The following is a 56,901-nucleotide window of genomic DNA, read 5'->3' as shown; positions in this document are numbered from 1 at the left end:
ATACAGCACACAGAGTGCTTATTAGGATTGATGCAGTGTAGGTTAAATTATATTTGAAAAACTTTTTATGAATGCTAAATACAGCAAGGCTGACGGCAATGTATACAAGCCCAAAACAAACGGCTTCTATGATAGGTGAAATTAAAAGAATGCCAACTTGCTGTCTCCAGGGCCTTTCAAGATATGTGCGCCAATATCCCCAGGAAAGTCCAGGAAACAGTATGCGAAAGAAGGAGGCCGCTATAATACAGCGCAGAACGATGGATATGTGTTTCAAGAAGTTTATCACAGTATTTTAAAAATACTAAACTGTAAACAAATAGTATTTCTTGTTGATGCGCGAGCAGTAGAGCTGACGGACCATGGCGGGCCGGGCCTTTCTATTACTGCTTGACGAAGCGCTGGGTACTTTGCACATTGCCCTGCCCATCGAGCACCTGGGCCAGGTACAGGTCAGGCGGCCAGGCCGCCACGGTCAGCGTAGTGCCCCCGGTCGGCAGCGGTAGCCGGGCCAGCTCGCGCCCCAGCATATCGAGGCAGCGCACTTGCTGGCCGGCACTATACTCGGTGGGCCGAATAGTGAGCTGCTGGCTGGCCGGGTTGGGGTAGAGCTGCACTGGCGCGGCGGATTGCCTACTGGAAGCAGCTAATGGCGGGCAATACAGCTGCATAATGTAGCGCCACAGCTCAGTATCAAAGGAGGAAACGGCGAGCTTGGGCAAACCGGCCGACTGACCCTGCCGCACCACTACGAGGCCCAAGCTGGGTGCCACGTATATTTTCTGGTCATTTTTGCCCAGCGCCGCAAGCATATCGGGTGGGGCGGTGGGCACCAGTGGGCCAGAGAAGGTGAGCTGCGACTGGGGCAGTTGGTAGGAGCTTTGCCCGTTGAGCCACCACAGGTAGCCATACGAGCGGTTGAAGCTCTGGGAAGGCGTGGTCATGCGTCGGAAATAGGCTGTGTCGCGCAGAATGGCGGTGCCGTTCCACTGGCCTCGGCCGAGCACCAGCAGGCCGAAGCGGGCCATGTCGCGGGCCCGGCTGTAGTACACGTAGTTGCGCCACAGGCCCACCATGCCGATGCGGCTGCCCAGCCGCTGGTTAGTAAACTGCGTGCTGGTGAGGCCGCTGGCAGTGGCAATTTCATCCTGCAGCAGGCGGTAGGCGCCGGTGTGGTAGGCCCAGCGGGTGGCGGCATCGGTGCGGTAGCGCAGGCAGGTGGCCACGGAGCTTTCGTTGTCGCAGGGTGGGGGCGGGGTATCGTCGAGGCCGGTAGTCATGCTTAACTGGTGGCGCAGCCGGATCAGGCGCTCCTTCGCGGCGGGAGCCGTCGTCCAGCCCCGGCCCAGAAAGCGGGAGGTGGTATCATCGATGCTGAGCAAGCCTTCCTGCTGGGCTAGGCCCACGAGCACCGCCGTGAGCGACTTGCCAGCCGAGGCCCAATACCACACCGAATCCTGGGTGTAGGTGCCATAATATTGCTCAATAGCCAGCCGGCCGTCTTTAAGAATCAGAAAAGCCTTGGTATGCTTGCGCTCTAGAAACGCCAGCAGCGAATCTTGGGCGGGCTGGCACCAGCCCAGCGACTGGGGCGTCACGGTGGCCCAGGTGTTGCCGCTCAAAGGTGGGTAGTAGAGCTGCTGGGCCGAGGCCGCCCGGCCGCCCGGCAGCAGCAAGAGCAGCAAAGAAAAGAGGAACAGATGGCGCATGGCAGGGGCTGTGAGCTGCTTAAACAGATGGTCGGGCGCTACGTTTAAGCAGCGGGTAAGCTCAATAGCAGAAAAGATATGCATAATGCTATATTTGGGACTCAATTCTTATGTTTTTATACTTTTCCGTTAGATAGTAAGTAGTATTATCTCATGCCCTATTCTTCCTCCGTTGTATCACGGCTGGCGCCCACGCCCAGCGGCTATCTGCATCTTGGCAATGCCGTCAACTTTATCCTGACCTGGCTGATTGTGCGCCGGGTCCACGGCACGCTGCACCTGCGCATCGACGACCTAGACCGTGCCCGGCTCCGGCCCGCTTATCTGGAGAATATCTTCCGCACCATCGAGTGGTTGGGCATCGACTACGACCACGGCCCCAGCGGCCCGGAGGATTTTGAGCGCAACTTCTCGCAGCTCTACCGCCTCCCCGAGTACCAGCACTTTCTGCGGGAGCTGGGCCAGGTGCCCGACCGGCTGTATGCCTGCACCTGCTCCCGCACCGAAATTCTGGCCCGGTCGCCCAGTGGCAGCTATTCGGGCGCGTGCCGAGGCCGCCACCTGTCGCTCGATACGCCCGAGGCTGCCTGGCGGGCCCACGTACCGGCCGATACGGTAGTGCATTTCACCGACCTCTGGCAGGGGCCACTGGCCATCGAGCTGACCCGGGAGCTAGGAGACTTCGTGGTGCGCCGGAAAGACGGCGTGCCAGCCTACCAGATCGGCTCCATCGTGGACGACGTGCAATTGGGCGTCACACTGCTGGTGCGGGGCGTCGACCTGCTGCCCAGCACGGCGGCGCAACGCTGGCTGGCGGCCCAGGTGCCCGAGGCCGCGCCGTTTCTGGCGGCACGCGTGCTGCACCACCCGCTGCTGCCCGACGCAAGTGGCAACAAGCTCTCCAAGTCGCAGCAGCAGCCCCTAGACCGGGGCATCGTGGCCGAAGCTGCGCTACCCCGCCCGGTGTACGAAGCCGTGGCCCGGCTGCTAAATTTGCCGCCGGAGGCCGGCCGGTCGTTGCAGGCGCTGCAGGCCGCGTTTGAAAATGCAGCTATTGGCTAAGGCGGTTCAGAAACCCTGCACTTGGTCCGGCTACTCGAAAACGATGGACTTGACCTCAGCTTCCGTCGAGTAGATGTAGAATTTGGAGGCCTTTTTACCGTCTACGGCAAGCGTGTAGGTTACTTCCGGAGTGGTGCCGGTATAGGTTGTGGAAGTGGCAATTACCTGGGTTCCGTCGCACAGACTGAGTTGGGTGGCCGCCCGGCCATTGTCCAACATCTTCACTGTGATTTTCTGCATCGCCGGCATTTTGCTTACGTCGGCAATCAGGCAGTTGAAATCGGGGTTGGCCAGCTGCACCTTACCAGTAGCGCCGCGCATAGTGGCGTTGGTAGAAGCGGGGCACTGCAGCACACCGTTGACAAAGTCGCTGCTCACGATAGCCGAGCCAGTAAAGTCCAGCCCGTTGAACGTTAGGTTTTTATTGCCCTGCACACTGGTAGCGGCAAAATCAATGGTGAGAGGCAGCCGCAGCTCAACACGCATGGGCGGCACGATGCCTTTGTCATCATCGGCGCAAGAAGTAACGCCGGCCATTGTGGCGCCGGCAAGTGCGGTTAGGATAAGCAAACGGGACAGCAGCATATAGATGAAATAGAGGAATGGTGAAAGATGAAAGTAGGTCGCAATATAGCTGGGCTTGGTGGGTTGGCCCGTTTGTAGCCACGGAAGGCATTTTTGCAAACACAGAGGCAGTGGTTAGCGCAGCTCTTTCTTGAATTCCTCGGCCCAATGGTCGGCCAGGCGGGTGGGCTCGGGTAGCTTGTAGCCGCGCAGGCAGGCCAGGGTGAGGCGAGTAGCTGTGGCCTGGTCGCAGCGGTGACCGGGGCTTACAAACAGCGGCAGCACCTTGTCTTTGGAGCGGATAACCTCGCCCAGCAGCTCGCCGCTTTTATCGGTGAGCGGGCTGATACTGCCCTTGGTACTGGCCGGCTCCTGAAACGTACCGGTCAGCTTTTGCTTGGCCACCCCGAAAGCGGGCTTATCGAGCATTACACCAATGTGAGCGGCAATGCCCATGCGGCGCGGGTGCGCAATACCGTGGCCATCCACCATGATGATATCGGGTTTCTGCTGCAGCTTTTCGTAGGCGCGCAGCACGTTGGGCGCTTCCCGAAACGACAGAAAGCCCGGAACGTAGGGCACTTCCACCGGCCCCACGTTCCACACCTTTTCCACGACTTCGAGGGACGGAAAGCGCAGCAGTACAAACACCGACAGAATGGTTTCGGGAGTAGGAAACGATGAGTCGCAGCCGGCAATAAACTCGGGCTCGTAGGGAAGCGGCAGTAGCTTTACGTGAGTGCGCAGCTCCTGCTGGGTTTGGGTGAGCTCCCGCACAAGCTGCGGGTCGGCGGGCGGGTGATAGGGATGGTACACGGTGCAGTGGTGAAATAGTGAGTGGTGAGTTTTTTTCGTTCGGGGAACAGAGAAGATTTGGGGCGCAAAAAAGCCCCGCCTGCTATACGGCAGGAGCGGGGCTTTGGCAATGGCAGTCTTTTCGGCAGCGGGTTCAGCTTGGGTTAAACCGTGGCAGTTGCTTCCGTTTCGGCGGCTACGCTTTCCTGCTCGGCAGCTTCGGCGGCGGCTAGCCGGGCCTGCCAGCGCGGGAAAAACAGCAGCTGCCACTGAATGAAAACCCAGGCCAGAATCATGGGCACGGCCTTGATTTTGTAGGTGTCGAACACGCCGCTGCGAATGAAGTGGGGGTAAATATCGGTGGCGGCCAGGGACGTAAACAGGGCCACCAGCACAAACAGCGGCCAGGCCAGCGGCGTGCTACGGCGGTAGTACAGAAACCAGAATACGAAGCCCGAAACTGCAATAATGAAGGTAGGCGACTCAGCCATCTGGTTGAAAATGACCACAAAGATCAGGATGGAGGCCACGTAGAGGCGGCGGTAGTGGGTATCGGTCCAGCGCCGCCAGTAGGCCAGGGGCAGCAGCAGGGCCACCAAGCCCGTGAGCTGCACCGCACCCTTCGACAACTGCAGGCCAAACCAGGTTTCGAGCACGCCCATCAGCGACAATTGCACGCCGGTGGCCGAGGCCCGCACGATGTCGTACCAGCCCTGGTAAATCATCTGAAACTCGGACCAGCTTACTACCAGCAGCGGCGAGAAGCCCAGCAGCACCAGCCACAGCGCGGCCCAGAAGCTGTTGCGAAAAAAGCCCGGATAAAACAGAAACAGCAGCCCGATGCCAACGCCGTAAATCTTGATGAGAAAGGCCAAAGCAATGCACAGGCCGGCCCAGATGGGCTTTTTGTTTTCCAGGTTGAGGTAGGTCCAGAGCATGAGGCCCACCAGCAGGCAGTTTGCCTGGCTGTTGTGCAGCGCCGTCATTACATCCAAAAACACCAGCAGCAGAAACAGCAGCTGCCGGCGCGTTTCCGGGAATAGTCGTCGGGCCGCCGTGTAGAACACCACGTTGTTGAGCACGTTCCAGAGTAGCAAGCCCAGCCAGTTGGGCATCCAGGCAAAGGCGCCCATAAACAGGGCGAAAACCGGGCTGTACTTGTAGGTGTCGTAGTAGTACTCGGGGTATTCGAGGTAGAGGTTTTTACCTTCCAGCAGGTTGAAAAACGGCTTAACAAAGATCAGATAGTTGTTAATCGTATTCTTGAAGTAGTGCTGGAAGCTCACCACCACCGTCACAAAGACGTAGAGGGCCACCACGAAGCGCGGCGTGAGCAAAAACCGAGAAAGCCGGGACGTACGCATAGGGCGAAGCAAAGCGGATGGGATTGGGGGCAAAAGTAGTCGGAATTGCGGCGCGCCCACCGCTGCGGGCCAAAAAGCCAACCCCCGACCGGCCCCGCGCGTTAGGAGGCAAGCCCCCGGCTGGGCCCACTTTGCCCGCCATCGGCTTCATCCATGAAAAAACCTGAGCAGCCCGCCAGCACCGGTTCCGGCCCTTTGTTCGAGCGCCGCTACTGGATTGATATCGAAAAGCCCACGTTGTCGGCCGAAGAGCTGATGGAGGCCATCCAGTGCAACGTAGAGTTCTACTCGCCCGATTTGCTGGCCGAATTCGAGAAGGTGAAGGGCGAAGACCACCGCCTGCGCAAGGGCGACGAGTTTGCCATCAAAATTCTGGGCCCTTGGAACGGCTCGGTGCGCGTGACGGAGGTAACGAAGGATTGCTTTGAGTTTATCACCCTCGAAGACCACCCCGAAGCGGGCCGCATCCGGTTTGCGGTAGAGCCCCTCGGTAAGGCGGGAGCCAGCGGGCTGCGCTTCGAAATTCATTCCTGGGCCCGTTCCCGCGACGGGCTGGTGGCCTTCACCTACGACACGCTGGGTATGGGCAAGCGGGTGCAGCAGCAAACCTGGGAGTCGTTTTGCCAACGGGTAGCCCAGGCCAGTGGTGGCCACCACGGCCCGGTCGAGGTCGAAACGATTGAACACGATAAAGACTCGGCCGAAGCCCAAGCCCATGCCTAATCCTACTACCGCCACCAAGCCGCCGCTCTGGGAAGTGCAGCGCGCCCGTCTCGAATCCTTCGGCAAGGCCCAGGTCAACTTCGACCTGGAGCGCACGGCCGAGTATACCGCCGAAAACGGCTGGCGCATCGACGACTACGAAATAGAGCTACCCAGTGAGCAGCCCGGACCGCCCGCCGAGCACGGCCCCTGGCAGGCCGGCCAGCAGATTCTGCGCAACTACACCTTCCCGCCCTCCGACCTGATTACCGGCATCTTCGTGCCCGACGCGCCCCTGGAAAACCGCACCATGGTGCTACGGGCCCAGTTCCTGTTCTTCACCTTCTGGTTTGGCGTGCGCATCGGCGGCGTCACGGACGAGCGGCGCACCCTGCCCGACGGCACCCAGGAGCAGGTGTGGGGCTACAACTACCGCACCCTGGAAGGCCATTTCGAGCGGGGCCAGATTGAGTTTACGATTCACAAAAACCTGAGCACGGGCCGCGTCGTGTTCCACATTCACGCCTTTTCGCAGGTGGGCCGCATCCGCAACCCGTTCTACTGGCTGGGCTTTCGGCTGTTTGGCCGGCCGCTGCAGCGGCGTTTCGCCCACGAGTCGTTGCGGCGGCTGCGCGAGCAGGTAGACGAGATGCTGCGCACCGGCGCTAGTGCCAACCGCGCATCCGACGCTGCTGTTGCGCTACCTGCTGGCGCACTTCCGCCACAATAGCCGAGTCGGGCTGGTGCAGCACGTACACGGAGGTGCCGTTTTCGCGCGCCAACGGGTTTTGAATACGCCCAATGAGCTTATTGGAAGCAAAATGGATGGCGTCATCGGCCTCCAGGGCATCTTCGGTTACCAGCATCACCACTTGCAGGCTGTCGAGCGGCGGAAACCAGTAGGCGTAGTCGGCATTGTAGGAAAGCGCGGCGGGCATGCGGCCGTGGTTGTAGAAGTTGAGCGCCCCGGCCTCGCCGTAGTTGTCGGTGATGATGAGCAGATGGCGCTGCTGGTCGGGCGTCAGCTGCTGGTAGCCTTGCAGCGCCAGCCCCGCCATGTCGCGCCAACTGATCATGTCGGCAAAATCCTGGGGCAGCGGGTGGTTTTTACCATCTTCCCAGCGCAGCAGCCCCAGCTTTTCGTAAGCGCCGGGGTTTTGCCGGATCTGCTCGGGCGTTTTTAGCGGGAAGGCCACCAGCAGCATCGGCAGAAACAGCACAGCTATTAGTAACAAAGCCGCCGGCCGCAGGTAGCGCCGTTGCCAGCCGCCGGGCCAGGCGGCCTCCAGATACACGCTGCCAAAGGCCAGCAAAATAGGGTAGAGGCCAATGGCGTAGTAAGCTTTAGCCCGCATGGCTGCAAAAAGCACCAGCGTAATGAGCACGGCCAGACCCACAAATCGGTAGGGCCGTAACGGGGCGTAGCGCCCAAAGCCCACGAGGGCGGCTATCAGCACGAAGCTGCTGTTGAGAAAGAACAGCAGCTGCTCCTTAAAAAAATCGGCCCGCTCGACGTGCACCAGCTGGCTTTTCTGCAGCTCCTGCATGTGCCAGACTACCGGCCAATGGTGCTGGTACTGCCAGAGCAGGTTGGGCAGAAACACCAGCAGCGCCACCAGCACGGCCAGATAGGTGCGGGGCCGGGCCAGTAAGCGGCGCTGGGGTGTGAGCAATAGGGCCGGCACCACACCCGCAGCCCAGAACACCAGGTTGTACTTATTGAGCATGCCCAGCCCCACCACTGCGCCCAGCGCCACCAGCCAGCGCCGCCGGCCATCCTGCACCACGCGCAGCAGGCAATAGTAAGCCGCCGTCCAGGCCAGCACGTCGAAGGAGTTGGGCTGAAACAGCAGGTTGAGGCGTAGTAGCACCGAGAACAGCACGGCCACGCCAGCCAGCACCTTGGCATAGAGGCCGCCGCCCAGCGCGTGTACCGCTGCCCACACCACAGCCAGCGTGAGGGCTCCAAACAGCGCCGGAAAAAACCGCACCCAGAACTCCGAATTGCCCAACAGCTGAATCAGGGCGGCTACCCAGGCCGACAGCGGCGGTACCGACACATAGCCCGCCGCCAGGTGGTTGGCCTGGTCGAGGTGCAGAAATTCGTCGCGGTGCAGCTCGTACACGGGGTGTGCCAGCACATACTGCAAGCCGATTTTGACCAGGATAAAAGCCAAGAGCCAACCCAGATACAGTTTGGCGGCGGGTGGGGCGGAAGCAGGCATACAGGGCAGATGGATAGTAAGCGGCCCAAGATAAGCAGGAGCAGGTCCTCCACTTTCCCCGACTTCCGCGGCTACTTTGTTTCCCTGTTTTTCTCTTCCCGGTTATGCTCTCAACCAGGCCGTAAGCAGCCGCCACGGCCACATCTCTGCCGGCGAATAAGCTTGACCTGGCCCTGCTGTAGCCGACTTCCGGCGCTGCCAAAACAGCTAAGGGCCCTACTCACGATTTTGCGTGGTAAAGCCCTTTATCTAGGTAGAAACGTCGTTTTAGCGCTTAAGCGTAGCGGTGCTGCGGCTGTGGCTGTGGCTGTGGCTGTGGCTGCTGTTGCAGCGGCTCGTGCGGACGGCGGCGTACAAACAAGCCGGTGCAAAAACCGCCGAGCAGGAGCATGGCATACGCGAAGAGGTGCATGTTATTGAAGTGCCGCTTGTGGTAGGCAATAAACTCGCTGGCTCGGTCGAAGGCCTGCATTACCATGTTCTGGTCGGCGTCGGAGTGGCCGGGCGGAGATATATAATCGAGCGAGAACTCACCAGCTGTGTTCTGGGGCACCGGCATGCTTTCAAAGGATGGCATCACGCTGGCCTGCAGGCTCACCGGGTCGTAGTAGAGGCGGTAGTAGTTTTTGCCGATAAAGCCCTTGTGCCAGAATTCCCAGGTATTGTCGTAGCCCGCCTCGATGGTGGCGCTGGCCGCCAGGGCAAACAGCGCCGACTCATTGAGCTTTTCCTCGTTCGACAGGTTTTCGGGGTACATCCCGGTGGCATAGCCCTGAAACAGTTTGATGCGCGCTTTCAGGCCCCGGCAAGCATCTACGGCGGCGGTGCCGGCATTGCGGTGGTCGGGGTGGTCGTCGGGGTTATAGCGCACATCAGGGTCCAGGGTGTTGAGGCGGAAGTTGTTGGTGTGGCGGGTTTCAGCCACAATAATGGCTCGCACGGTAGCTACCAGCTCGTTCCAGCTGGTGTAGGTCGAAACTCCATCAATGGTGCGCAACGGTAGCGGACGGTGGTGAAACTGGTCGATCAGCGTGGTGCTTTGCCAGTCGGCCACATCGGGCATCCGAATAAAATAGTGAACCGCGTTTTCGTAGCTGTATTTCGTTATCAGATGCTGATTGATCAGGACTCGCCGGCCTTTGTGCAGGCTGTCGGCACTGGCTACGGCTTGGTTGGAGGCAAAGCTGCTTGAGCGTACCGCCCCACTTTCCCGGGCCCGGAACAGCGGAATAGTGCCCCGCCCACCGATGCGCAGACCCTGGTCGCCGGAAGTTAAGTAGATGAACACTACCCGGTTGTCCGGATTGGTCAGATCCTGGTAGGCATCGGGGTTCATAAACAGCTGCCAATCGTCGGGGTGGCCGTTTACATATACTGTAACATTGCCGGCAACTGCCGGCTGGCTGGCCAGCAGTACTAGCAGCACTAGCAGGTTCCGTAGAAGCTTAGCCATGGGTAAAAAGCGGAAAAATGCGGAAATCCCCCGTCAACTGGTGTCAATGCAGGCAGCAAGTCAGATGAACTAGCTCAGCCTCACCGCCGAGCTTGGCCGGTCAGGCTAGCGTCGGGCAAGCCCCCTCGATTGTTACGCATGATAACAATTAATATGCAAAAAATAAAAAGAATAATACAAATAATTTTAATCTGAGCTTAATCTGCTTAAAAAGTGGCTTAACGCCTTACTGTAGAGCTTGCTAAGAGCTGTGTAGCCAGTTTGCTGGCTAAGCTATGTAATCCGAAACTACTGCAACTAACGGATGGAGTACGTACTCTGGAAAGAGCCTTCTACTGCAAACCGACGGCGCTTGGAGCCGGGGCGGGCTTCGGCCTCGCAGAGCACAGCCCGGTAAGTGCCCCGGATGATGTGGCGCTGCGTATCAATGGCCTGCACCTGCACGAGGCCGTCGTTGAGGCCGCAGGCCGTGGAATAGGCCGTGGTGGTGCCGTAGCGGTAAGAGGCGTCGCGCACGTGGCCGCTCAGTATTTCCTTGAACCGATACTGGCCCACGGCCAACGGAAACTGGTCGATGAGAATGGTGAGACCCTGGTCGTCGGGACTGTCAGCCCGCACCAGATTGATGGATAGCACCTTATTAACTCCGGTGCTGACTTCCAGGCGCGAAAAGGCTGTATCGACGGCTACGGGTTTGCCGTTGAGCGTAAGCGTAAGCGCCGGGCGCACGGGCGCCGAGCTTACCACCGCATTTTGAGCCCCAGCAAAAACGGTGGTTAAGCCCAGCGCCGAAAGAAGAAAAGAAAGCCGCATACGACAAACAACTAGGGGACGATACGGGGAACCACGTGGCACAAACCACGCCACACTACGGCCTACAAACGGCTGAACTGGTACGAATCGTACTCAATAAAGGGGTTAATGCGCATTTCCAGGCCTGCCACCTTACTGCCTTCCAGCTTGAAGACGGCGGGGAAAATGCCGTAAGTGGGATTGGAGTACGTGGCCCGGAATTCCTGGCCGTCCATGTAGTCGAGGGTGGCCGTCAGGTTGGGGTGGTTTGGGTAGCTCACCAGCAGCTGCTTGCCTTTCTTGGCCACACTGATCGGGCCGAACAGCGGGTGCGTAAACTGCCCGGTATAAGCATCCAGGGCCAATGGGAGCTTGTTTTTCTTGCTCACACGGCTTTGCAGCTTGGCTACAGCCGCGTAGGTTTCCTGGTCGCCGGCGTGGGCTCCTTTCAGGAAGGCGGCACTGCGGTTGGTGTAGGGCACGCCCAGGTAGCTGTCGAGAATTTGGTAGCGCAGGGCCTCGAAAAAGCTTTGGTTGTCGTTGTTGGTCAGAATAGCAATGCCGAGCTGCTCCTCGGGTACGAAGCAGACGTTACTGACGTGGCCGGTGGCCCCGCCGGTGTGCCAGAAAATCTGGCTGCCGGCGTAGTCGGCCGAGAAAACACCCAGGCCATAGGTCATGTAGTGCGTGGGCAACATGGTCGATTTACGCGTGTTGAGCAGCGTGTTGGGGTCCCGGGTTTTGCGCAGGGCTGCCCAACTCATCAGCTGCTTGCCCTCGTAGCGGCCACTATCGAGCTGGAAGCGCAGCCACTTGGCCAGGTCCGTTACGTTGGATACCATGCTGCCGCAGGGGCCGATGTTGTCGATGTTGTCGAAGGGCATCTGGGCCAGCGGGCCGAAGGTGTTGGAGTAGGGCAGGGCAATGTTGGGCCGCTGCCCGTAGCCGGCCGTGCCGGTGGAGGTGCTGGTCATGCCCAGGGGCTGCAGAAAATTCTGCTGCACGTAGTCGTCCCAGCTGGTGCCGCCCGTCACGGCCGGGATAATCTGGCCCGCTGCCACGAAGCCGGCGTTGCAGTAGCCGTAGTCTTTGCGAAACTGGCCGCTGGGCTTTAGCAGGCGCATGCGCTGCACTATCTCGTCGCGGCTCAGGCTGGAGTCCCAGAAGGTGAAGTCGCCCTGAAATGTCTTAGTGCCGAAGTGGTGTCCCATCAGGTCGCGCACGGTTACGAGCTGGGAGCTGATGGAGTCGTAGAGGCGGAAGCCGGGCAGGTACTTGTCGGCGCGGTCGTTGAGGGAAAGTTTCTTGTCTTCTTCGAGCTTGGCCAGGGCCGTACCGGTGAAGAGCTTGGTATTCGAGGCAATCATGAACAGCGTGTTGGCGTCCACGGGCTCGGGCCGGCCCACGGCCCGCACCCCGTAGCCCTTGCTGACTACCACTTTACCGTTTTTCACGATGACCACCGCCAACCCCGGAATCTGCCACTGGCGCATGCCGCGCTGAATATAACGGTCGAGGCTGTCGGTGATGAAGCGGCCGGACGTGGCTGCCTGCTGGGCCGCTGCGGGCTGGGGGTTGACAACGAAAAGGCTGCCGGCAAGGGCGGAAATAGCCGACAGACGGCCAAAAAACGTGCGCATAGCGTGTAGAGCGAAAATCTCAGTCGGAACCAGCCGGCGGCCCCACCCGTGGTTGAGCTGTCCCGGCCCTTGAAATTGGGATTATTAAACGAAAAAACCGCCTCCGCCCAAGGCAGAAGCGGCTTTTATTTCGCCGGTAAAAGACGTTTTTAAATAGCGTAAGCTGAATACTTGGACTTATTTGCCGCCGTTAATCATGTCAGAAACAATGCCTTTGCCCTTGGTCAGCTCCGACCATACCACGCCTGCAATATGGGCCACGACAAAGGCAATGACGAGGTACATCGTGAAGTTGTGCACCTCCTTTATAGTATGCTCCAGCTTGTGCAGCAGTTCTACGTCGTCGGCATATATCAGCACCAGGCCTGTGAGTACCATCACCGTGAGCATCAGGTAGAAAGCTGCGTAGGAATACTTGACCACCAGCGAATGGCGGGCGTCCTGCATATCGGCGCCTACCTGGCGAAAATACTGCCGCGCCACGCCCAGCTTGGCCCCAAACCGCTGCCCGGCCGGCTGAAAAAACTCCAGCACGATGCGGAACACCAGCAGAAACGACAGCGCCACGCCCAGGTAAATGTGCCAGTCCCAGATGCGGTGCGACACGATGCGCGTGAGACCCCGCACCTGTTCTTTGCTCATCGTGACGCCTTCCTTTTGCAGCACCTCCTGAAACTGCGGCCCCACGGTTTTCATTTTCAGAATCACGAACAGAAACAGAATGGTGGTGAGCAAACCCGAAATAACGGCCGCGCTGCTCCAGTGCCACAGGCGCAGTGCCAACGAGTTCTTGTTGCTGATGGGCTGGTTGATAACCGGAGCAGGCTGGGTTTGCATGGCAAAATGTGTGGCAGAAAAGCGGGGAGAGAGCAGTACAGAACGGCGCAGCCAGTAGAGTTCGGTGAAGAAAGCTGCTAACGGTCCTGGTCGAAAGCGGCTTCCGGCACCGGCACCTCGCGGCCGGGGTACACCAGCAGCGCCTGTTCGAGGCAGGTGAGGGCCAGGCCCAGAGCTTCGCAGTTGAGCACGTAGGCCATCCGTACTTCCTGCTTGCCCAGGCCCTTGGTGGCGTAAAAACCGCTGGCCGGGGACAGCATCACTGTCTGGCCGTGGTAGCTGAACTCTTCGAGCAGCCACTGGCAGAACGTGTCGCAGTCGTCGACGGGCAGGCGGGCCATCACGTAGAAGGCGCCGCCGGGTACGGGGCACTCTACGCCCGGCATGGCCCGCAGGCGGCTCACCATCAAGTCGCGGCGGGCCTGGTATTCGGCTTTGGTGTGGTCGAAATAGGTATCGGGCAGCTCTGAGGCAGCTTCGGCCAGCACCTGGGCTAGGCCGGGGGGGCTCACCCGCATTTGGGCAAACTTGAAGGCGGTTTGCTGCAGCGCCTTGTTTTTGGTGACGAAAGCCCCGATACGCGCCCCACAGGCGCTGTAGCGCTTCGAAATGGTATCCAGAATCACGATGTGGTCGTCGGCCCCGCTCAGGTGCATCGCACTCACGTAGTCGCCGTCGTAGCAAAACTCCCGGTAGGCCTCGTCGGAAAGCAGATACAGGCTGTGGCGCACGCACAGGTCCTTGAGCTGTTCGAGCTCGGCGCGGCTGTACACATAACCGGTCGGGTTATTGGGCGTGCAGAGCAGCACGGCCTTTGTGCGGGGCGTGATGCGGCGCTCAAACTCCTCGATGAGCGGCGGCGCAAAACCATCGGCCAGGTGGGACGTGACGGGCACGATGCGCACGTCGGTGGCCACGGCAAAGGCGGTATAAGCCCCATAGAACGGCTCGGGTATGATCAGCTCGTCGCCGGGATTGAGGCAGCTCATAAGGGCGAAAAAGATGGCCTCACTGCCCCCGGCCGTCACCAGAATATCGTCGGGCGTGACGGAAATGCCGACCTGCTGGTAGTAGCGGGCCAGTGCGCGCCGGTAACTGGGGTAGCCGGCCGTGGGGCTGTATTCCAGCACCCGGATGTTGGCCTGCTGCACCGCCGCCAGCATTACGGGCGGGGTTTCGATATCGGGCTGGCCGATGTTGAGATGATGCACCTGCACGCCGCGCTGCTTGGCGGCATCGGCGAAGGGCGTGAGCCGGCGGTACGGCGACAATGGCATAGCGTGGCCACGCTGCGAGACTTCCAACATACGGTCAAAGCTTAAAAGAACCACCCTGTTCTGGCGGGGCCGGGCACTGAGGAAAAGCGTTACGAATCAGCAAAAAGCAAACAAATACCGGTTCTAACAACTCCCCGCGTTTTCCGGTTAGCAGCCCATGACTACTTCCAACCTGCCCGAGGTGTGGCTACGGGGCCCATTGCCCGCCGTGCCGCCCCTGCTTCAGCCCGTAGCCCACGCCCTGCTGCAGGCCCGCGAGGAACTGCACGCCCAGCTCTTCGATTTTCCCGCCACTGGCCTCTGGCAGCGTCCCGCCGGGGTGGCGTCGGTGGGCTTTCACTTGCAGCACCTCACCGGGGTGCTCAGCCGCCTGCTCACCTACGCCCGCGGCGAGGCACTCACGCCCGCCCAGCTGCAACAGCTGGCGCAGGAAGGCCAGTGCCCAACCCCGGAATGCACCGTAGCGGAACTGGTGCAAGCCTTCGACGAGCAGGTAGAACAGGCCTTAGCGCAGCTTATTACCACTTATGAGGTCATGCTCACGCAGGTGCGCGGCGTGGGCCGGGCCCAACTGCCCTCCACCGTGCTGGGGCTGCTGGTGCACGCCGCCGAGCACACCATGCGCCACTTGGGCCAACTGCTGGTTACGGCCCGTATCGTGGGCGCACAGCTGGCGTAAGCTCCTCGGTAGAGGCCAGGCAATGTCGGTACAATGCTTGGCAATCAGGGAATTATTCTGTACATTATGTACGCTCTGCCAGTCCTGCCCGGGCAGGTAGTGGTGTCGGTCTTTTACCAAATTCGTATGATTTAACGCCTACTCACCGGCTTTTTCTCACCCTTCTTGCCTGTTCCAATGATGACCTGGATAAGAAGCAGTGTGCGGCCTGCCTTCGTTGGGCTACTTCTTGTCGGCTGCGCGCTTTTTTGCCCCACTACTGCCGGGGCGGAAGGCGGCAAGAAGCCTGGTGCTGCCGCCCCCAGCGGCTCGACGGCCGTGCTATACCTACGCGCCCTACTCGATACCGTGGCCCTGGGCCCGGCTGCTACATATGCCCGCCTCGGGTTGCGGGCCGGCTCGGTGGTGCAGTCGTTTTATGCCGGCCGCCGTTTCTCACCCGCCTGGACGCACACCGAATCGGGGTGGAATGCCCAGGCCGATGAGGCACTGCGGTTACTGGGCCGGGCCCGGCAGTTTGGCCTTTCGCCCGCTACCTATGCCAGCGCCGAGCTGCTGGCCCTGCCCGATTCGCTGCGCACCGCTGCTACCCCCGAGGCCCACAGCCGGCAGCTGGCCAGCTTCGAGCTGCGCCTCACCGATGCGTTGCTGCGCTATGCGGCCCACCTGCGCTTCGGCCAGCTCGATGCCCGTACGCTAAGCGCAGCCCCGCTGGAGGGCCCGACCGGCATGCAGGCCACGGCGGTGCTGGAGCAGGCCCTGGCGGCAGCGGCTTTTGCTCCCGCCTTTCTGCAGTGCCAGCCGGCCAGCCACTCATATCAGCGGCTGCAGCAGGCTTGGAGCCGCACCCTGGCCCCGGGCCCCGACTCGGTGGCCCGCCCGGGCAACGAGGCCGACTTCCGGCGGGTAGCGGTGAACCTGGAGCGGCTGCGCTGGGAAAATGCCGCGGCTGACACGGCCGAATACGCCCTGGTCAATATTCCGGCATTTCGACTGCAGCTCATCAAAAATGGCCGGGTGATGCAGACCCACCGGGTGGTAGTGGGTAAGCCCGACATGCCCACGCCCATACTCAGCAGCCGCATCATCGTATTCGTCACGGCTCCCGACTGGCGCGTGCCCTACAGCATTGCGGTGAACGAGATACTGCCCGAGCTGCAGGACGACCCCAGCTTCCTCTACGACAACCACTACCGCCTCTACGACTACCGCAACCGCCTCGTGAACCCCTGGCACGTGCGCTGGAGCAAGTACACGCCCGAAAACTTCCCCTACACCATTAAGCAGACCCCGGGCCGCCACAACGCGCTGGGCAACGTGGTGTTCTACTTTGGCAATCAGCACGCCGTATTCCTGCACGACACGCCGGCCCGCTCGGTGTTTCAGCGGCCGCAGCGCGCCCTCAGCCACGGCTGTGTGCGGGTGGAAAAGCCCCTGGCGCTGGCAGCCTACTTGCTGAAGCGCGAAAACCAGCAGGCCGCCCTGCCCGTCGTGAACCGCAGTATTGCCCAGCACGACAAGTGCCGCTTCGATCTGGCCCAGGGCCTGCCCATTCACATTCGCTACTACACCTGCGACACCGACAACGGCCGGCTGCGGTTCTATTCGGATGTGTACTGCCAGGACGAGCCGATTTTGGCTGCTTTGCTGGCGCAATAAAGTCCTGGTGGGGAGGCTGAAGTAGTTTGGTACTGCCCAACGTGGTATTGGTGTAATTGACTTTGCCAAAGCAACCTTTCCGGCTAGTTTTCCATCATCAATTCAGTTCTACCGCAAAAGAATGGGGCTGTGGTAGCCAGGGCAAGTCTGCCGCCCGGCACCCGGTGCCCCAGTGCTTATCTGCAGGAGAAAAGATGCATTGGTTTGGAAAGGAATTAAAAAAAGGCGCCTTGTTAGGTGCCTTTTTTTGTGGTTGGCTTGTACGGCACATTGTGAAACAGACAGTCATGCTTCGGCTTTCCTCTCGCTCCGTATGGCGGTAAAATCCGTATGGCGGTAAAACTACACCGCTACTGCCGGGCGGCCGGGCGCGAGCTGCAGCCGCTTCAGGGCCTTGCTAACGGTGACGTAGCTGATGGACGACGCGTAGCCGGCCCCGACCAGAAACTCGGCCAGCTGCCGCAGCGTCCAGGCTGTGGCGGGCTGCTCGGCCACGAGGTGGGCCAGCACGGCTTCGGCGGCGGGGGTGAGCTTGCTCGGCGCGCCACCCTGCACCGAGCTGGTGAGGTAGGCGGTGAGGCCCAGGCGGCGAAAGGTGCGACGCATGGCATACACCCGATCTTCGGTGGTGTGCAGCAGTTGGGCACTCACGGTGGCCGAGTGGCCGGCAGCCCAGTGCAGCAGCGTGTGGGCCCGGCTGATCTGGAGCGGTAGCAGGGAATCCTGTTGCAGGTATTCCTCAAGCTGCTGCCGCTGCCGCGCGGAAAGGCGGAAAGACTGGCGCTGACGTCCCATCGGGGAAAACGAGTTGGGTATAGAGTTGATAGAGCGTTAACCTGCTGCCTGAATATTGACCGCAAGCTGTAGTTGAGCAGTTATTGCTGCTGCGGCACGTGGCCTTTGAGCCCGTACCACAGGATGTAGAGGTAGCAGAGCACGGGCAGCACGAAGGCTACGCGCAGCGTGCTGGCATCGGCCACGAGAGCGAAGAGCAACGGCACCACGGCACCACCCACAATGGCCACGTTCAGCAGTCCCGAGGCCTGCTCGGTGTGGCGGCCCAGCCCGGCCACGGCCAGCGTGAAGATGGTGGCAAACATGATAGAGTTCATCAACCCCACGGCCAGCAGGCTCCACATGGCTATTTCCCCCCGCGTGAGGGCCGAAATAACAACCAGCACCACGGCACCCACGGCGTTGAAAGCCAGCAGACGGCCAGGGTTGAAGCGGTTGAGCAGGTAGGCGCCCACGAAACGCCCAATCATGGCCCCGCCCCAGTAGTAGGACACCTGGTTGCCGGCCGCTGCGGGCGTCATGCTCATCACATCGGGCAGGTGTAGGTAGCTCACGATGTGCGAGCCAATGGCCACCTCGCCGCCCACGTAGGCAAAAATGCCCACCATACCCAGCACCAGGTGGCGGTAGTGCCAGGCTTGGCTGCGGGCATCATCCTGCCGAATAGCGTGCACGATTTTGGGCAGCTTCAGCAAGCCCAGCAGCACGCTTATAACCAGCAGCACGGCCCCAATGCCCAGGTACGGAATCTGGACGGCGCGCACGTCAATGGCGGCCGCCGCCTGGGGCGTATCGAGGGTGGGCAGGTGGGACAGGATGAGCCAGGAGCCCAGCAGCGGCGCTACTGTGGTGCCCAGCGAGTTGAAGGCCTGGGTGAGCGTGAGGCGGGCCGGAGCTGAGCGGGCCGGCCCCAGAATGGCCACGTAAGGGTTGCCGGCCACCTGCAGCAGCACCACGCCGGTAGCCAGCACAAACAGCGCGGCCAGAAACAGCGGGTAGCTGCGGCTGTCGGCGGCGGGGTAAAACAGAAAGCAGCCCAGCGCCGCCACTACAAAGCCCGCCAGCATGCCACCCTTGTAGCCCACGCGCTGCACGACCCAGCCGGCCGGAATGCCCATCACGAAATAGGCCCCGAAAAAGCAGAAGTTGATGAGGTTGGCCTGGGTGTAGTTGAGCTGAAAAATGGTTTTTAGGTAGGGAATCAGAATGTCGTTCAGGCAGGTGATAAAGCCCATCATGAAAAACAACACCGTCAGTGACGATAGGGCCGAGGTGTAACGCGGCGTTTCCTGGCCGGTATCGGGTTGGGCAGCGACGGAAGTAGGGGCAACGAGGGCCATACGGAAAGGGCAAAGGGAGAGAAAGGAGGATGGGCGGTCGGTTACGGCTGCTTTTGCTTGAGGGCCTGGGCTACGGCCTGGTTGAGCAGGGGCTCCATTACGCGGTAGCCGGCTAGGTTGGGGTGCACGCCATCTTCGCCGTAAATCTTTTGCAGGCCCTGTTGCTCGTCGGCCATGGCCGAATGGAAATCGAGGTAGGTGTGGCGCTGCTGGGCGGCGTAGGCTTTGAGCTGCTGGTTGAGGGCCACGATTTTGGGTGCGGGGTTCAGGCCTTTGCGCCACCAGAAGTCGGTGGCGGGCAGCACCGAGGCCAGCACCACCCGGATGCGGTGGGCGCGGGCCAGTTCGGCCATCGACATGATGTTTTCCATCGTGCGCTCGGGCATATAGGGGCCGCCATTTTCGGCCACATCGTTGGTACCCACAACAATGACCACCACGGCGGGCCGCAGGTTGATGACGTCCTGGCGGAAGCGCAGCAGCGTTTGGCCCGTATGCTGCCCGCTGATGCCCCGGCCGATGTAGCCATAGGGCTTGCCGGCGAAAAAGGCAGAGTCGGTTTTGACCCAGCCCTCGGTAATGGAGTTGCCGATGATGACCACTCGGGCCGGGCTGGCCGGCGGGGCCGGTAGCTTCTGGTTGGCAGCGGCGTAGCGCTCCTGCCAGGCCCAGTCGTAGGCGGCGGGCTTGGGCTGCTGGGCGGTAGCGGCCAGCGGGGCCAGCAGAGCCGCCGCCAGCAGCAAGCAGGGCAGCGGGAGTTTAAGAAGGATTGTCATAACCAGTAGTACGCGGGAAAATGCGCTGGGCAACGGCAGCGGAAACGTGGCTAGTAGGATGTAGAGACGCACCCTGGCGTCTCGTCGTACGCGCCGTTCGCACGACCATCGTTCAATGACGAGACGCCAGGGTGCGTCTCTACACCGTGCAACGAGCCGGGGCTCCTGGTGCTTCCCGTCCCGAAAGCGGCACTTGCCTATGCCTTGCAGCTACTTGCCGGGCCTTTGCAACTTGTCGCCAGGGGCACGGGTGGGCCGGGGCTGCGCGGCTAGTTGATGACGAACGTCATGATGGAGTGGGGTTGGCTGCTGGCTTGGGCGGCTTGGCCCTGCAGCCAAAGCTGAAAGTCTTGCTTGGTGTCGCCGTCATTCATTACTACCACGGCTACTTTGCCATCGGTATTGAGGAAGGCGGTGGTGGTGAGATGGTCGCGGTTGGAAGAGCTGACGATGCGCTTGGCCCCGGGCCGAATGAACTTGGAGAAATGGCCGATATAGTAGTAAATGTTGGTGTAAATCAGCTTGCCGGTGCGCGTATCGCCAATCAGGGGCGCGTAGCAGAAGTTCTTGACGTGGTTGGGGCCGCCGGTTTCGTCGAGCAGGATGTTCCAGTCGGTCCAGCCCACGTTGCCGTTGTTGAAGTCGTTGATCATCGAGCTGCCGTACTTCTCGCCCAGGGCCCAGTCGTTCACTTTGTTGAAGTCGAACTTCTCGATGCAGGCCTCGGTGAGCAGCAGGTTGGTGTTGGGGTAAGTTTCATGCACGCGGCGCACGTTGTCGTGCATCATGGCACTGCCGGTCCAGGTTTCGTACCAGTGGTAGCCCACGCCCCACACGTACTGGGCCGCTTTGGGGTCGTCGAGAATGGTGCTGGCCCGCTGGTACACCTGGTCACGGTTGTGGTCCCAGGCAATGAGCTTCCGGTCGCCGAGGCCGTTCTTTTTGAGCGTAGGGCCGAGGTATTCCTTGATAAAGTCGCGCTCCTCTGTGGCCGTGAAAATGCAGGACTCCCACTTCTGCACGGCCATGGGCTCGTTCTGGGTGCTCAGGCCCCAGATCGGGATGCCCTGCCGCTCATATTCCTTGATGAACTTGACGTAGTGGTCGGCCCACACCTGGCGGTACTGGGGCAGCAGCTTGCCACCTTTGAGCAGGCTGTTGTTGTCCTTCATCCAGGCCGGGGGGCTCCAGGGGGCCACATACATTGTGAGCTTGCCACCGGCCGCCTGCTGGGCCTGCTTGATGAAGGGAATCCGGTACTGCTCGTCGTGTTTTACACTAAAGGTCTTGAGCTGCTCGTCCTTGTCGGCCACGTAGGTGTAGGGCGCGCTGCTGAAGTCGGAGCTGGCAATGCTGGTGCGGGCCAGCGTGTAGCCGATGCCCTTGGTAGGGCTGTAGTAGGCCTGCATAAACTCCTGCTGCTGCTCTTTGCTGAGCTTGGCGTAGGTTTCGGCGGCGGCATCCGTTAGTGCCCCGCCGATACCCAGCAGCGACTGAAACGTTTTGGTAGGGTCCACGAAGATGCAGACCTGGGTTTCGAGCGGCTGGGCCGAGGGCTGAAACGAGAGGGTGGAGCCGGCGGCCAGGCGCAGGTCGGTACCGGCGGCGGTGGTGTACACCTGGGCTTTTTTGCCTGCCACCGAATACGCCTTGAAGTTGCGGGCCGGGTTGGCCGCGCTCTGGGCCGTGGCTCCGCCGATGCCTAGCGTGGTCAGCAGAAAGAGGGAAGGAAGAAGCTTGTTGAGCATGAGGATAAAATATGCGCGGGCAGGCCCGCTGTTACGGCCGGCCGGTAGCAGAATACCGGCCGGCCGTAGTGGGGAAAATCAGGCTAGTGACTGATAACGAGGCGGTGCTGAAGCTGGCCTTCGGGCGTGCCCACGCGCAGCACGTATACGCCCGTGGGCAGCGTGGCCACATTCAGCCGGAAGGCGTTAAGACCGATACGCACAGCGCTTTCGGGGCGTTGGAGCACGGTTTTGCCCAGCATATCCACCAATTGGATCTGGAGGCTGTGGGGCTGGTCGGCGGTGTAGTCGAAGGTCAGCTCCGAAGCCACGGCCGTAGGGTAGAGCTGCAGGCGGGCATCGGCGGCCGAGCCGGCCGTAGCCAGCGCCACGCGGGCCGCCGCGCCTTGGTCCGAGAAGTACCAGCGCTGGTTGTTGCCGCCGCCGTAGGTCCACTGGTGAATGGCCGCGCCGTCGGCGGTAGAGTTGTTCGACACGTCCAGCGCCTTGCCGCTGTACTTGCTGATGATGCGGTAGGTGCCGTCGCCGTTGCTGATAATCTGCCAGTATTGGCTGTCCTGGCTCAGCCAGTCCCACTGATGAATCAGGGCACCGTCGGCGGTGCTGGGGCCGGCCACGTCGAGGCTCTTGTTGCTGTTCAGGTTCACGATGCGCACGTAGCCGCCGCCGGCATCCACAAGCTTCCATTTCTGGCTGGCCGCACCCACCCAGGTCCACTGCTGCACCCGGCCGCCGTTGGCCGTCGAGTTGGCCGAGACTTCCATGGCCTTACCGCCGTTCTTGGAGCTGATTTCGTAGATGCGCCCGATGGCCGGGCCGCTGGGCGTGGCGGTGGTGCCGTTGTAGTTGCCGCCGCCGGGGTAGTTCACGATGCCGTTCTGGTTTGGCGACACGGCCGCCACGGTGGTGTTGGGCACGCAGTTGGCCCACTGGATGTTGGTCAGCACCTGGTTCAGGCCAGCGGGGCCATCCACCACGTAGGGCGGGTTAATGTGCATGAAAGCCGGGTTGCTGCGGTCTTCGAAGCGCTTGTAGGTCCAGTGGCACCAGCCGATGCCCACCGAGTTGAGGTTGCGGGCCGCGTCGCGCATCCAGGTGTCGGAGTTTTCACCGGTTTCGCCAATCCAGACGGGCACGTTGTGGGTGGTGCGGAAGTTACGCAGGTCGCCGATGAAGCGAATGGTGTTGGGGCTGCCGCCGGTCGAGTTCACGCCGTTGTCCATCTCGTAGCCGCCGCCGCTATAGCGGTGTGAGTTATACACCAGGTTGGTGCGGTTGGAGAAGGTAAACGGCTCCATGTAATTGTAATCGTTGCCCCAGCCGTTGCCTTCCAGCAGAATCAGGTGGTTGTCGCCCTGGCCCCGAATAGAGGTAATCAGGCGCTGGTACACGTCGTGAATCTTCTGGTTGTTGGGGAAGTTGTTGGGCTCGTTGATCAGGTCGTACATGGCCACGCGCGAGTCGTTCTTGTAGCGGTTCGACACGAAGCGCCACAGCCGGTCGAGCACGTCCTGATTGATCTGGCGGTTCCAGAGGTCATTGGCCACAATCTGGTCGGCAATGTTGGCATCGGTACCCTGCGAGCCGGGCACGGCGTGCATATCCAGCACCACGTACATATTGTTGGCCTGGGCCCAAGCCAGCGTGTTGTCAATCATGCGTAGCGCCTCCATATTGTTGGGGTCCACGAAGAGCTGATTGGCATTGTACCAATTCGTGAGCTGGCTCACGTAGGAGTCGTACGAAACGGTGCCGCGCATCACACTGCTGCGCACCGCGCGCTGGCTGGGCGTCAAGAACAGTTCGTAGTGCAGCGGTAGGCGCACGCAGTTAAAGCCCTTGCTGGCGATGTAGTCGAGGTCGGGCTTGGTAATGAAGTTGTTGCGGTAGTTCTGGTAGAAGGTTTCCACGGCTGCGTCGCTCATGCCGGCGTTGTAGAGCGTCTTTTTTACCGCGCCCTGCGTCTGCTTCGTGGCGCCGTTTATCGTGGCCCCAGGCCAGCCCACTTTCATCATGTAGCCTTCCTGCACGGCCCAGTTGCCCAGGTTCATCCCGTTCAGAATCACTTCCTGGTTGCTGGCATTCACGATGCGCGTACCGTCGGCGCGCAGAAAGCTTTGGGCCGAAGCCTGCTGGCCGAAGCCCAGGCCCGTGGCCAGTACTAGGGCTGTGCGCAGCCACCGCGCCGCGCCCGAAAGGGGAGTAGTCTTGTTCATTGTCTGTGGGAATTTTGGTTGTGAAAAAAAAGGAAAGCAGAGCGGTGAACAGGTGCGGGTGGGGTGGCAAGCAGAGCGTGGAGTAAGCGAAAAAAGGATGAAGTAAGAAGAAGCTGAAAGGCTGAATTACCAGACGTAGGTACCCACGGCACCGGCCGTCAGCGTGGTGCTGACTACTTTGCCGCGGTATTGAATGTCAAACGATTGGGTTTGGCTGCCGCTGTTCTGCACGATGAGCACCTTCTTGCCGTTGGGGGCTTTGAAGGCCACGTTCGAGAGGCTGCCGGGTACGTTGGTATCGATGCGGACTGAGCCGGGGCGCACGAACTTGGCCGCATGGGCCACCGTGTAGTAGGCCGTATTACGGCTCACGCTGTTGCCGTTAATGGTGAGGGCGCCCAGGCAGGTATTGCAGCCGCCGTTGGTGTAAGGGCCGTAGTTCTGGTCGGCGGCCAGGTTCCACTCCAGCACGTTCTTGCTCCAGTTGCGCGTGGCCCCGATGATGAGCGTGTTAATGTGCCAGCCAAAGTCGCCGGCGAAGTTGCCGGGCCCACCCACCCACTGCTCGGTGAAGTACACGTTCTTGGTAGGGTAGGCATTGTGCACGGTCGTCAGGGCGTTGATGCTGCCGGCGTAGAGGTGAAACGCCGAGCCGTCGACGTACTGACTCACGGCCGGGTCGGCTAGGATGCTTATCGGGTAGTCAATCCGGTCGGTGTTGTGGTCATAGAGAATAATCTTGGTGTTGAGCCCGGCGGCCCGCAGGGCCGGCCCCACGTTGGTTTTGATAAACTCGGCCTGCTCGGGAGCAGTCATTACCATGCTGGGGTTGTTGCCGCCGTGCAGGGGTTCGTTTTGCAGCGTTACGGCATCCAGGGTGATGCCCTCGGCCTGCATGGCCTGCAGGTATTTGACGAAATACTGGGCGTAGACTGCGTAGTACTCGGGCTTCAGAGAGCCGCCTTTCAGGCTGCCGTTGGTTTTCATCCAAGCCGGGGCCGACCACGGGGAGCCCAGAATCTTGAGCGTCGGGTTGATGGCCAGAATTTCCTTGAGCACCGGAATCAGGTCCTTCCGCTCGGGCGCGATGCTGAACTGGGCCAGGGTAGGGTCGGTCTGCCCGCCGGGCAGGTCGTCGTAGGTAAACTCCTTGACATCCAAATCGGAAGCCCCGATGCTGATGCGCAGGTAGCTGGTGCCGATATTGTTGTCGTCGGTGGCAAAAAGCTCCTTCAGCAGCGCCGCGCGCGTAGGGGCCGTCAGCTGGTTGAGCAGTGTGGCGCTGCCCCCCGTGAGCGTGTAGCCGAAGCCATCAATGGACTGGTACGTTTTGGTCGTATCCACGATGATGGTCGGGTTCGAGCTGTTTGCCGTCTGGAAATTCAGCACCAGCGTACTTTTCTGAAACAGCGTGGCCTGGTCGGGCGTGGTTAGCCACAGGGCTACCTGCGAAGGGCCGGTAACGGGCGGATCAACTCCGCCACCACCGCCACCGGGCTTGGGGTCGGCCTCGTTCTTGGAGGTGCAGCGCGTGAGCAGCATGGCCGGCAGCAGCAGCAGGCTCAGGCCCAAACGGAGGCGGCGGGTAGCGGAAAAGGAAATTTTCATAGCGTTGTCAGAGGGGGAAAAGGCCGGAAAAGGGCGCCCGGCGGTACTCATCGTGTAGCTGGCGGGCCCCGCAGCGGCAGCAGCTGGTTCTGGGGCCCGCCAGTAGCTTATTCGACTACCACGCGGTGGGTGCTTAGCTGCGTCCCTACCCGAAGCGTAACGAGGTAAGTGCCAGCCGTAAGCTTGCCCAGCGGCGCCAGGGCCAGGGTGTGGGCACCGGTGGCCTGCTGCTCATTTAGTAGCGTCAGGGCTTTCTGGCCTAGGCTGTTGTATACCTCTACTACCACCGAAGCCGTGCCGGGTACGGTATAGGCTAAGCGGCTGGTGGCGGCCAGGGGGTTGGGGTAAGCTGCAGCCTGGAGCTCAGCTGTGGCCTGGCGGCTGGCCAGCACGCCCAGGCCCACCTGGTAGGCGTAGCTTTGGTTGCCGGCAATGGTGCTGAAGTTGGGGTCGGCGCCCAGCGCGGCGCTCTGGCCCGCAATCTGGGGCAGCACATCGGAGTAGAATTCAGCGTTGTCGCCCACATAGGCCACCATTACCCGGAAAATGTCGTTGGCCGAAGCCCCACCCAGCACTGCCAGCGGATATTCTATTTCCCAGCCGGTGCTGGCATTGGCTGCCACGCTGCCCGTGGCGCTGGTCTTAAACGAAACTTTGGCCCCCACAATGCCGCTGGCGGCATCAGTAACGGTGAAGGCTGTGCCGGTTTTGTTGGTCGAGCCCAGGTAGATGTCGGGGTATTTGCCGGCCGCGTTGGGCGTAGCTGTGTAGTCAATCTTGCTGTGGTAGGCGTTGGCGTCATTGCCGGCCAGCGGCGACGTAGTCAGGCGGAAACCGTAGTCCACGGGCATATCCAGGGTGGGCTGGCTGCGAAACTGCGAGGAGTTGTCGGAGCCGCCGGGCAGGCGGGTGTTGGCCGCAATGCCGGTTTTGTTGGGCGCGTCCAGGTAGAGCAGCAGGGCGTTGTAGTCGGTTTTCTCGGGCGAGGCCACCACCATGATGTTGAGCGTAGTGGCCGTGGTGCCCATATAAATGGACTTTAAGCCCCGGTCAGCCGCCGAATGCGCGTTGGTATAGGTACCCAGCAGCTGATACTTGCCGGTCCCGGTCCCGATTTCAGCTGTCGACAGCGTACCATCCACGCTAAACTGGGCCTGGGCCGGCAGGGAAGCGGCCGTAAGAGCCGCCAGGGCAGAAAGAGTAAAGAGTTTTTTCATGGGAATTGGGGAATAGGAGTGAGCAGTAGATGAAGTCAGCAATAGCGGGCTTACCACACGTAAGTCCCGACGCCACCAGCCGGCAGCGTGGTGGCAAAAGCGCGGCCCTGGTGCCGCACGCTGAAGGATTGGGCGCTGGGACTATCATTTTGCACTACCAGCACCTTGTCGCCGTTGGGGGCTCGAAAGGCTACGTTGGGCAGCTTGTCGGGTAGCGTGGAGCCGATGCGCACCGAGCCGGGGCGGGCAAATTTGCTGGCGTGAGCAATGATGTAGTAGGCGTCTTCGCGGGTCACCTGGTTGCCGTCGAGCGTGAGGGCGCCGCGGCACTCGGTGCAGCCGCCGGGCGTGTGCGGATTCTGCTGCGGGTCGGCGGCCAGGTTCCACTCCAGCACCGTGCGGGCCCAGTTGCGGGTAGCCCCGATGATGAGCGTACGCACGTGCCAGGGTACGTTTTCGGCGAATTTGCTCTTTGAGCCCACCCACTGCTCGGTGAAATACAGCGCCTTATCGGGGTGGGCGTCGTGTACCTTGCTTAGCGCGTCAATCTGGCCGGCGTACATATGAAAGGCCGAGCCGTCGACGTACTTCTTGGCCTCGGGGTCGTTCAGAATGGTGAGCGGGTACTCGGGCTTGTCGCAGTTGTGGTCGTAGATGATGATTTTCGTATCGATTTTGGCGGCCTGAAACGCCGGACCGAGGTTCTTTTTCACGAACTCGGCCTGCTGCTCGGCCAGCATTAGCAGGCTGGGGTTGTTGCCGGGGTGCAGGGGCTCGTTTTGCACCGTGATGGCGTCAATTCGCACGCCTTCGGCTTTCATGCCCTGCACGTACTTCACGAAATAGCGGGCGTAGGCGTCGTAAAACTCGGGTTTGAGCGAGCCGCCTTTCGAGTTGTTGTTGGTCTTCATCCAGGTCGGGGGCGACCAGGGCGAGCCAAGAATGAGAATCTTCGGGTTGATGGCTAGAATTTCCTTGAGCACCGGAATCAGGTGAGGCTGGTCGGGCGCCAGGCTAAACTTGGCCAGCGTAGGGTCGGTCTGGCCGGCAGGCAAATCGTTGTAGCTAAAAACCTGGGCATCGAGGTCGGAAGCTCCGATGCTCAGGCGGAGGTAGCTCACGCCGATATTGTTGCCGTCGGTACCAAACAACTCCTGCAACAGGGCCTTGCGCTCGGCCGCGCCCATGCGGTGCAGCAGCTCGGCGCTGCCCCCAGTGAGGCAGTAGCCAAAGCCGTCGATGGGCTGGAAAGTCTGTTTTTCGTCAACGTCAATAGTAGGGCCGGTGGGCTCGGCCTGGGCCCAGACCAGCGTGGGCTGAGCCTGAAACAGGGCCGACTTATCCGGGTTGGTCAGCCAGAACGCGGCTGGTTTGCCGGCTTGGCCGGCCTGCGGCAGGCGCTGGCAGCCGGTGCTCAGGCCCAGGCTGAAAAGCAGGGCCAGCGCGGAAATAGAAAGGGTGGAAAAACGCAGCATTATGAGAAATGGAAAGCGGAGAGTAAGGGGCATAAAGTCCGGAAAAAGTGGCTGGTAGCTGCCCTGCTGGAAAAGCCTGCGGGCCGGTTTCGTTTCTCTCCCACACCGAAACCGGCCCCGGCTTCACGCCGCCGGATTATTGCCCGGCCGCGCAAAACAAAGCCCGGGGCGTTGCAGCGCCCCAGGCAGTTCAGTTAATACCCAAGGTTCTGCTGAAGCTGGGCGTTGTTGTTGATTTCGTTCTGTGGAATCGGGAACAGCAAGTAGTTCACGTCGCGGGTGCCACGCTTTTCGGCAATCAGGTCCAGGGCGGTTTTGGCGTGCTTGGCCGAGGCATCCGCCAGCTCGTGGCGGGCATAGCGCAGCAAGTCATACCACCGCTCACCCTCGAAGGCCAGCTCCAGGCGGCGCTGCTTGTCGATTTCGGCGCGCAGCACTTCCTTGGTGGCGCCGGCGGCCGGGAAATCGGCTAGGCCGGCCCGCTTGCGCACCTCGTTGAGCTTGGCCAGCACGTCGGCGGCGGGGCTGCCCTGCTCGTTGGCGGCTTCGGCGTAGGTCAGGTACATTTCGGCCAGGCGCACCACGTAGGTGTTGTCGGGGCTGTTGAAGGCGTTGGGGTTGCCGGGCCACTTATACACGAAGGGGCCGTTGTCGTTGCCCGTGCCGGGGCCGCCGTCGATGTAGCTGGCGTGGTCCTGGCCGCCGGGCATGGGGCCAATCAGGGCCCAGCGCTTATCGGCGCTATTGGAGAGGCCCAGCTGAATCAGCTCGTCGGTGGGAATGTTGAACTTGGGAAACGAGTACGTAGCGGGCGGGTTGGGCAGCAGCAGGTCGGGCAGAATGTTGTTGCCGTCCAAAGCGCCCGAGTTCTGAATTTCGAAAATCGACTCGCCCTTGTTGTCAGCCGGAAAAAGCGACTTGAAGCTGCTGTTGAGTGAGTACGACTTGTTGGCCAGCACCTTGTTGGCGGCCGTAGCCGCCGACGCCCACTGGCGCTGGGTGAGGTACACGCGGGCCAGAATGGCGTTGGCAGCGGCCTGCGAAGCCCGGTTCGACTTGGCGGCCGGGGCTTTTTCGGCGGCAAGCGTCAGGTCCGAAATAATCTGGCCATACACGGCGTCAACCGAGGCGCGGGGCAGAGCCACTACCGAGGGCGCCCCGCTTTCGGTGGGCTCCAGGCGCAGCGGCACGCCTCCGTAGAGCTTCACCAGGTTGAAGTAGTGCAGGCCGCGCAGGAAGTAGGCTTCACCCAGAATTTCGTCGCGGCGCTGGGCCAGCATGTTCGAAATAGTGGGCACGTACTTGATAACGGCGTTGGCGCGGTTGATGCCGATGTAGGAGTCACGGAAGATGTTGGTCACCTGGCTCGTAGTCGGCGTCCAGGCAATGCGGTCCAGCGTGGTTACGTCGCCGTTGGTGCTGGTGCAGTTGTCGGAGGGCATTTCGCCCACCACAATCAGGTCCTGGCTCCAGAGGCCGGTGCCCTGCAGGGCGTCGTAGGCGGCCGTAATGCCGGCTTCGGCGTCGTCCTTGGTTTTGAAGAAGTTGGCGGGCGAAATAGCGGGCAGCGGGTCTTTTTCAAGCACGTCGCAGCTGCTGAGCAGCATCAGGGCAAAAACGGGGATAAATAACTTTTTCATGGGAGTCGGGTGGGAGCGGGTTAGAAGCTGGCGTTCAGACCGATGGTGTAGGTGCGGGCCTGTGGATATACCCCAAAGTCGCGGCCGAAGCCGGTGTTGGAGAAGGGGTCGGCGCTTACTTCCGGGTCGTAGCCCGAGTAGTCAGTCCAGGTCAGCAGATTCTGGCCGGTGATGTACAAACGCAAGCCGCTGAAATGAGCTTTCTGGAGCACCGAAACAGGAATGTTGTAGGCCAGCGTCAGGTTTTTGAGACGCACATAGGAGCCGTCTTCCACGAAGCGGGTCGAGAAGCGGTTGTTCTGGTTCGGGTCGCCAATCACGGCCCGCGGAATGTCGGTGTTGGTGTTGCTCGGCGTCCAGCGGTTCAGCACGCGGGTGCTCTGGTTTTCGGCCCCCGACATGGCGTCGATGGTCTGACGGTTGATGTTCTGGATGTCGTTGCCGAAGCTGCCCTGGAAGAAGGCCGTCAGCTCCAGGCCCATGTAGGTGAAGGTGTTGGTGACACCGGCTACGGCCTTGGGGTTCGGGTTGCCGATGATGGTGCGGTCCTTGTTGTCAATCACCTTGTCGCCGTTCAGGTCGGCAAACCGGATGTCGCCGGGCTTGGCGTTGCTCTGGGTCGGGGCGTTCTTGATTTCGTCCGTGGTCTGGAAGATGCCCTGGGCCACAAAGCCGTAGAACGAGCTCAGCGGTGAGCCTTTGCGCAGAATGCTGTTGGTGTTGCCATAAATCACCTCGCGGTCTACCAGCTGGTTCTGGTCGTTGGTGAGCTGGCCGAAGTCAATCACCTTGTTGCGGTTCATGGTGAAGTTCAGGTTGGTCGTCCAGCCAAAGCTGCCGGCTTCCCCTTGCACCGTGTTGGTGGTTAAACTCAGCTCCAGGCCCTTGTTTTCCGTGATACCCACGTTCTGAAGTACGTTCAGCGTCTGGGCGCCAGTGCTCGGGGCAATCGGCACGTCGGTCAGCAGGTCGGTCGAGCGTTTGCGGTAGGCGTCGATTTCCAGCGTGGCGCGGTCCTGCAAAAAGCCGATGTTCAGGCCCAGGTCATACTGCTTGGTGGTTTCCCACTTCAGGTCGCGGTTGCCGATGCGGCCGGGCCGGATACCGCCCGAAATGCCGCTGCCGCTGTAGCCCGCGTAGTTCGAGCCCGTATCGTAGAGGCTGAACCGGTCGTAGGGCGGAATTTCCTGGTTGCCATTGATGCCGAAGCTACCCCGGATTTTGAGGTCCGACACGATGCTGTTCTGGGGGAAGAACGACTCTTTGGCAATGCGCCAAGCCACCGACACGGCCGGGAAGTAGCCGAATTTCTTGTCGAAACGGCTGGTGCCGTCGGCCCGCATGCTGAGCGTGGCCAAGTAGCGCTCATCGTAGTTGTAGATGGCGCGGCCGAAGTAGCTCATCAGGCCCCATTCTTCCTCGTAGCTGCTACCGCCGGTGCGGGTGGTGCCGGCCGAAATGTAAGGGTTGGCGTTGGACGGGTAGCCCACCGTGGCCGCGTTGGACGCAAAGCGGTTAGACTCCTGCACCGACTGGCCGGCCAGCAGCGTCAGGTTGTGCCGGTCGCCGAGCTTGGGGTTGTAGGTCAGCGTATTTTCCCAGAGCCAGATGGCCTGCTGGGTAGTGCCGGTGCGGCCACTGCCCTTCAGGTTGGCTTCGGGCGTGGTGCGGGAGGTGCCGGGGTATTCGCGGGTGATAAACTCGTTTTCGAGCTGGGCCCGGAAGTCGATGCCAAACGAGGTGCGGAACTTCAGGTTCGACAGGATGTCGGCCTCGCCGTACACGTTGCCCACCGTTTGGTAGGTAATGGCTTTGTTGTTGGTTTCGAGCAGGTTGCCAATCGGGTTGTCCGACAGCGAGAAAGGGTTCAGGCCGTAGGTGCCGTCGGGGTTGCGCACGGGCACGGTCGGAATCTGGGCCAGGGCGCCGAGTACGGTGCCCGAGCCGCCCAGGGGCAGCTCACTCCGCACACTGCCGTTGTTGAAGGTGCGGCTCAGGTTCAGGTTGGTGCCCAGGCGGAACTTGGTGCCGGCCTGCTGGTCCAGGTTCAGCTTGAAGTTGTAGCGGTTGAAGCCGGAGTTGAGAATGATGCCGTCCTGCTTGAAATAGCCGCCCGATACGTAGTAGCGCGTCTTGTCGGTGCCGCCGCTCACGTTCAGCTGGTAGTTCTGGATGGCCGCCTCGCGGTACATCTCATCCTGCCAGTCGGTGTCGGCGGGCAGGTTGTTGAGGTCGGTGTAGGGCGCGGTCTGGCCGGCATTCACGCGGGCCTCGTTGTAGTATTCGGCAAACTGACGGGCGTTGAGCAGATCTTGCTTTTTGCGCAGCTCCTGCCGGCCGTAGTACATGCTGAAGCCCAGCTGGGGCTTGCCCACTTTGCCGCGCTTGGTCGTAATGACGATAACGCCGTTGGAAGCGCGCAGGCCATAAATAGCCGCCGCCGCGCCGTCCTTTAGCACGTCGATGCTCTCGATGTCGTTGGGGTTAATCGTGTTCAGCGGGTTGGGCTTCTGGTTGCCCACGCTCAGCTCCCGGTCGTAGGTCGGAAACACCGGCACACCGTCGATGACGTACAGGGGCGAGTTGCTCAAGCTCACGGAGTTGTTGCCCCGGATGCGCACGTTGATACCCGCGCCGGGCGCGCCGCTGGGGGCCGTCACCTGCACGCCGGGGGCCTGGCCCTGCAGCGCCTGGTCGAAGCCAGCCACGGTTTGCCGCTCAATAGCTTTGCTGCTCACCGACGATACGGCCGTGGTCAGCTCCTGGCGCGTCTGGGTGCCGTAGCCTACTACTACCACCTCGCTCAGGGCCTGGGTGTCTTCCTGCAGCGTGGTGCTGCTTACCTGCGTGGCCTGGCCATCGACTACCGTAATCGGGATGCGCACCGTGACGAAGCCCACCGAGGAAATAACCAGCGTCTGGGCGCCGGCCGGCACGTCGGATATCATGAAGTCACCGTTGGTATTGGTGGCGCTGCCCAGCGTGGTGCCGGCTACTACCACCGTCACGCCTGGCATTCCCTCGCCTTTGGAATCCACTACCCGGCCCGAAACCGGGCCATTTACCAGGAAAAACGACGAGAGGCCGCCGGCCGCCGGCTGCCCGGGAATAGTGGCCCAGGGGTGGGACGTAACTGCCCCGGAAACCGGGCTGGCCGCCGCAATGCTCGTGAGCATGATGCTGCCCAGTGCCGGGGTCAGCAGCAGCCGCAGCGGGCGGGAGCCGTGGGGGAATTGGAGTAGAAAGGGCATAGTAAAGTGGGTTAAATGATGGGAGAGGGAGCAGAAGGACGGCCCGGTAGCATGCCTTCGGAAGCAGGCAGCGCCGACCCGGGCCGCCCGGGTAAACAGAGGATTGGAGTGGTGAGTGAGTAGTCAGTAAAGCCGCTGCTACTGCCGAAGTCAGCCCGGGAAACCGGCTTTCGTGTGCTGCAAACGTTTGCAGCTACAGCGCACGTCCGTCGAACTGATTGGCACAAAATTCACTGCCTGCGCCGGCAAGCACTTGCTGATTTGTTTCAAAATTCGTTCAGCAGCTAAATGGCGTATAAAATATTGATTAACAGAAAATTAAAAATAAAAAAACCGGCTCTGGGATAGAGCCGGTTTAGGTTTTCTTGCGGGGCTTTTGAGAATATTTCAGTGCTGCGGCGCGATGTGCAGGCTACGAAACTCGGAGGGCGAAATCTGGTAGCGGGCTTTGAAGCTGGTGGAGAAGTAGGACGGCGACGAGAAGCCCAGCTCGTAGGCTACCTCCGAAATCGTTAGGGCTTCGTCGAGCAGCATTTCGCGGGCCTTGGTCAGGCGCAGGCCCTGAATGAAGTCGGTGACACCGGTGCCCAGCACGGCTTTCACCTTGCGGTAGAGCTGCATGCGCGAAATGCCCAGGCTGCGGGCAATATCCTCCACGCTCAGGTCAGTCTTGGTCAGGTTGGCTTCCACAATAGCCGTCAGGTCGTTCAGGAATTTCTGGTCGGGGTTGCTCGGCGCTACCGTGGCGGTGTCCACGCTCAGCTCCCGCCGGAAATGCTCCCGCTGCCGGGCCCGATTGGCCAGCAGGGTCCGCACGCTCTCCAGCAGGAAGGTTGGGTTAAAGGGCTTGGTCAGGTACAGGTCGGCGCCGGCCTGCACGCCTTCCACCTGCTGCTCGGGCGCGTTGCGGGCCGTGAGCAGCACCACCGGGATATGCGAGGTGCGCCAGTCGGCCCGCAGCTGGGTTACTACTTCCAGGCCGCTCAGGCCGGGCATCATCACGTCGCACACTATCAGGTCCGGAATCAGGTCGGTGGCCAGCCGGAAGCCCGTGTGGCCGTCGGTGGCCGTCTGCACCCGGAAATCGGTGCGCAGCCGCCGGGCCAGGAAGTCGTTTACTTCGGGGTTGTCCTCAATAACGAGCACCAGCGTTTCGCTGCCCGTTTCGGAAGTCACCGCATCGGCATCGGGCCCGAAGTCGTTTGGAATGGCTTCGGGCTCATCGAGCGTGAGCAGAGTAGGGGCGGCTGGCTCGTGGGAGCGTAGGTCCTGGGGCAATTCACGGGGCAGCGTTACGATAAATGTACTGCCCTGCCCCGGCTGACTACTGAACGAGAGCTGCCCTTCGTGCAGGCGCACCAGCCCTTGCGCCAGCGCCAGGCCCATACCCGAGCCTTTGGCCACCGCGCCCTGGTCGCCCTGGTAAAACCACTCGAAGATGTGGGCCCGGTCCTGGTCACTGATGCCGCGGCCAGTATCGGCCACGCTCACGCGCACCGTCTGGTCCTCGCCGGGCTGCAAGCTGATGGTGATGCGGCCCTGATCGGGCGTGAACTTGAGGGCGTTGCTGAGTAGGTTGAAAAATACCTTGTCGAGGATATTACCGTCAAACCAGGCCGTCAGCACCGGCTCGGCGGCCAGAAAGCGCAGCTCCACACCCCGCAGCCGGGCTGGCTTCTCAAAGGCATCCACTATTTCGCGCACGAAAGCCACCAGGTTGCCCTCAGTGGCGCGCACGGCCATTTTGCCGACTTCAATCTTGCGGAAATCCAGCAGCTGATTCACCAGTTGGAGCAGGCGCTGGGTGTTGCGCCGCACCAGAGCCAGGTCCTGGCGCTGGGCCGTGCTCAGGTCGGGGCTGCTGGTGAGCAGCTCTTCCACCGGGCCCAGAATGAGGGTAAGCGGGGTGCGCAGCTCGTGCGAGAAGTTGGTGAAGAAGCGCAGCTTGGCCTCCGTATCGGCTTTCGACTGTTCGGCCAGGGCTTCGAGCTGGTTGCGCTGGGAGCTTATTTCCTCGTTCTGGCTGACTAGCCGGCGGTTAATCTTGTCGTTTTCGGCGTTCTGCAGGGCCAGCTGGTGGTTGATCTGACGGTTTTTTCGGGCCGAGTTCCAGGCTATCATACCCAGTACGGTAGCGCCCAGCAGCGTGGCCAGCAGGCCGTAGAGTATCGTTTGCTGACTGGCATAGGTGGCCTGCAGGCGCTGGAGCAGGCTTTGCTGCCGCTCAATATCCTGCTGCTGGGTTACCATCTTGTCGGTCTGCTGCTGCATGGTCAGCACGTTGGTCGAGTCGATGACGATGGTACCGAGCTTATTTTCCCGTTTGTAGGGCTCCTTGTTCAGGATTTTCAGCGCCGTCCGGATGGCGTCTTCCCCGCCCGGCGAATACAGCACCGAGGCCGTCAGCAGCCCGCGCTGCACCAAGTCGAGGCCTTCGTTTTTGCCGGCCAGGGCATCTACCCCGATAATCTTTACCCGGCCCGCAACCCCCAGCTCCTGACACGCTTCGGCGGCCCCGCGGCCCATGCCGTCGTTGTGCGAAAATATCAGTGAAACCTCCGGATGAGCCTGCAAAGCGGCTTTCAGCGCCGGCAGCTTTTTCTCGGTCCAGTCGCCGGTTACCTGGCTTACCACGCGCAGCCCCGGATTGGCCGTCAGGCCCTGGGCAAAACCCTGGTGCCGGTCGGAAGTAGCCGACGAGCCGGGCGTGCCCAGCACTTCGATGATGTTGCCGTGATGATTGAGTAGGCGGGCTGCGTAGCGGGCAGCCGTCTGGCCCACTTCCAAGTTGTCGCCGCCCACGTAGGCTGTGTACTGCTGCGAAGCGGTGCGTCTATCGAGCAGCACCACCGGAATTCCCTGGGCGTAGGCTTCCTCCACGGCCGGCGTTACCGGGCCCGCCTCATAAGGTGATACAATGAGCAAGTCGATGCCGCCGCGCACCAGCTCCCGGATCTGCTGCTGCTGGGCCTGGCTGTTGTCGTGAGCATCGAGCATGCGCAGCTTTACTTCGGGGTGAAAGCTCAGCTCCCGCTCCATACCGGCCAGCATGGCCCGCCGCCACGGCCCCACGGTGCTGCACTGCGAAAATCCGATACGGTAGGCCGGCGTGGACTTGTGCGACTGGGCACAGCCGCTCAGCAGCGCCAGCACGGGCAGCAGCACGAGGCGCAAAGAAAGAAAAAGATGTCTGTTCAACCTGATTGCAGCGCTCCGGCAGAGTATCGGGTGGTAGCGCCTACCAAATATACACTACCTGCCGCGTAAATGCAGCTAGCTGAATGTGCGGCAGCAGGAGCAGCGCCGGCCACGGTTCGGCTGGCACCCGCCACCGTAACGCTACTCTGCCGGGCCTTCCAGCCGATTGGCATCGTCGTAGAGCGGGGCGCTGCCGGCCAAGCGGCTCCGCAGCTTGCGCTGCCACTGCTGGCCCAGCGCCGGGCAGGCCACTAGTGCTGCCACCAGCTCCACCTCTTCGCGCCGCTCATACTTCACGCTGTTGACCAGCGTAATTGGCCATTCGGGGTAGGGCCGCTCTTGCAGCACCAGCGCATCGGTGGGTGCTACTAGGCCGGGCTGCAGCACGCGCATATACCAGCCGGTGCGGCCCGAGTCCTGCAGGTACTTGGGCAGCAGGGGCGTTTGCCAGCGCAGCCCCAGCTTGTAGCAGGGCGAGCGGGGCTGCGAAATCTGAACGATGGCCCCGCCCAGCCGGAAAATGTCGCCTAGGCACACGTCGTGCTCGGTATAGTCGCCAGCCAGGGTCAGGTTTTCACCGAAGCTGCCGGGGAGCATGGGTTGGCTTAGCTGCTGGCTCCAGTAGGCGTAGTGCCCGCCCGAATACACGCACAGCGCCTGGTCGGGGCCGCCGTGGTTTTTCTGGTCGGCCTGCAGGTCGCCGGCTAGGTTTAGCGCATCCAGCCACACCGGGCCGGTGATTTCGACTTTGCGAATAGCCGACACCCAAGCGCGGCCAAGCGCCTCGGCGGCTTCGGGCTGACCAATTCGAACCGAAGCCAGCGGCAACGACAAGGCAGGAGCAGAAACAGGCATAAGAGCAGATGTAGAGGTAAGCAAGCCGAACGCCGGCGCGCATTGCGGTATTGTGGCGCATCGGCAAGGTAGGGCCACTGCCTGCTAGTAGCGGCACGCAGCCGCCGGTATTTGCGTAGCTTTAGCTATGGCCTTCGGTTTCGGCGGCCCGTTCTTATCTGCTTGCTGTATGCCCGCTGCTCCGCCTGTTGTCTCCATTACGGCTGCCGACTACATTCCCTTCCTGCGCAAGTTTCACGACACCGACGAGAGTGTGTACCAGCTTCTTTTTGCCGAGCTGCAAACCGTGCGCTACCAGAAAGGCGAGTTGGTGGTGCGGGAAGGCAGTGTGGAGCGCGACCTATACTTCGTGTACGAAGGCGTACAGATTGCCTATTTCAACAACGACGGCAAGGAGCACGTCGTGTCGTTTTCCTACCCGCTGTCGTTGGCCGGCATCCCCGACTCGTTTCTCAATCAGAACCCCTCCGAATACGCCATCCGGGCCCTGACGCCCAGCCGGCTGGCCTACATTTCGTTTCAGCGTCTGAATGAGCTCTTCGACCAGTCGCAGCAGTTGGAGCGGCTGTTTCGCAAGATGGTGGAGGCCAAATTTGTGGGGCTGGCTGCCCGGCACAAGGAGTTCCACAGCTGTAGCATCGAGGAGCGGTTTGTGCGCTTCACCCAGCGCAGCGCCCCGCTGTTTCAGCTCGTGCCCCACAAGTACATTGCCAGCTACCTGCACATTGATCCTACCAATTTCAGCAAGCTCTATAACTCCATCCGGATCTGAAAACTTGGTTTGTACCAACATTTGCCGCCGGCCCAGCCCCGTAGTTTGCGGCATGCAACAGGCCCCCACTACCGCTCCGAAACGCTACCACTCCTTTTTCAAGGATCTGCCCGCCGCCACGGCTTTTCTCAACGGCTGGGTGGCGCAGGTCGAGCAGCTCAACGGCTGCCGCTACCACCGCCTGGAAGTGCCAGGCCCGTTGGGTACTACTATCGTGTGGGGTATTAACCTCGACCAACCCGACTGGCCCGCGGTGGTCGTGTTTCCCGGCTTCCGCACCGTGGGTTTATTCTGGGACCTCGACAACAACCTAGCCCCGCTCAAAGCCCGCTACCGTATTTTCCTGGTAGATGTGAACGGCCAGCCCTGCCTGAGTGAGGGCACCACGCCCGCTGTGAAAAGCAACGAGTACGGCTACTGGGCCGCCTGCCTGCTGCGGCAACTGGGCCTGGCTCAGGCGCACATCCTGGGGGCTTCCTTCGGGGGCCTGCTGGCCCTTAAGCTCAGCCAGGTGGCGCCCGAGCTGGTCGGCAAGATCGTGCTGCTGAACCCGGGGGGCCTGCAGCCGTTTTCGTTGTCGTGGCGCAACCTCTACTACAACCTGCTGCCGCTGCTGCGTCCCACCATGCCCAACGTGCTGAAGTTTCTGGACGCGGCCGTGTTCTGTCCCGGCTACCACGAGCTGTCGGCCCCGGCCCGCCAGCTGTTGGCCGACTATGAGCTGTTTGCCATCCAACACTACCAGGACCGCACCCAGAAGCCCTACGCCATGCCCGCCACCGAGTTGGCCCGCGTCACCTCTGAAGTATATTTGCTGGTGGGCGAAAAGGACCTGCTGTTTCCCTACCGCAAGTCGGTGGCAGTGGCGCGGCGCGACTTGCCAAATCTGCGCGGCGTGCGGGTGTTTGCCAATACTGGCCATGGCATCGAAACCTCAGCGGAGGCGCTACGGGCCGTAGCCGAAATCCTGGCCGAGGAGGTGCCGGCACCGGGTAGCCGCGCCGCTGACGCTAAGGCTAAAGCTAAGCCCCAGCCAGAAGGCCAGCCGCCTAGGTGAAGCGGCCGCAGGGCACCGGCGGCGCTACTCCTGAAACAGCTTCTTCTCGGCCCAGAAAGTGCCGAACGGTACCACCGATACCACTAGCGCCAGCAGCGCCTTGCCCCACGACCAGCTCCGGGCAAGGCTGACCTGGATGACCAGCAGCACGTAGAGTACAAACAATACTCCGTGGGCCATGCCCACCAAACGCACGGCTTCGGGCTGGCCGGCTAAGTATTTCAGCGGCATGGCAATACCCAGCAGCACCAGAAAAGATACGCCTTCCAGAAAGCCAACGGTGCGTAAGCGGCCTAGCGAAGTCCGCCACAGAGAAGAAAGCATACGAACAGCAACGAGTGAGGCCGCAAGATACGGCGGTATTCCCGGAGCCGGGCCACCGGGCCGAAATAGAGCCGAAACACCGCCCGCGAAGCACAACCTGAAAGAGGGTATTTGCAAAGCTCGACCTAACTCATTGTTCATGCATACCGTAAGCCCGGAAAGAATTCACCAAAATATTCTTTGATTATGAATACTTCCCAACAACCTACTCGTAGCGGCAGCGCTTCTTCCTACTCCGCTTCGCGGGACTCTTCGAATGCCGATGGCTCTTTGCTGAACCAGGCCGGTAAGTGGCTCAACAAAGGCAGCGTAGGCGACCTGCTCGGCCGTATGAGCACCACCCAGAAAGTAGTTGGCGGTGCGTTGCTGGCCGTGGGGGTGGCTGCGCTGCTGCGCGGCAATAAGGCCGGTAAAGCCACTAAAGCCGGCAGCAATGCTCAAACCGACACGCTCAACGAGCTGCTCTACTTCGTGAATGACCGGATAGAAGGCTACCAGCGCGCCGTGCAGGAAAGCCAGGACCCGCAGCTGAGCGGCTACTACAAGCAGCTCGTCAGCCAGAGCCAGCAGTTTGCCAATGAGCTGAATGGCTATCTGCGTCAGCAGGGTGGCGGCCGGCAGGAAGGCACTACAGTGAAGGGCAAACTCTACCGCGCTTGGATGGACGCTAAAGCGGCTCTCACCGGTGCTGATGAAAAAGCCATCCTCGGCTCCAACATCTACGGCGAAGAGTGGGCCCTGAAGGCCTACAAAGAAGCCTTAAGCGACAACACCCTGTCGGGCACGCTACGCCAGGCTGTGGAACGGCAATACCAGCACTCCCAGAATACTTATGACCGCCTGAAGTCGATGGAAGGCAAGCAGGAGTAGGGCCGCTGGCGCTCGACAAAGCACAAAAATCACAAAGGGCATCCGACAGCGGGTGCCCTTTTTAGTTGGCTGCTACAAATAAGGCTGCTCGAAGCTCCTATCCCCCTGAAAACAGAAACAGGACACCCCGTTAGGAGTGTCCTGTTTTGGTTATGACAACCCGGCTGACGTAGAATCAGGTCGGGCGTGCTGGCTTAGTACATGATGTCGATACCCGCCCGGTCGCCGGTGGAGAGGCCGTTGCGCTGGATGTCGAAGGTAGAGCCGTCCTTTTTGGTGATGGTGGGCTGGCCGTTCGAGGAGAACGAGAACGAGCCGTACATCATGATGGAGCCGAAGTCGAGGGCGCCGAAGTCGGTGCCGCTGTAGCCCGAGGTGCTGTACTTCACGAAGTTGTTTTCGTAGCCCGACTGGATGTTCTGGGTCAGGATGTTCACGTAGGTGTCCCGGTCGTTACGGGTTTGCTCGTGGAACAGGCCCAGGGCGTGGCCAATTTCGTGAATCGTATTGCCCGTAGTGCAGCCCGAAGCCAGGTTGATGTACTGCCGGCCGCCAATCATGCCGATGTTGGAGGAGCAGCCCGAGCCCACGCGGAAGGTTACGTAGTTCGACTGGGTGGTGCGCTTCACAAACCGAACGGGCGTGTAGGTCTGCCAGTGGGTAATGGCGCTGGTTACGCGGGTCTGGCTGGGCAGGGCCGCGTCGATGGTGTAGTACACCACGGCGCTGGGCCACTTGCCGGTGTTGCGGCCGGCGCTTTCCGTTTGTGGCCCCGTGGGGTTCACCTGGCTGGCGGTTAGGATGATGTCGCCTTCCAGTACGTTTTCACCGTTGATTTTCTGGTAGACGATGGGCTCGTTGCCCAGTTTACCCGCCACTACGGTGCCGGTCTGGTTAGGGAAGGCTTCTTCGGCCTTTACATCCTGACTGGCAGCCGAGCCCACCGGGGCGGCGGCTTCCTGTTCTTTCGAGCAACCGGTCAAGGCAGTAATTCCTACGCTCGCCCAGAGCGCCAGAATCGGGAGACGGTTTGTTTTCATAGAGTGGCTTGGTTGGTTTGGTTGGTGAGAAAGATTGGATTGTGAGTTTGCAAATAAAGCGAGGTAATATTTAACATACTATCACATAATCATGTCTTTTATTGAAATTGCTTTAAGGTATATAGGATTTTGGTAGCGTAATGGCAGCTGCTGGGTAGTGCGGGCTGCTGAGCTACGGGCATCAGTAGCAGGCCGCTAGCTGCGTAGCGAGGCCTTTTCGGAACCCCTGGTAATCGGGGCCGCCCGGGGCCATCAGGTAGCGGGGTGAGCGGGAGCAAAGGCTCCGACGAGACGAAACAAATAGATAAATAACTATATTTAGAATCGGCTGCACTCCGGGAAGAGTGCCAAAAGCCGCCCGCCCGGACCCGGCTACCGGCCGCCGGGCGTGGGGCAGGCAGGGCGGGGCAAAGTAGCCTCGCGGCTGGCCTTGCCCCAGGCAGGAGCAGAAAGACTTGCGCGAGAGGGCATTGCTGGCCTTTAAAGGATTTGTGCTCAGGAAGTGGAAGCAGGTAGGTACACCAACAAACCCGTACGGATTATGGAGGCACAACTGGAACAGATTCGGGAGCAGCAGAAGGAAACCTGGAACAGGTTTTCGTCGGGCTGGCGCAAATGGGACGACTTCACGATGGAGTGGCTGAACCCGATGGGGCAGGAGATTATCCGGGCCCTGCAACTGGAGGAAGATGATACCGTGCTCGACGTGGCCGCCGGAACCGGTGAGCCGGGTTTGAGCATTGCGCCGCTGGTGCGCCAGGGCAAGGTCGTGATTACCGATCTGGCCGAGGGCATGCTCGACGTGGCCCGCGACAAAGCCGCCGCCAAGGGTATCGTCAACTACGAAACCGTGGCCTGCGACGTGTGCGAGCTGCCGTTTGACGATGCTACGTTCGATGCCGTGAGCTGCCGCTTCGGCTTTATGTTCTTTCCTGATATGCTGCTGGCGGCCCGCGAGATGCGGCGGGTATTGAAGCCCGGCGGCCGGATTGCGGCGGCCGTGTGGAGCACCCCCGACAAAAACGTGTGGGTAACGGCCATTATGAGCACCATCAACAAGAACCTGCAGCTGCCCGCGCCACCGGCCGGGGCGCCGGGCATGTTCCGCTGCGGCAGCCCGGGCTGCCTGGCCGAGCTGTTCCGGCAGGCCGGCTTCCGTAGCGTGACCGAAAAGGAAGTAACCGGCCAGCTCAAGTGCGGCAGCAACGAAACCTACTGGCAGTTTATGAATGAGGTGGCCGCGCCCGTGGTAGCGGCCCTGAGCAAAGCCGACAACGCCACCAAGGAAACCATCAAAGGTCAGGTATTCGAGCTGGTGGATCAGAAGTACCCCGACAAGAAAGCGGCCCTGGATTACGGAACGGTAATCGTGGCGGGGGAGAAGTAGGGGAGCGGAAATAAAGCAGCGGACCCTGGTGCCGGCCAGGGCAATGACACGGCAGTATCAGCGGCCGGGAAATCAGGCTGCGAAAGGCCGTAGCCGGCGGCTTCATACGCAAAGAGGGCACCCGGTATGGGTGCCCTCTTTGCGTATGAAGAATGCTGGATAATTCGTGTTGGAGCCTCAATAGCCACCGAAAGCAGGCTTTACTGCGTCAGATCGGGATTGGTGCGCCGTACTACCAGCCGATTGGCTTCGGTTGAGCAGAAGATCAGCTCCCCATACAGCGTCTTGAATACCGATGCCACCGTGCCGGATACCGTCGGCTTCGTTTGCCGGCTCAGCTCGACACCGGCCAACGAGAGGCGCAGCACCAGCGGATGATAGGCCGTGCCGGTACTGGTCTTTTCCGTCTGCGCACCGACCATCACCAGATTGTTATCCGGGGTTACTGCTATCCGGTTCACAAAGCCCTTGATATCCGGCGCTACCACTATGGAAGATATTTTACGACCATTGTTATCCGTGCGCAGCAGTTGAATCGGTTGCTCACCTGCCGGGTCGGGGCCACTGAATAGGGCAAAACCGCTATAACCCAGTGGAACCAGGGTATTGTTCAGGCTAAAATGCAAACCGGTTTGTACCTCGCTCCAGAGCACCGCTCCATTCTCGGTGACTTCAGAGAGAAATGGCTCTTGCTTACCCAAAGGATCATTCACACCGGCAATACCGTAAGTGTTGGCGAAAAAGTTACTGCTACTCTTAACCATACAAATGCTGGTCGGCACGTCGCCGGGCAGGGTAGTAGTGAATTCTATAGCACCGGTGCGGGAAAGTCTGCAAAGAGTAAAGCGGTGCGCCTGATTGCTGGTGGTTACCACCATGTAGCCGCCTGCATTAGTACGAACTACTTTACATGTATGATATGGGTTGGTGGAGGGAATAACGGTGCTCCACATTATTTCGCCGGTAGCAACAATTATCTGTTGAACGACCAACTGGGTTCCTGTACTGGGCGTCGTCATGCGGCCGAATAGGACTATTTGGTCGTCTGTGCTGGCTATGGTGGGAACAATCTGGTAGCCAAAGGCAGATGTCTGGCTGGTGGTGGGGTCGAGGGAGTAGCGCCGGGTCCAGACCGTGTCGCCGGTGGCGGTGAGCCTGGCCAGCAGTGCCGCTTGTGCCCCGTTGGGCCCGGAGACCTGCCCCAGCACAAACAGTGTTCCACCGTAGAGCTCCGTAATGTCGGTGGCGGTGACGTTGGCACTGCGCAGGGGAATCACCTTCTCGAAGGTACTGGTGCTGGTAACCGGCGCGGGCGGCTCATTGTCGGGGGAGCAGGCGGCGGTGAGCAGCAGCAACAGGGAGCAGAAGCGCCCCAGCGTAGTAATAGCGGGCATAGGAGACGGATAAGGGAAAGCAAATTAGCCCACAAACCGCCGCCCAACCTACTCTTTCTGCTGCCGGCGCCGCACAAAATTATCCTCAACGGGCTTCAACCCCCACCGGCCGCCCCCGAACTGCCAACGATGACTCCCGAAGCTCTGACGATGACCTTTGAACCGCCACCGGCCGCCCCCGAACCGCCAACGATGACCCCCGAAGCTCTGACGATGGGCCATGAAGCGTTGACGATGGCTCCTGAAGCTCTGACGATGGGCTATGAAGCGTTGACGATGACCCTCGAACCGTTGACGATGGCCCCTGAACCGCCGCCGACGACCACGGCAGGCCCGACGAAGACGCACCAAGAAACTCCCGGTGCCCGAAGCGGGGTGAGCCGGAAATAACGCTAGCTTACGGCCATGTTACACCCTTTATCTACAGTGTTTGTATGAGTAAGCCTACCCCTAGTTTCAATTTCCGGCATGAGGAGCTGGTGCCCCTGGCCCGCCTACTGCAAAGCTACGTTACGCGCGACCGGGCCGATTTCGAGGCGCTGCTACCCGATGAGTATGGCCCGCAGTTTTTGCCCGACTACGCCGCCCGCCTCGCCGCGGCCGATGCGCTGGTGAGCTCCTCGGTTGCCCGGGCCGAGGGCCAATTGATTACCCAGCGCATCAAAACCAGCTCGGCCGCGCTGCCCGCCCTGCTCGACCACCTCGAAGCGCGGGTGCGCCGGGCGGCTCCGCTCACGGTGCCGGCCGCGGCCTTTGGTATCAAGGAAGTGCGGCAGGCCCGCAGCTCCGGCGACATGGAGCGCCTCGAAACCAAGCTCAAAACCCTGGTGCAGAACCTGGACGCCAACCTCCCGGCCCTGCAGGCCAAGGGCCACCCGGCAGCCGCCACTACGGCCCTGCGCACCCTGCAAGCCGACCTGGCCCAGGACACGACGCTCCAGGACCTGCAGATCGGCAGCCGCAAGGAGCTGACCGCCGACAACATGACCACCCTCAACCACCTCTACGCCCTGATGAAGGACGTGCTGGCCGACGGCAAAAGCCTCTACGCCCGCTCCGACAAAGCCAAAGCCCGCAACAGCTACACCCTCAGCCAGCTCCTCAAGCGCGTGCGCACGGAGCATGGCGGGGAATCGGGGGAGTAGGAGGGAATAGGTTGGAATGAAAAAGGGCACCCGGTTGGGTGCCCTTTTTTGTGGGGTGTTGTAGGCTTATCCTAATAGTTATACTCTACTGCTGCATTTCCTTTACTCCAATTGTAATCAAATGCCTTATAATTGGATCTTTTACTTTATAGGTCTTTGTGCTTCTTGCATTTGGGACTTCTTTTATTAGGTCATAATCTTGGGCGGTCTTAATATTAGATGATGCACCCTCATACTGCAATTGCAGCCCTTTTTGAAAGTCTCTGGTAGTGAAATTTATCTTGTTTAGTTTTAGTAGTTTGTTGACTATTAGCATTATATCTTTGCTTGAACCTCTGCTAGTCGGATAAATAGAATAGAAATCAAAGCTGCTTGCATAAATTGATTGACCACCCTTGATTGCTTCTTTTGAGAAAGAAAGTGTATTAACATTTGTGTCATTAGATTGAACGTCATATATGTATGACAATATTCTAAACATATGCCTAGGGGAGTTGCTTGCTAAGTTAATTATTGAATCAATAGATTGATCGTCTGTGATAAGGTCGCTAATAGACTTAGAAGAATTGCTGAAATACTTAACTCTTTTATTTAGGATGCCTTTAAGTTCATCGGAATTCCACGTTATGTCTACTGGTTTGATCTTGTCAAATCTAACGCCTTTATGAGCGAGTTCGGGTTTGACGACGTCCCATATACTGAATACCAGAGCGTAGTTTTCATTCATTAATACGGTTGTATCTCTTAAAAAGCTTTCTAAGAAGGAAGCAACATTCTTGATGCTACTGTCAAGTAAAGTGTATTCATCAATTTTGTCGAAGAAAACAGTGGTCGTACCGAATCCACAAAACCTTACTAATTCAGATATGTCATTCAATATCTGTTTCAGAGCTCTGTATTCTTTGTATAAACATTTGTTTGTATCAGGGGTAATTTCTTCAATCTTCAGTTCTGGAAGATAGACTTTATAGAATTCATTAGAGCCATGTTCTGGTAGACCCAAGGACTCCCTTATTGTCTTAGAAACAACCTCCATTGCACCTGAAATAAAATAATTTATAGGTTTGTTAAAAAAATTATTTATTAATCTTCTGAAAAAATTTCGACTTTTTATATTGTCTATTTTGTTGTATCTTCTCTCGTATTCTGACTTGCTAATAGTTATAAAGAAGTCTTTAATTACAAATGAAAGAAGTTCTTTTTGTGTATTATTTAATCTATTTATTAGGCTCGGTCTGCGGCTTAGTTCAAAAGAAAATGAAGTGATTATCTTTTGAATAATTAGAGTTAGTATCTATTTTTCATTGTTGTTTTCAGGTATAGAATCAAAATCATCAATTAATATACTTAGAATGCTTTCAGATTCTAAAGTCTCCTTGAGCCTTGTTATTAAAGCTGTTTTTCCTATTCCTCTTGAGCCAACAATAAATCTGCTATGACCTCTTTTAATATCAGATTTTAGAGTGTTGAAAAATAATGGTTCGATGTATACATTTTTTAAAAAGGCCTTTTCTTCTTCCGCCGAAAAGGTAGAGAATAGATTTTCAGAAAAGCCGAGCTGGGAATATAGCTCCATGTTTATATTGTTTGTGAGAAATTTTAATTCAAGTTAAAGAAAAAAACAGCCTCGCCTTGTGTACACAAGGCGAGGCTGTTTTTCTTGTGGAATGTAGCTACTACATCCGGGCGATAATCTCGTCGCCGAACTCGGAGCATTTGAGCAGCGTGGCGCCTTCCATCTGGCGCTCGAAGTCGTAGGTGACGCGCTTGGAGGCAATGGCGGCTTCGATGCCTTTGTAGATCAGGTCGGCGGCTTCCTGCCAGCCCAGGTGCTCAAGCATCATGGCCCCGGAGAGAATCACGGAGCCGGGGTTTACCTTGTCCTGGCCGGCGTACTTGGGCGCGGTGCCGTGGGTAGCTTCGAAGATGGCGTGGCCGGTGAGGTAGTTGATGTTGGCCCCGGGCGCGATGCCGATACCGCCCACAATGGCGGCCAGCGCGTCGGAGATATAGTCGCCGTTCAGGTTGAGGGTGGCAATAACCGAGTAGTCGGCGGGGCGAAGCAGGATCTGCTGCAGGAAGGCATCGGCGATGCTGTCCTTAATCAGGATCTTGCCGCTGTCGAGGGCCGCTTTCTGCTGGGCGTCGGCTACTTCCTGGCCCTGCTTGGCCAGCACCTTGTCGTACTGGGCCCAGGTGTAGACCCGGTCGCCGAACTCGCGCTCGGCCAGCTCGTAGCCCCAGGTTTTGAAGGCGCCCTCGGTGAACTTCATGATGTTGCCCTTGTGCACGATGGTCACCGACGGCCGCTTGTGCTCCAGCGCGTACTGGATGGCGGCGCGCACGAGGCGCTCGGTGCCTTCCTTGGAAACGGGCTTGATGCCGAAGGAAGAGGTTTCGGGGAAGCGGATTTTCTTCACGCCCATCTCGTCCTGCAGGAATTCCAGCATTTTCTGGGCCTGGGGCGTGCCGTTCATGTACTCGATGCCGGCGTAGATGTCCTCGGTGTTTTCGCGGAAAATCACCATGTCGGTCAGCTCAGGGTGCTTCACGGGGGAAGGCACGCCTTCAAACCAGCGCACGGGGCGCAGGCAGGCGTAGAGGTCCAGCTCCTGGCGCAGGGCCACGTTCAGGCTCCGGATGCCGCCGCCCACGGGAGTGGTTAGGGGGCCTTTGATGCCCACGAGGTAGTCGCGGAAAGCGTCGAGGGTTTCGTTGGGCAGCCAGTTGCCGGTTTGCTTATACGACTTCTCACCCGCCATTACTTCTTTCCACACCAGCTTGCGCGCGCCACCGTAGGCTTTTTCCACCGCCGCGTTGAAGACGCGCACGGAAGCCGCCCAAATGTCCGGACCCGTACCGTCGCCCTCAATGAAGGGAATAGTAGGTTGATCGGGTACGTTGAGCTTGCCGCCTTTGATGGTGATTTTGTTGTCTGCCATTGTTAAAGATTGTCAGTTGCGAATTGACAGTTATTTGGGGTGTTTGAGTTGTTTTTAGAGTAGTATATCCGCGTGTGCTCCTTAGTCAGAATTGGTTGTCATGTCGAGCAAAGCGAGACATCTCGCGTGCTGTCGTTGCAGTCGTAATTAGATTACTGTGGCACGCGAGATGTCTCCCGCTGGTCGACATGACGTTCTGTGTGACGTTCTGATAAGGAGCATACTTGGTTAATAGCCGAAAATCTCTTTCAGCGTGAGTTGCTGGACCTGGCCGTACTTGGCCAATTCCTTGAAATTGAGGCGGTCTTTGGAGCCGATAACCAGGATGGTCTGGCTTTGGCCCTTCACTTTGGCGAGCTGAAACTTCTTCAGGTCGTCGAAGGTCATTTTCGGGGTTTGCTCATACACGTCGCGGCGCAGGTCGTAGTCGAGGCCCAGGCGCTTGGCGCGCTCGTAGCTGAAGAGCACGTCCGACTTGGTGATTCGCTCGGTGGCAATGCTGTTGCGGATGCTTTGCTTGGCAATTTCGAGGTTGGCTTCGGCCACGGGCATATCCGTGAGCAGGGCCTGCATACCGGCCATGGCCTCGGGCAGTTTGTCGCTCTGGGTACCGATGTAGCTCAGGTTGTAGCTGCTGCGGCCCAGCTTGTCGGCGCTGGTGTAGCCCGAGGAAGCGGAGTAGGCCAGCGCCTTGGACTCGCGCAATTCCTGAAACACGATGCTGCCCATGCTGCCCCCGAAATACTCGTTGTAGAGGCGCACGGTGGGCACGATGGTTTTGTCGTACGCGTCGCCCTTGGTCAGGAACAGGATTTCGGCCTGCACCATATTGTAGTCGACCCAGTACACCTTACGGTCTTTGAGCGGCTGCTCGGCAAAGTCCTTGGCCGGCGGTACGGGTGTGAGCTTGGCGGGGGTACGGTGGTATGTATTGAGAACGTCTACAACCGTCAAGGGAATCAACTTGTCCCACTGCGCCGTTGTGGTGTCTTCTTTCCGCGGCCCGTAGTACAACACCCGGTGCTGGTAGCTGGTCAGCTTTTTGGTCAGCGCCGTGAGGTCCGTAGGTTTCAACGCCTTCAGTTCCTTCTCGCTCAGCTGGCTGGTGAAGGGGTTTTTCGGGCCGTACTTGGCGTAGTTCACCATGGCCTGGCTCAGAATCGTCTGCTTGTTCAGCTTGGCATCCTTGCGGGCCTTGAGCACGCCGGCCACCATATCCTGCAGAGCTTTGGCATCGGGCTTGGGCGAGGCCAGCAGGCTTTCAAACAGCTGAAGGGCCGGCTCGAAGTTGCTATCCAGGCCGCTGAGGCTCACGAATACGCGGTCCTGCCCGCTGCTCACGCCAAAGGAGCAACCCAGCTTGTAGAACTCCTGCTGGAGCTGGGCGGCGGTGAGCTTATCGGTGCCGAGGTACTGGAGGTAGTCGGCGGCGAGGCCCAGGCGCGGGTCGTTGTTGGTGCCCAGGTCGAGGATGTAGTACAGATTGAACAGCCCATTCTCGGTGTTGCGGGTGTGAAATACCTGAACACCTGATTTGAGCGTCGTTTCCTGGATGTCTTCTTTATAATTGACGAATACCGGCTGCAATTCCGGTGAGGCCTGGCTAGTTACTTCCTTGTAGAAGGTAGAGGCCACCTCACGGTTCACGGGCACCGGCGTAATGGCCGGCTTCACCACTTTCACCGTGTTGGGGTCTTTGCCGGTTTTCTTGTACACCAGCACGTAGTTCTGGCCGTAGTATTGGTTGGCCACGCGCAGTACGTCTTCCTTCGTGATTTTGTCGAAGTCGTTGTACTGTTTCAGGGCCTCGGGCCAGCTCAGGCGGCCGATAAAGGCCTGCACAAACTCATTGGCGCGGGCCTCGTTGCTTTCCAGGCCCTTGGTGCGGGTCAGCTTCTCGTTGTTGATGATGGCCGGAATCAGCCAGTCGGGGAAGTCGCCCTTTTTGATCTTGGCCAGCTCGCCCAGCAGCAGGTCGCGCACCTGGGGCAGCGTCTGGCCCTGGCGGGGGGTGGCGTAGAGAATGTGCTCGGAGTAGTCGTTGAACACCTGCGTGAACGAGGCGGCCTGCAACACGCGCTGCTGCTGGTTCAAGTCGAGGTCAATCAGGCCGGCCTGGCCGTTGCTGAGCAGCCGGTCAATCATGCGCAGCACCAGGGCATCTTGGGTAGCCATGCCCGGAAAGCGGAAGCCGACCATCACGTTTTCGGCATCGGGGCCTACCACTTCCCGCACGATGGGGGCGGTAATGGGCGCTTCCTGGGCGGGCGTGAAGGCCGGCACCGGCTTGCTTTGCAGCTTACCGAAATACTGGTCGATAAGGCGGATGGTCTGGTCGTAGTCCAGGTCGCCGCTCAAGCAGAGCGCCACGTTGTTGGGCACGTAATACTGGCCGAAATACTTCTTGATTTCGGTAATGGAGGGGTTTTGCAGGTGCTGAATCGTCCCGATGGTCGTTTGCGTACCGTAGGGGTGGGTTGGAAACAAGCTGGCGTTCAGGGCCTCAAACTCCTTGTTGAAGTCGTTGTCGAGGCCCCGGTTTTTCTCCTCGTACACCGCTTCCAGCTCCGTGTGAAACAGGCGCGGCACCATCTCGCGCAGCCGCTCACTCTGGATGGCGGCCCACTTCTCAATCTGGTTGGACGGAATATCCTCCTGGTACACCGTCTGCTCCACCGAGGTGTAGGCATTCGAGCCCTTGGCCCCGATGGCGCCCATCACCTTGTCGTACTCGTTGGCCACGGCATACTTGGCCGCCACGCTCGAAACCGAGTCAATCTGGTGGTAAATTTTCTTCCGCTCGGCCGCGTCGGTTTTGGTGCGGTACACTTCGTAGAGTACTTCAATCTTGTCGAGCTCCGCTTTTTCGGCCGGCCAGTTTTGGGTGCCCAGCCGCGAAGTACCCTTGAACACCATGTGCTCCAGGTAGTGGGCCAGGCCGGTGGTGGTGCTGGGGTCGTTTTTGGAGCCGGCCCGCACGGCCAGGTAGGTCTGAATGCGGGGCGCGTCGTCGTAGTCGGAGAGGTAAACGGTCAGGCCGTTGCCGAGGGTGTAGATGCGCGCCTTGAGCGGGTCGCCGGCAACGGTTTCGTACTTATATTCCTTGGCCTGAGGCGTGGCGGCCGGGGCCGTCGGGCTAGTAGCGGAGGCCGAAGCGGCCGGTTTGCTCGTCTGGCACTGGGTGGTGAGGCCAAGCGCCGCAATGGCTGGAAATAGAAGCAGAAAGGGTTTTTTCACGAAATTCCCAGAGCAGAAAGCGGAGCGTAAGACCAAGTTTTCAAAGATAGGCGGCTGGTATTGGAATTAAAAACGGAATGCGCCTTAGTGCTGAGTATGAGGCACTTTTAAGTTGGCTGCAAAGTCCGGAATATTTTGTATGTAGGGCAGGGGTGGGCCCGGCCTCAATCGTTACCGGTGCCATTTCAGCCGTAACCCGCACAGCTGAACTCTGCTACAAGTCATAGGGGGCTAAAGCGTGAGTAGCGCGAACTTTGTAGTTCGCGTACCAGAACAACCTAAAAGGCGCTGGCACACGAACTACAAAGTTCGCGCTACATACAAGGAGGGCTCGTCGGCCGTGTTAGTCGGTATCGAGGCCCAGGCGCTCTTTCATGACGAGTAGGGCAGGGAATTTCTCCGAGAGGTACTCAAACCGGTCGGTGGAGGTGTAGAGCTTGCGGCGGGTATCGACCTGCTCCACTACTTCGGCCTGCACGTTGAGGCGCGGGTAGCCGGTGCGGCGGCGCAGCTCGGTCAGGAAGCCGGCCCGGAACTCGTTGAACTGGTCTTCCTGAATCGGATTATCGACGCGCAGCACAATCAGATGCTGCTCGTTGGCTTGGAAGGGGCGGTTCAGGATGGTGTACTCGCTCAGACTGTGCTCTTTGCACTCATTCGTCAGCTCGCTCCACACGCGGTGCAGTAGGGCTTCGTCGATGGTGGGCAGGCCGCTGACGGGGCCGGTAGCTTCCACTTCCACCGGCGCTTTGGTGGCCGCGGCCTGCTGTTCCTGCTGGGCCTTCATTTCCTTGAGGCTGCCCAGGCCCGGCAGCTTGCTGCCTAGCCCAATGGGTTTGGGGGCAATGCCGGGCCGGGGCGGCAGGGGCGCGGCCGTTACGGCCGGCTGGCCCGGCTCGTGGCCCGCAATGCTGGGCCGCCCGATTTCGACGTGCGGCACCGTGTCGCGCAGCTGGCGGGTGGGGGGCACCTCAGTAGCGGCCTCGTCCTCAATGCTGGGCGTGTCGTGCAGCTCTTCAATACCACTTTCGACCGGCACAATGGGCTCGGGGTCGGCCGGGGCGTGGGCTAATTGGTTGTTGGTTGTTGGTTGCTGGTTGTTAGGTGCAGGCGGCGGGGCGGGCTTGTACGCGGCGGGGGCTTCGGTCGTGCCGTTGTTGGGCTGGCCATTGGGCGTAGGTGCCGTGCCATTGCTGGCTGCGGCCGGCGCTACACTAGTTTTTTTTTTAGCCTCGCCGTTTGACGAAGAAGAACCGATTTCGCGGGCAAACTGCACCGCCCCATTCAGGTAGGCCAGCTTCATGAGCATCAGCTCTACGTGCAGGCGCTGGTTTTTGGCCTGCTTGAATTCCCGGTCACACTGGCTAACCAGGTTCAGGGCCGAGAGTAGGAACGCAAGGGGCGCGGCCCCGGCCTGCTGCACGTAGCGCGCCCGAATGCCTTCCGACACTTCCAGCAGCTGCACCGTCACGGGGTCTTTGCACACCAGCAGCCCGCGCAGGTGCTCGGCGGCGCCCACCACGAAGTTGTGCAGGTCGAAGCCGTTCTGCATCACCTCATCGAGCAGCAGCAGCGAGGCCGACAGGTTTTCACTCAGCAGCGCGTCGACGAGGCGGAAGTAGTATTCATAATCCAGAATGTGCAGGTTCTGGACCACGTCCTTGTAAGTCAGATTGTGGCCCGAGAAGGTCACCATCTGGTCGAACATGCTCAGCGCGTCGCGCAGGCCGCCGTCGGCTTTCTGGGCCAGCAGGTGCAGCGCGTCGTCGTCGGCCCCAATTTTCTCCTGGGTAGCCACGTAGCGCAGGTGCCCCCGGATATCATCGACCCGGATCCGGTTGAAGTCGAAAATCTGGCAACGGGAGAGAATGGTCGGGATAATCTTGTGCCGCTCGGTGGTTGCCAGGATGAAGATGGCGTAGGATGGCGGCTCTTCCAGCGTCTTCAGGAAGGCATTGAAAGCCGCATTCGACAGCATGTGCACCTCGTCGATGATGTACACCTTGAAGCGACCCTGCTGCGGGGCGTAGCGCACCTGCTCTACCAGGCTGCGAATGTCTTCCACCGAGTTGTTGGAAGCCGCATCCAGCTCGTGCACGTTGAAGGAGGCATTTTCCTGGAAAGCCCGGCACGAGGCGCACTGCCCGCAGGCTTCCAGCTCGAAGGGCGTATTATCGGGGTCGGCGGCCTTATGCAGGGCGGCCGGCACGATGTCGGGCGAGGTGCGCAGCAGCTCCGAAACCGGGCGGCCCTGGCGCACGTGCTCCTCCACGAATTCGCAATTGATGGTTTTGGCCAGAATCCGGGCGCAGGTGGTTTTGCCCACGCCCCGGGGGCCACAAAACAGGAACGCCTGGGCCAGATGCTTGCTGGTAATGGCGTTCTGCAGGGTGGTAGTTACGTGCTGCTGCCCCACCACGCTCCGAAACGTGGCAGGACGGTATTTACGGGCCGAAACGACGAAATTTTCCATAAGTGCTGGCCGCAAAGATACCCCGAAAAGACGGGGATTGGAAGGGAACAAAACCCAGGTTTTCGAACGTTATTGGACTTGATTGCGTACATTCGCACCCCGCTACTTGTGGCGGGAAACGTTCTTTACCATTTGGGGCTGACCGGAATTGACAGCTTGCGCAAGTCGCGAGTAAGCGTGCTGAGTGTTGGACGAACCACTTGACAACAATTCGTCCGAACAATAACTGGCGAGTATAGCTACGCCATGGCTGCCTAGTCTAGGTACTAAGCATTGTCATCGTCCCGCACCCGTTTTCTTTTACACGGGTGAGTTCGGGGCGTCGTAAGTAGAAGATAGTCAGGAAGGAGGTGTGACTTCCTGGCGAAAATCAACTGCATCTAAGGAGACTCTACGGGCCTGATGCGCGCCCGGAGTTTCACGAAAATCTAAGCGTAGATACGCACGTAGAAAGCTCGACGGTTTCCTTGTCTGGACCAGGGTTCGACTCCCTGCAGCTCCACAAAAATGGCCTTCCTGGGAACGGGAAGGCCATTTTTTGTTTGCTGCCAATTGTTTGGGGTAAAACGAGATACTTACAGCAACTCTGTTGCCTCTGAACAAAGTGGCGCACGCACTAACGTGTGTGCTTAAGTTCCGCTACTATGTAGTGGCCTGGAATATCGTTGGGTTCTTTATTGCCGAGCAGTGTAAGCTTGTTTGTGGTTAGTTCGACGATGTTTAAGTCACCTTTGGGGAATGACGGATAGCGTAGAATATTGCCTTCGTGGGTATAAGGACGCTCATCGTTCTTGAGGTTAGTGGTAGCGTCGTATTTGGTTATCATGCCCGCGGAAAATACAATGTAATGCGGGGGGAGAGGCCAATTTCTTTGGTCAATGAGCTTGTCGTCAGATGAATATTCATAGATAGTGCAGCTCTCGAAATCCCAGCGTCCTTCCAGTTCAGGTACTGGAGACGTAGAGTCTTTCTTACAGGATGCTGTTAGTAAAGTCAGGCATAGCAGGAGCAGGGCAAACAAACGGGGCATAGAGAAGCGTTATATTGAAAATCGAGAATATGCTCAATCGGCAGCTTAACGGCCATAGCCCTTGCAGTATTATATCAAGAGAAAAATACCACCTCGCCTGACCTTTATACCAGAACAGCCAAGGTATTCTTTACCCGTACCACACTCTTTTAAAATCTGGGCAGAAAACTACCCAGGGGGGCTTGTAGAGCCTGAGTGAGGGCAAACGCAAAAAGCCCCGACCATGCGGCCGGGGCTTCTCTTTGCAAATACCGAGCGGAATTAGCCCGCTACAAATCCTTTTTCCTCCCAGGCTTTTACGTTCTGGGTGCGTACAAAGCGGGTTTCCAGGTGGCCCCAGGCATCGTGCTTGTACATTTTGGTTTTACCCTGTTCGCGGATATAAAGGGCTGACAGCTGGTCGGCGTGGGAAATAGGAGCAGCAGTAGTTTCGCTGGCTTTAGGCGCGCGGGTGCGTTTCGCAGAAGTTGACATACTATGGGCAACGCGCTTTACTACCAAAAGGGTTCGTGCCAGCCGGTACACGCGTTAGCTGATAATAACCCATAACCGGACCAAAAGTTCAGAGAACAAACAGTGCCGCGCTGCGAGAAATACAAAACATAGATGAAAAATACCTGTACCGGCCTCTATTGGCAGAAAATATGGAAAGTGAAATAAGATAAAAAATAGTTGTTGGCCTTATTGGTTGATGCTGTGTTGGGTGTGGGCAACGCCGCTCAGGGTGATTTTTTGCGCAAAAAGCAACTGAATTATTATCGCACCCCTCAGTTGCGATAATCTAAATATAGGTAAAGTTATATTTTTCCCATTCGGTAAGCATCGGGTACCATGGGTGGGGTAGTGCTGGTGATAAACTCAGAGCAGGTGGATGTAACTCTAGCATGGGTGGAGTACGGCCGAATTGGGCAAAAGGCAGAAACAGTATGCCGTTGGCCGCGTTAGAAGGAAGTAATTTCCTTGCGGGCAATTAGCCCAAACGTTCTTCCCGGTTAGCTGCACTTCCTTTCCATGCCAAGCCCCGTCGCCCCTTGTTCGTCACCCGCCCTGAAGCTGTACGCGGCCTGGGATGATGCCGCGCTGGCCGAGGCGCTGCTCCGGGACGACGAACTGGCTTTTGCGGAAATCTACGAGCGGTACTGGCTGCCGCTGTTGCGGCTGGCCCACCGCAAAGTCGGCACCCGGGAAGGAGCGGAGGAAATTGTGCAGGAACTGTTTCTGGCCCTCTGGAACCGTCGCCGCGAGCAGCCCATTCTCAACCTAAGCGGTTATCTGCACGCGGCCGTGCGCTACCAGGTGCTCGACTGGCTGAAGTCCCGGATGACGCACGCGGCCTACCTTTCCTACACGCGCCGCCACCCCGCTGCCACTGCCGACCACGGTACGGAGCAAGCCCTGGCCGCTGCCGACCTGTCGATGGCCCTGGCCAGCAGCCTGAGCGTGCTGCCGCTGCACACGCGGGAAGTGTTTCGACGCAGCCGTTTTGAGCACCAGTCGGTGCGGGAAATTGCGGGCTATTTGAACCTGTCGCAGAAAACGGTCGAATACCACCTCACCCGGGCCCTGAAAGTATTGCGCGTGCGGCTCAAGGATTTTCTGGTGTTGGTTTTTGTCCTGCTCTGGGGGTGATGGCCCGGCTGCGGCAGCGCGGACGCAGAAGAGAAGCGTAATTGCTCAGGTTGGGCCAGGAAATTTTTTTGCCGGCAGGCTAGGGGTGAGGCCCAGTTGAGCTACTACTGATTCAGAAGCCCTCTGATGATGTCTCATATGAAGCCCGCCGACTTTCAGGATCTGTTGCGCCGCTACCAGCAGGGAGCCTGCACACCCGCCGAAAAAAAGGCTGTGGAGCAGTGGTACGCCAGCTTGGATTCGGGCGAGCAGCTTGAACTGACCCCCGAAGACCAGGCTCTGCTGAAAGCGACCCTGTGGCAGCGCATCACCGACGAGGCCAGTGGGCCCCCGGTCCCAGATTCGTTCCAACTCGGCCAAATCGGGCGGTACGCGGCGGCGGCCATCGTGGTACTGGGCCTGGGGTTGAGTGCTGCCTTCTGGCCCCAGCTCGTGAGGGACGAGGCAAAAGCGACAATTGCCCGGCGGCCGGCCGGGGCCGCACTGCAGCCCGGATGGCAGCTATACGACAATACTACCAGCCGACCCGTAACCCTCAAATTAGCCGACGGCAGCGCGGTGACGCTGGCAGCGGCCAGCCAACTCAAATACCCCCGGCAGTTTCGGGGGCAAGCGAGCCGCAACGTGTATCTGGTGGGTGAGGCCTTTTTCCGGGTGGCCCACAATCCGGCCCGGCCTTTCCTGGTATACACCGATAAGGTCGTGACCAAAGTGCTGGGCACCA

Annotated in this window: 46 protein-coding genes and 1 other RNA gene (2 of these 47 cut by a window edge); 14 read left to right on the top strand and 33 right to left on the bottom strand. The window is 59.7% G+C overall.

Going from position 1 to position 56,901, the window contains the following annotated elements; genetic code table 11:
• Positions 1-277 carry the 5' portion of a hypothetical protein gene (locus tag LGH74_RS17445; protein ID WP_226177603.1) on the bottom strand. The gene continues 152 nt to the left of window position 1, outside the view, so the window shows 277 of its 429 coding nt (coding positions 1-277); it begins with the start codon at positions 275-277; the stop codon falls past the left edge of the window.
• 106 nt (positions 278-383) lie between these two features.
• Positions 384-1,793, bottom strand: coding sequence for a serine hydrolase domain-containing protein (locus LGH74_RS17440; protein ID WP_226177602.1), 1,410 nt, complete (start codon positions 1,791-1,793; stop codon positions 384-386).
• A 69-nt stretch (positions 1,794-1,862) separates the two neighbouring features.
• Between LGH74_RS17440 and LGH74_RS17435 the strand changes: the two genes are divergently transcribed.
• The gene (locus tag LGH74_RS17435) at positions 1,863-2,771 is read left to right on the top strand and encodes a glutamate--tRNA ligase family protein (protein WP_226177601.1); all 909 of its coding nucleotides are present in this window, start codon (positions 1,863-1,865) and stop codon (positions 2,769-2,771) included.
• A 30-nt stretch (positions 2,772-2,801) separates the two neighbouring features.
• On the opposite strand, the gene LGH74_RS17430 is transcribed toward LGH74_RS17435, so the two are convergent.
• The 3 genes from LGH74_RS17430 to LGH74_RS17420 all read right to left on the bottom strand — a co-directional run bounded on the left by LGH74_RS17430 (position 2,802) and on the right by LGH74_RS17420 (position 5,494).
• Positions 2,802-3,356 carry a hypothetical protein gene (locus tag LGH74_RS17430; RefSeq protein WP_226177600.1) on the bottom strand — a complete coding sequence of 185 codons (555 nt, stop codon included), beginning with the start codon at positions 3,354-3,356 and terminating at the stop codon, positions 2,802-2,804.
• A gap of 114 nt (positions 3,357-3,470) precedes the next feature.
• Positions 3,471-4,151, bottom strand: a complete 681-nt coding sequence (nfi, locus tag LGH74_RS17425) for a deoxyribonuclease V (RefSeq protein ID WP_226177599.1) — start codon at positions 4,149-4,151, stop codon at positions 3,471-3,473.
• Positions 4,152-4,294: 143 nt separating this feature from the next.
• Positions 4,295-5,494, bottom strand: a complete 1,200-nt coding sequence (locus tag LGH74_RS17420) for a glycosyltransferase family 87 protein (protein WP_226177598.1) — start codon at positions 5,492-5,494, stop codon at positions 4,295-4,297.
• A 153-nt stretch (positions 5,495-5,647) separates the two neighbouring features.
• Here LGH74_RS17420 and LGH74_RS17415 point away from each other — a divergent pair, with 153 nt between their 5' ends.
• Together LGH74_RS17415 and LGH74_RS17410 are read left to right on the top strand one after the other, a co-directional pair.
• A complete protein-coding gene (locus tag LGH74_RS17415) occupies positions 5,648-6,217 on the top strand; it encodes a DUF1990 family protein (RefSeq protein ID WP_226177597.1) in 570 nt (189 codons plus the stop codon).
• Positions 6,210-6,926 (top strand): DUF1990 domain-containing protein, encoded by a 717-nt coding sequence (locus LGH74_RS17410; protein WP_226177595.1) that lies wholly within the window; start codon positions 6,210-6,212, stop codon positions 6,924-6,926. Before LGH74_RS17415 ends, LGH74_RS17410 begins: the two co-directional genes overlap by 8 nt.
• Here the strand turns inward: LGH74_RS17410 and LGH74_RS17405 are convergent.
• The 6 genes from LGH74_RS17405 to LGH74_RS17380 all read right to left on the bottom strand — a co-directional run bounded on the left by LGH74_RS17405 (position 6,862) and on the right by LGH74_RS17380 (position 14,450).
• Entirely contained in the window at positions 6,862-8,421 is a 1,560-nt protein-coding gene (locus LGH74_RS17405) for a glycosyltransferase family 39 protein (RefSeq protein ID WP_226177593.1), read from the bottom strand. The genes LGH74_RS17410 and LGH74_RS17405 overlap by 65 nt on opposite strands.
• 274 nt (positions 8,422-8,695) lie before the next feature.
• Positions 8,696-9,874: a PIG-L family deacetylase gene (locus LGH74_RS17400; RefSeq protein ID WP_226177591.1), complete on the bottom strand. Its 1,179-nt coding sequence runs from the start codon at positions 9,872-9,874 to the stop codon at positions 8,696-8,698.
• A 297-nt stretch (positions 9,875-10,171) separates the two neighbouring features.
• Positions 10,172-10,687, bottom strand: a complete 516-nt coding sequence (locus tag LGH74_RS17395) for a hypothetical protein (protein ID WP_226177589.1) — start codon at positions 10,685-10,687, stop codon at positions 10,172-10,174.
• A gap of 62 nt (positions 10,688-10,749) precedes the next feature.
• Positions 10,750-12,306 carry a serine hydrolase gene (locus tag LGH74_RS17390; protein ID WP_226177587.1) on the bottom strand — a complete coding sequence of 519 codons (1,557 nt, stop codon included), beginning with the start codon at positions 12,304-12,306 and terminating at the stop codon, positions 10,750-10,752.
• A gap of 177 nt (positions 12,307-12,483) precedes the next feature.
• Positions 12,484-13,143, bottom strand: coding sequence for a cytochrome b/b6 domain-containing protein (locus tag LGH74_RS17385; protein WP_226177586.1), 660 nt, complete (start codon positions 13,141-13,143; stop codon positions 12,484-12,486).
• A 77-nt stretch (positions 13,144-13,220) separates the two neighbouring features.
• Positions 13,221-14,450 (bottom strand): pyridoxal phosphate-dependent aminotransferase, encoded by a 1,230-nt coding sequence (locus LGH74_RS17380; RefSeq protein WP_226177585.1) that lies wholly within the window; start codon positions 14,448-14,450, stop codon positions 13,221-13,223.
• 127 nt (positions 14,451-14,577) lie between these two features.
• On the opposite strand from LGH74_RS17380, the gene LGH74_RS17375 reads away from it, so the two are divergent.
• Complete coding sequence (locus LGH74_RS17375) at positions 14,578-15,099, top strand: DinB family protein (protein WP_226177584.1); 522 nt, start codon at positions 14,578-14,580, stop codon at positions 15,097-15,099.
• Between the two features lie 177 nt (positions 15,100-15,276).
• Positions 15,277-16,758, top strand: a complete 1,482-nt coding sequence (locus LGH74_RS17370; RefSeq protein WP_226177583.1) for a L,D-transpeptidase scaffold domain-containing protein — start codon at positions 15,277-15,279, stop codon at positions 16,756-16,758.
• 342 nt (positions 16,759-17,100) lie between these two features.
• On the opposite strand, the gene LGH74_RS17365 is transcribed toward LGH74_RS17370, so the two are convergent.
• The 12 genes from LGH74_RS17365 to LGH74_RS17310 form a co-directional block, all read right to left on the bottom strand.
• Entirely contained in the window at positions 17,101-17,553 is a 453-nt protein-coding gene (locus tag LGH74_RS17365; protein WP_226177582.1) for a helix-turn-helix domain-containing protein, read from the bottom strand.
• Between the two features lie 80 nt (positions 17,554-17,633).
• Positions 17,634-18,893, bottom strand: coding sequence for a sugar MFS transporter (locus LGH74_RS17360; protein ID WP_226177581.1), 1,260 nt, complete (start codon positions 18,891-18,893; stop codon positions 17,634-17,636).
• Positions 18,894-18,934: 41 nt separating this feature from the next.
• Positions 18,935-19,669 carry a GDSL-type esterase/lipase family protein gene (locus LGH74_RS17355; RefSeq protein ID WP_226177580.1) on the bottom strand — a complete coding sequence of 245 codons (735 nt, stop codon included), beginning with the start codon at positions 19,667-19,669 and terminating at the stop codon, positions 18,935-18,937.
• Positions 19,670-19,938: 269 nt separating this feature from the next.
• Positions 19,939-21,417 carry a glycoside hydrolase family 30 protein gene (locus LGH74_RS17350; protein ID WP_226177578.1) on the bottom strand — a complete coding sequence of 493 codons (1,479 nt, stop codon included), beginning with the start codon at positions 21,415-21,417 and terminating at the stop codon, positions 19,939-19,941.
• 83 nt (positions 21,418-21,500) lie between these two features.
• Entirely contained in the window at positions 21,501-23,633 is a 2,133-nt protein-coding gene (locus LGH74_RS17345) for an RICIN domain-containing protein (protein WP_226177576.1), read from the bottom strand.
• 126 nt (positions 23,634-23,759) lie between these two features.
• Complete coding sequence (locus tag LGH74_RS17340; protein ID WP_226177574.1) at positions 23,760-25,241, bottom strand: glycoside hydrolase family 30 protein; 1,482 nt, start codon at positions 25,239-25,241, stop codon at positions 23,760-23,762.
• 107 nt (positions 25,242-25,348) lie between these two features.
• On the bottom strand, positions 25,349-26,458 hold the full coding sequence (locus LGH74_RS17335; RefSeq protein WP_226177572.1) for a T9SS type A sorting domain-containing protein: 1,110 nt from the start codon (positions 26,456-26,458) through the stop codon (positions 25,349-25,351).
• A 50-nt stretch (positions 26,459-26,508) separates the two neighbouring features.
• Positions 26,509-27,933: a glycoside hydrolase family 30 protein gene (locus tag LGH74_RS17330; RefSeq protein WP_226177570.1), complete on the bottom strand. Its 1,425-nt coding sequence runs from the start codon at positions 27,931-27,933 to the stop codon at positions 26,509-26,511.
• Positions 27,934-28,127: 194 nt separating this feature from the next.
• The gene (locus LGH74_RS17325) at positions 28,128-29,573 is read right to left on the bottom strand and encodes a RagB/SusD family nutrient uptake outer membrane protein (RefSeq protein WP_226177569.1); all 1,446 of its coding nucleotides are present in this window, start codon (positions 29,571-29,573) and stop codon (positions 28,128-28,130) included.
• A gap of 20 nt (positions 29,574-29,593) precedes the next feature.
• Positions 29,594-32,824 (bottom strand): SusC/RagA family TonB-linked outer membrane protein, encoded by a 3,231-nt coding sequence (locus LGH74_RS17320; RefSeq protein WP_226177567.1) that lies wholly within the window; start codon positions 32,822-32,824, stop codon positions 29,594-29,596.
• A gap of 387 nt (positions 32,825-33,211) precedes the next feature.
• Entirely contained in the window at positions 33,212-35,989 is a 2,778-nt protein-coding gene (locus LGH74_RS17315; RefSeq protein ID WP_226177806.1) for a substrate-binding domain-containing protein, read from the bottom strand.
• Between the two features lie 174 nt (positions 35,990-36,163).
• Complete coding sequence (locus LGH74_RS17310; RefSeq protein WP_226177565.1) at positions 36,164-36,877, bottom strand: MOSC domain-containing protein; 714 nt, start codon at positions 36,875-36,877, stop codon at positions 36,164-36,166.
• A 169-nt stretch (positions 36,878-37,046) separates the two neighbouring features.
• On the opposite strand from LGH74_RS17310, the gene LGH74_RS17305 reads away from it, so the two are divergent.
• Positions 37,047-37,649, top strand: a complete 603-nt coding sequence (locus LGH74_RS17305; RefSeq protein ID WP_226177564.1) for a Crp/Fnr family transcriptional regulator — start codon at positions 37,047-37,049, stop codon at positions 37,647-37,649.
• 52 nt (positions 37,650-37,701) lie between these two features.
• On the top strand, positions 37,702-38,706 hold the full coding sequence (locus tag LGH74_RS17300) for an alpha/beta fold hydrolase (RefSeq protein ID WP_226177563.1): 1,005 nt from the start codon (positions 37,702-37,704) through the stop codon (positions 38,704-38,706).
• 24 nt (positions 38,707-38,730) lie between these two features.
• On the opposite strand, the gene LGH74_RS17295 is transcribed toward LGH74_RS17300, so the two are convergent.
• Positions 38,731-39,030, bottom strand: coding sequence for a DUF3817 domain-containing protein (locus LGH74_RS17295; RefSeq protein WP_226177562.1), 300 nt, complete (start codon positions 39,028-39,030; stop codon positions 38,731-38,733).
• Between the two features lie 186 nt (positions 39,031-39,216).
• Here LGH74_RS17295 and LGH74_RS17290 point away from each other — a divergent pair, with 186 nt between their 5' ends.
• Positions 39,217-39,900: a ferritin-like domain-containing protein gene (locus LGH74_RS17290; protein WP_226177561.1), complete on the top strand. Its 684-nt coding sequence runs from the start codon at positions 39,217-39,219 to the stop codon at positions 39,898-39,900.
• A gap of 194 nt (positions 39,901-40,094) precedes the next feature.
• Here the strand turns inward: LGH74_RS17290 and LGH74_RS17285 are convergent, their stop codons facing one another.
• Positions 40,095-40,940, bottom strand: a complete 846-nt coding sequence (locus LGH74_RS17285; protein WP_226177560.1) for a M12 family metallopeptidase — start codon at positions 40,938-40,940, stop codon at positions 40,095-40,097.
• Between the two features lie 541 nt (positions 40,941-41,481).
• Here LGH74_RS17285 and LGH74_RS17280 point away from each other — a divergent pair.
• Positions 41,482-42,327, top strand: coding sequence for a class I SAM-dependent methyltransferase (locus LGH74_RS17280; protein WP_226177559.1), 846 nt, complete (start codon positions 41,482-41,484; stop codon positions 42,325-42,327).
• A gap of 200 nt (positions 42,328-42,527) precedes the next feature.
• Here the strand turns inward: LGH74_RS17280 and LGH74_RS17275 are convergent, their stop codons facing one another.
• Positions 42,528-43,721: a hypothetical protein gene (locus LGH74_RS17275; RefSeq protein WP_226177558.1), complete on the bottom strand. Its 1,194-nt coding sequence runs from the start codon at positions 43,719-43,721 to the stop codon at positions 42,528-42,530.
• A 129-nt stretch (positions 43,722-43,850) separates the two neighbouring features.
• Between LGH74_RS17275 and LGH74_RS17270 the strand changes: the two genes are divergently transcribed.
• Together LGH74_RS17270 and LGH74_RS17265 are read left to right on the top strand one after the other, a co-directional pair.
• A complete protein-coding gene (locus LGH74_RS17270) occupies positions 43,851-44,111 on the top strand; it encodes a hypothetical protein (RefSeq protein WP_226177556.1) in 261 nt (86 codons plus the stop codon).
• A 44-nt stretch (positions 44,112-44,155) separates the two neighbouring features.
• Entirely contained in the window at positions 44,156-44,866 is a 711-nt protein-coding gene (locus LGH74_RS17265) for a hypothetical protein (protein WP_226177555.1), read from the top strand.
• A gap of 85 nt (positions 44,867-44,951) precedes the next feature.
• Here LGH74_RS17265 and LGH74_RS17260 read toward each other — a convergent pair whose 3' ends face one another.
• The 5 genes from LGH74_RS17260 to dnaX form a co-directional block, all read right to left on the bottom strand.
• Entirely contained in the window at positions 44,952-45,902 is a 951-nt protein-coding gene (locus LGH74_RS17260) for a hypothetical protein (RefSeq protein WP_226177554.1), read from the bottom strand.
• Between the two features lie 258 nt (positions 45,903-46,160).
• Positions 46,161-46,442, bottom strand: coding sequence for a P-loop NTPase family protein (locus LGH74_RS17255; RefSeq protein WP_226177553.1), 282 nt, complete (start codon positions 46,440-46,442; stop codon positions 46,161-46,163).
• Between the two features lie 100 nt (positions 46,443-46,542).
• Positions 46,543-47,808 carry an NADP-dependent isocitrate dehydrogenase gene (gene icd / locus LGH74_RS17250; RefSeq protein WP_226177552.1) on the bottom strand — a complete coding sequence of 422 codons (1,266 nt, stop codon included), beginning with the start codon at positions 47,806-47,808 and terminating at the stop codon, positions 46,543-46,545.
• 228 nt (positions 47,809-48,036) lie between these two features.
• Complete coding sequence (locus LGH74_RS17245; protein ID WP_226177551.1) at positions 48,037-51,045, bottom strand: M16 family metallopeptidase; 3,009 nt, start codon at positions 51,043-51,045, stop codon at positions 48,037-48,039.
• A 343-nt stretch (positions 51,046-51,388) separates the two neighbouring features.
• Positions 51,389-53,518: a DNA polymerase III subunit gamma/tau gene (gene dnaX, locus LGH74_RS17240; RefSeq protein ID WP_226177550.1), complete on the bottom strand. Its 2,130-nt coding sequence runs from the start codon at positions 53,516-53,518 to the stop codon at positions 51,389-51,391.
• Between the two features lie 134 nt (positions 53,519-53,652).
• Here dnaX and ssrA point away from each other — a divergent pair.
• Positions 53,653-54,023: a transfer-messenger RNA gene (gene ssrA, locus LGH74_RS17235) on the top strand.
• Positions 54,024-54,134: 111 nt separating this feature from the next.
• On the opposite strand, the gene LGH74_RS17230 is transcribed toward ssrA, so the two are convergent.
• Both LGH74_RS17230 and LGH74_RS17225 read right to left on the bottom strand, forming a co-directional pair.
• On the bottom strand, positions 54,135-54,548 hold the full coding sequence (locus LGH74_RS17230) for a hypothetical protein (protein WP_226177549.1): 414 nt from the start codon (positions 54,546-54,548) through the stop codon (positions 54,135-54,137).
• A gap of 261 nt (positions 54,549-54,809) precedes the next feature.
• Complete coding sequence (locus tag LGH74_RS17225; RefSeq protein WP_226177547.1) at positions 54,810-55,022, bottom strand: hypothetical protein; 213 nt, start codon at positions 55,020-55,022, stop codon at positions 54,810-54,812.
• A gap of 537 nt (positions 55,023-55,559) precedes the next feature.
• On the opposite strand from LGH74_RS17225, the gene LGH74_RS17220 reads away from it, so the two are divergent.
• The gene (locus tag LGH74_RS17220; protein WP_226177546.1) at positions 55,560-56,177 is read left to right on the top strand and encodes a sigma-70 family RNA polymerase sigma factor; all 618 of its coding nucleotides are present in this window, start codon (positions 55,560-55,562) and stop codon (positions 56,175-56,177) included.
• A 138-nt stretch (positions 56,178-56,315) separates the two neighbouring features.
• Positions 56,316-56,901 carry the 5' portion of a FecR family protein gene (locus LGH74_RS17215; RefSeq protein ID WP_226177545.1) on the top strand. The gene runs 431 nt beyond the window's last position, so only the first 586 of its 1,017 coding nucleotides appear in the window; the start codon lies at positions 56,316-56,318; its stop codon lies beyond the right edge, outside the window.

Source organism: Hymenobacter lucidus (assembly GCF_020447265.1).
GTDB classification, from domain to species: Bacteria; Bacteroidota; Bacteroidia; order Cytophagales; family Hymenobacteraceae; genus Hymenobacter; species Hymenobacter lucidus.
Note: the sequence above shows the minus strand (reverse complement) of the source record. Positions and strands in the feature narration are given on the sequence as shown.

What these genes read in the sequence shown, in the direction of transcription:
- LGH74_RS17440 (WP_226177602.1), bottom strand. Translation starts at nt 1,793, where the DNA reads ATGCATATCTTTTCTGCTATTGAGCTTACCCGCTGCTTAAACGTAGCG.
- LGH74_RS17400 (WP_226177591.1), bottom strand. Translation starts at nt 9,874, where the DNA reads ATGGCTAAGCTTCTACGGAACCTGCTAGTGCTGCTAGTACTGCTGGCC.
- LGH74_RS17305 (WP_226177564.1), top strand. Translation starts at nt 37,047, where the DNA reads ATGCCCGCTGCTCCGCCTGTTGTCTCCATTACGGCTGCCGACTACATT.
- LGH74_RS17435 (WP_226177601.1), top strand. Translation starts at nt 1,863, where the DNA reads ATGCCCTATTCTTCCTCCGTTGTATCACGGCTGGCGCCCACGCCCAGC.
- LGH74_RS17285 (WP_226177560.1), bottom strand. Translation starts at nt 40,940, where the DNA reads ATGAAAACAAACCGTCTCCCGATTCTGGCGCTCTGGGCGAGCGTAGGA.
- LGH74_RS17350 (WP_226177578.1), bottom strand. Translation starts at nt 21,417, where the DNA reads ATGCTCAACAAGCTTCTTCCTTCCCTCTTTCTGCTGACCACGCTAGGC.
- LGH74_RS17335 (WP_226177572.1), bottom strand. Translation starts at nt 26,458, where the DNA reads ATGAAAAAACTCTTTACTCTTTCTGCCCTGGCGGCTCTTACGGCCGCT.
- LGH74_RS17225 (WP_226177547.1), bottom strand. Translation starts at nt 55,022, where the DNA reads ATGTCAACTTCTGCGAAACGCACCCGCGCGCCTAAAGCCAGCGAAACT.
- LGH74_RS17360 (WP_226177581.1), bottom strand. Translation starts at nt 18,893, where the DNA reads ATGGCCCTCGTTGCCCCTACTTCCGTCGCTGCCCAACCCGATACCGGC.
- LGH74_RS17430 (WP_226177600.1), bottom strand. Translation starts at nt 3,356, where the DNA reads ATGCTGCTGTCCCGTTTGCTTATCCTAACCGCACTTGCCGGCGCCACA.
- LGH74_RS17330 (WP_226177570.1), bottom strand. Translation starts at nt 27,933, where the DNA reads ATGCTGCGTTTTTCCACCCTTTCTATTTCCGCGCTGGCCCTGCTTTTC.
- LGH74_RS17410 (WP_226177595.1), top strand. Translation starts at nt 6,210, where the DNA reads ATGCCTAATCCTACTACCGCCACCAAGCCGCCGCTCTGGGAAGTGCAG.
- LGH74_RS17220 (WP_226177546.1), top strand. Translation starts at nt 55,560, where the DNA reads ATGCCAAGCCCCGTCGCCCCTTGTTCGTCACCCGCCCTGAAGCTGTAC.
- LGH74_RS17265 (WP_226177555.1), top strand. Translation starts at nt 44,156, where the DNA reads ATGAGTAAGCCTACCCCTAGTTTCAATTTCCGGCATGAGGAGCTGGTG.
- LGH74_RS17370 (WP_226177583.1), top strand. Translation starts at nt 15,277, where the DNA reads ATGATGACCTGGATAAGAAGCAGTGTGCGGCCTGCCTTCGTTGGGCTA.
- LGH74_RS17260 (WP_226177554.1), bottom strand. Translation starts at nt 45,902, where the DNA reads ATGGAGGTTGTTTCTAAGACAATAAGGGAGTCCTTGGGTCTACCAGAA.
- LGH74_RS17395 (WP_226177589.1), bottom strand. Translation starts at nt 10,687, where the DNA reads ATGCGGCTTTCTTTTCTTCTTTCGGCGCTGGGCTTAACCACCGTTTTT.
- LGH74_RS17230 (WP_226177549.1), bottom strand. Translation starts at nt 54,548, where the DNA reads ATGCCCCGTTTGTTTGCCCTGCTCCTGCTATGCCTGACTTTACTAACA.
- LGH74_RS17385 (WP_226177586.1), bottom strand. Translation starts at nt 13,143, where the DNA reads ATGCAAACCCAGCCTGCTCCGGTTATCAACCAGCCCATCAGCAACAAG.
- LGH74_RS17275 (WP_226177558.1), bottom strand. Translation starts at nt 43,721, where the DNA reads ATGCCCGCTATTACTACGCTGGGGCGCTTCTGCTCCCTGTTGCTGCTG.
- LGH74_RS17295 (WP_226177562.1), bottom strand. Translation starts at nt 39,030, where the DNA reads ATGCTTTCTTCTCTGTGGCGGACTTCGCTAGGCCGCTTACGCACCGTT.
- LGH74_RS17255 (WP_226177553.1), bottom strand. Translation starts at nt 46,442, where the DNA reads ATGGAGCTATATTCCCAGCTCGGCTTTTCTGAAAATCTATTCTCTACC.
- LGH74_RS17355 (WP_226177580.1), bottom strand. Translation starts at nt 19,669, where the DNA reads ATGACAATCCTTCTTAAACTCCCGCTGCCCTGCTTGCTGCTGGCGGCG.
- LGH74_RS17415 (WP_226177597.1), top strand. Translation starts at nt 5,648, where the DNA reads ATGAAAAAACCTGAGCAGCCCGCCAGCACCGGTTCCGGCCCTTTGTTC.
- LGH74_RS17375 (WP_226177584.1), top strand. Translation starts at nt 14,578, where the DNA reads ATGACTACTTCCAACCTGCCCGAGGTGTGGCTACGGGGCCCATTGCCC.
- LGH74_RS17365 (WP_226177582.1), bottom strand. Translation starts at nt 17,553, where the DNA reads ATGGGACGTCAGCGCCAGTCTTTCCGCCTTTCCGCGCGGCAGCGGCAG.
- LGH74_RS17340 (WP_226177574.1), bottom strand. Translation starts at nt 25,241, where the DNA reads ATGAAAATTTCCTTTTCCGCTACCCGCCGCCTCCGTTTGGGCCTGAGC.
- LGH74_RS17420 (WP_226177598.1), bottom strand. Translation starts at nt 5,494, where the DNA reads ATGCGTACGTCCCGGCTTTCTCGGTTTTTGCTCACGCCGCGCTTCGTG.
- LGH74_RS17325 (WP_226177569.1), bottom strand. Translation starts at nt 29,573, where the DNA reads ATGAAAAAGTTATTTATCCCCGTTTTTGCCCTGATGCTGCTCAGCAGC.
- LGH74_RS17300 (WP_226177563.1), top strand. Translation starts at nt 37,702, where the DNA reads ATGCAACAGGCCCCCACTACCGCTCCGAAACGCTACCACTCCTTTTTC.
- LGH74_RS17270 (WP_226177556.1), top strand. Translation starts at nt 43,851, where the DNA reads ATGACTCCCGAAGCTCTGACGATGACCTTTGAACCGCCACCGGCCGCC.
- LGH74_RS17380 (WP_226177585.1), bottom strand. Translation starts at nt 14,450, where the DNA reads ATGTTGGAAGTCTCGCAGCGTGGCCACGCTATGCCATTGTCGCCGTAC.
- LGH74_RS17310 (WP_226177565.1), bottom strand. Translation starts at nt 36,877, where the DNA reads ATGCCTGTTTCTGCTCCTGCCTTGTCGTTGCCGCTGGCTTCGGTTCGA.
- LGH74_RS17320 (WP_226177567.1), bottom strand. Translation starts at nt 32,824, where the DNA reads ATGCCCTTTCTACTCCAATTCCCCCACGGCTCCCGCCCGCTGCGGCTG.
- LGH74_RS17390 (WP_226177587.1), bottom strand. Translation starts at nt 12,306, where the DNA reads ATGCGCACGTTTTTTGGCCGTCTGTCGGCTATTTCCGCCCTTGCCGGC.
- LGH74_RS17290 (WP_226177561.1), top strand. Translation starts at nt 39,217, where the DNA reads ATGAATACTTCCCAACAACCTACTCGTAGCGGCAGCGCTTCTTCCTAC.
- LGH74_RS17345 (WP_226177576.1), bottom strand. Translation starts at nt 23,633, where the DNA reads ATGAACAAGACTACTCCCCTTTCGGGCGCGGCGCGGTGGCTGCGCACA.
- dnaX (WP_226177550.1), bottom strand. Translation starts at nt 53,518, where the DNA reads ATGGAAAATTTCGTCGTTTCGGCCCGTAAATACCGTCCTGCCACGTTT.
- icd (WP_226177552.1), bottom strand. Translation starts at nt 47,808, where the DNA reads ATGGCAGACAACAAAATCACCATCAAAGGCGGCAAGCTCAACGTACCC.
- LGH74_RS17405 (WP_226177593.1), bottom strand. Translation starts at nt 8,421, where the DNA reads ATGCCTGCTTCCGCCCCACCCGCCGCCAAACTGTATCTGGGTTGGCTC.
- LGH74_RS17280 (WP_226177559.1), top strand. Translation starts at nt 41,482, where the DNA reads ATGGAGGCACAACTGGAACAGATTCGGGAGCAGCAGAAGGAAACCTGG.